Below are 57,671 nucleotides of genomic sequence, written 5' to 3'. Positions count from 1 at the left end.
TGCAGCTGTTCGCGACGGGCGGTTACAAGGGCACGTCGCTGCACGACATCGCCCAGGTCGTGGGCTGCTCGAAGGCGTCCTTGCTGTATCACTTCGCCGGCAAGGACGCGATCCTCACCGAGCTGCTGACCCCGGCCGGCGAGGGGCTGGCCGCGCTGGACGCCCGGCTCTCCGGCCTGGACGGAGATCGGGCCGCCGAAGCGGCCGTCACCGGTTTCGTCGATCTGGCCATGCGTTTCCGGCGTGAGCTCAAGATCCTGTTCCAGGACGTTCCCGCGATGACCAGCCATCCGGCGCTGGGCGCCATCCCCGCCATCACCGATCGGCTGCTGGCGGCGCTGGCGGGCGGTTCGACCGAGCCCGGGGACCTGGTCGCCGCCTACATGGTCGTGGGAGCCGTCTTCGTCACCAGCGCCAGCGACGTGCAGGTGACGGATGAGGACCTGCGTACCGAGCTGATCCGCGGCGCCCTGCGGACACTCGCCCGCGAACCCCGCTGAACCTTCGAGAAAAGACAACCACTGTCATGGCTTCTGTGCTGTACCGGCTCGGCCGGTCCTCCTTCCGCCGCCGGGGACGTGTCCTCGCCGTCTGGCTGATCCTGCTCGCCCTGCTCGGTGGGGCGGCCGCCGCCTTCATGGGCCCCACCACCGACAACTTCACGATGCCCGGCACCGAGTCCCAGCGGGCGCTCGACTCCCTGCGGCGGCAGTTCCCGCAGGCCGGCGGCACCACCGGCACCATCGTCATCGCGGCGTCCGAGGGGCGGAAACTCGACGCCCCCGCGGTCGCGCCGGTCGTGCGGGAGGCCGCCGGGGTCCCCGGCGTGATCGCCGCCATGGACCCCTTCCAGGTCGGCGCCGTCTCACCGGACGGCCGCTACGCGCTGGTCCAGGTCCAGTTCGCCACCGCCGCCGACGATGTCACCGACGCCCAGCGGGCGGCGTACGAGCGGGTCGGCTCCTCCGTGCGGGGGCTCCGGGTCGAGCACGGCGGTGAGATCATGAAGGCCGAGGTGGAGATCGGCTCCACCGAGGCGCTCGGTGTCCTGGTCGCCGCGGTGGTCCTCGTCATCACCTTCGGCTCCCTGGTGGCCGCCGGCATGACGCTGCTCAACGCGCTGATCGGCGTCGCGGCCGGGATGGCCGGGCTGTTCGCCCTCAGCGGCGTGGTCGAGCTGACCGCCACCGCGCCCATCCTGGCACTGATGCTGGGGCTGGCCGTCGGGATCGACTACTCGCTGTTCATCACCTCCCGCTACCGCCAGTACCTCGCCGAGGGCATGGAGGCGGAGGAGGCCGCCGGGCGTGCGACCGGCACCGCGGGTTCGGCCGTCGTCTTCGCCGGCGCCACCGTCGTCATCGCCCTGGCCGGCCTCGCCGTGGTCGGCATCCCCTTCCTGAGCGTCATGGGCCTGGCCGCGGCGGGCACCATCGCGGTGGCCGTCCTGGTCGCCCTCACCCTGCTGCCCGCCTTCCTCGGCTTCGCCGGCACCCGGGTGCTGCCGCGCGGGCAGCGCGGCGGGCGGGCGTCCGGACCCGGGCGCGAGGGGTTCGGCTTCCGCTGGGGCCGGACCGTCACCCGCCTGCGCGTCCCGGTCCTGCTGGCCGGCGTCCTGGGGCTGGGCGCGCTGGCCCTGCCCGTCCAGGACATGCGCCTGGCACTGCCCGACGCCGGCACCGCCTCCTCCGGCTCCGCGGCCCGCGAGGCCTACGACCTGATCGGCGAGGGATTCGGGCCCGGCTTCAACGGCCGGCTGATCGCCGTCGTCTCCGGCGACGACGCCCAGGCCACCGGCGCGGCCGCCAAGCAGGCCGCGCAGTTGATCCAGGGCACCCCCGGCGTGCTCGCCGTCTCCCCACCGCAGGCCAACCAGCAGGGCACGACCGTGCTGCTGACCGTCATCCCCAAGGCCGGCCCCACCGACGCGGCCACCGAGGAGGCCGTGCGCTCCATCCGGGAGCGCGTGGCCGGCGTCCAGGGCGCCGACATCGCCCTGTCCGGAGTCACCGCCATCGGCATCGACGTCTCCGCCAAACTCGCCGGCGCGATGCCCGTCTACCTCCTGCTCGTGGTCGGCCTGTCGATCCTGCTGCTCATGCTGGTGTTCCGCTCCCTGCTGGTGCCCTTCAAGGCGGCGCTGGGCTTCCTGCTCACCATCGGCGCCACGTTCGGCATCACCGTGGCCATCTTCCAGCAGGGCCACCTGGCCGATCTGCTCGGCATCGACGTCCCCGGACCCCTGGTCAGCTTCCTGCCGATCCTCCTCATCGGCATCCTGTTCGGCCTGGCCATGGATTACGAGGTCTTCCTCGTCTCCCGCATGCGCGAGGACTTCGTCCACGGCGACACCGCCCAGCAGGCCACCGTCAACGGCATGGGCCACAACGCCCGCGTCGTCACCGCCGCCGCGCTGATCATGACCGCCGTGTTCGGCGGGTTCGTGTTCATGCACGACCCGATCATCAAATCCATGGGCTTCGCGCTGGCCGTCGGGGTGCTCATCGACGCGTTCGTCGTCCGCATGGCCCTGGTGCCGGCGGTGATGTCGCTGCTCGGCCGCGAGGCCTGGTGGCTGCCGCGCGCCCTGGAGCGGGCCCTGCCCGACCTCGACATCGAGGGCGAGAAGCTGCACAGGGAACTCGCCGCCCAGCGGCGCGAGGACCACCGCGGAACAGTCAAGGTCTGACGTCCGGCCCCGGCCACGGACCCGGCGATCACCGCGGGCGGAGCGCGCCGCCGCTCCGCCCGCGGTCAGTGGGACTCGCGCGAGACCTCGTGTCCGCTGGACCCGACGAGGAAGTCCAGGTCAGCGCCCTGGTCTGCCTGCATCACGTGGTCGACGTAGAGACGCTCCCAGCCCCGCGCGGGCGCGGCGAAGGCCGCCACCATGGCGGGCGAGGGCCGGCGCCGGTCCAGCTCCTCCTGGGGGAGGTCGACCTCCAGCCGCCTGGCCTCGACGTCCAGGATCACGTGGTCCCCGGTCCGGATGAGGCCCAGCGGGCCGCCCGCGGCGGCCTCGGGCGCCACGTGCAGCACGACCGTCCCGTACGCCGTGCCGCTCATCCGTCCGTCGCAGATCCGCACCATGTCCCGCACCCCCCGCTCCAGGAGCTTGGCGGGCAGCGGCATGTTCGCCACCTCCGGCATCCCCGGGTATCCCTTGGGCCCGCACCCGCGCAGCACCAGCACCGAGGAGGCGTCGACGTCGAGGTCCGGGTCGTCGATCCGGGCGTGCATGTCCTCGACGCTGTCGAAGACGACGGCCCTGCCCCGGTGGCGCATCAGCTCGGGCGAGGCCGCCGCGGGCTTGACGACGGCGCCGGAGGGGGCCAGGTTCCCGTACAGCACGGCGATGCCCGCCTCGGCCCGCAACGGCTCGGCGCGGCGGCGGATGACGGTGCCGTCCCAGATCCGCGCGCCGTCCAGGTGGTCGACCAGCGGCCGGCCCGTCACCGTCAGCGCGTCCGGGTCCAGCAGGTCCCGCACCTCGCGCAGTACGGCGAGCAGCCCGCCCGCGCGGTGGAAGTCCTCCATCAGGTGGCGGCCCGCCGGTTGCAGGTCGACCAGGAGCGGCACGCCGGCTCCGGTGCGGTCGAAGTCGCCGAGCGAGAGCTCGATCCCGAGGCGGCCGGCGAGAGCCAGCAGGTGCACCACGGCGTTGGTGGACCCCCCGACGGCGGCCAGCGCCACGATCGCGTTGAGGAAGGAGCCGCGGGTGAGCAGGTTGCTCGGCCGGCGCCCTTCGGCGACGAGTTCGACGGCGACCCGGCCGGTGTCGTGGGCGCCTTCGAGCAGCCGGCTGTCGGGGGCCGGGGTGCCGGCCAGGCCGGGAACGGTGGTCCCCAGCGCCTCGGCGACGCAGGCCATCGTCGAGGCCGTCCCCATGGTGTTGCAGTGCCCCCTGCTGCGGATCATCGAGGACTCCGACCGCAGGAACGCCTGCTCCGACAGCGTGCCGGCCCGGACCTCCTCGCTGAGCTTCCACACGTCGGTGCCGCAGCCCAGGGGGACCCCCCGGAACGTGCCGGTCAGCATGGGGCCGCCCGGGACGACCACGGCGGGCAGGTCCACGGAGGCCGCGGCCATCAGCAGGGACGGGATGGTCTTGTCGCAGCCGCCCAGCAGCACCACGCCGTCGACGGGGTTGGCCCGCAGCATCTCCTCGGCCGCCATCGCGGCCATGTTCCGCCACAGCATGGCGGTGGGCCGGACCAGGGTCTCCCCCAGCGAGACGACCGGGAGGTTCATCGGGACGCCGCCGGCCTCCCAGATCCCCCGTTTGACGCTCTCGGCCACCTCGTCGAGGTGGGAGTTGCACGGGGTCAGGTCGGAGGCGGTGTTGGCGATCGCGATGTGCGGCCGCCCGTCGAAGGAGTGCGCCGGCAGCCCCCGGCGCATCCACGCGCGGTGGATGTAGGCGTTGCGGTCGCTCCCGGCATACCACTGTGAGCTGCGCTGCTCGGTCATAGCACTCTCATTCCACTTGCCCGAACGTTGCTCTAGTGTTTGGGATTCAATCATTCGCGGGCGGGGCCGCGGCGACGACCAGGCGGACAGGCCCGGGTCCGGGTCCGGGTCCGGGCGCGCCGCCCTCCCGGCGGCGGCGAGAGCCCCGGCGGGCCGGCACGCCGTACCCGCCGCGCGCCGATGGGGAAGGCTGAACGTGAGAGCGTTTGTCGTCACCGGCCCGCGCCGGTTCGCGGTGCAGGACGTCGAGCCGCCGGTCCCCGCGCCCGGCCAGGTCGTCGTCGACGTCGAGCGGGCCGGGGTGTGCGGTACCGACGCCGAGTTCTTCTCCGGCGACATGGACTACCTGCGCGAGGGCCAGGCCGGATATCCGATGCGCATCGGGCACGAGTGGTGCGGGAGCGTCTCCGCCGTGGGCGAGGGCGTCGACGCGAGCTGGATCGGTCGGCGCGTCACCGGTGACACCATGCTCGGCTGCGGCCGGTGCCGCCGCTGCCGCACCGGGCTGCAGCACGTGTGCGAGGACCGCTTCGAGATCGGCATCCGCGGCGGATGGCCCGGCGCCCTGGCCGAGCAGCTGCCGGTCCCGGTCACGGCACTGCACGCGCTGCCGGACACGGTCGACGCGGTGGCCGGCGCCATGGTCGAGCCGGGCGGCAACGCGCTGCGGGCCGTCGAGGGCGCGGCCCTCGGGCCGGACGCCAGGGTGCTGGTGCTCGGCCCGGGGACGATCGGCCTGCTCGCCGCCCGGTTCGCCCTCGCCCAGGGCGTGGAGGTGCATGTCATGGGGCTCTCGGAGCCGTCGCTCGACTTCGCCCGCACGCTCGGGGTGCACGGGGCGTGGACCTCCGAGCGTCTCCCGGATCTGCCGTTCGACGCCGTCATCGACGCCGCCAACTCCCCGGCCCTGCCGGCCCGCGCCCTCGACCTGGTGGAGCCGGGCCGGCGCGTGGTCTACATCGGCCTGGCGTCCGCCCCGAGCACCGTCGACACCCGCACGATGGTGCTCAAGGACGTCACGGCGGTCGGGGTCCTGAGCGGCTCCCCCGGCCTCGCCGGGGCGATCGAGCACTACGCCTCGGGGACGGTGGACCCGCGCCCGCTGGTGGCCGCCACCATCGGGCTGGACGGCGTGGGCGACGTCCTGGCGGGCCGGCGCCCCACCGGCTCGGGCCCGGGCCCCAAGATCCACGTGGACCCCCGGCTCTGACCGCCGCAGAGCGGACGCGGACGCGCCCGGAGTCCCTGCCCGGCGGACAGCCGCCCCGCCACGGTCACGGCGCTCAGCGCGCGTCCCGGGGGCGGGAGCGGGCCGGGGGTGAGATCGGGAGAGACGGTACAGTCGGGCACGGAACGAGAGGGGGGCGAGCTCCCGGGGCCGATCGCGCAGGGGTTGCCGTGCTCCTTGGGCACGGGGATCCCTGAGCTCATCGAGGTGCACGACACGACCGCCGACCAGGTCCGGCAGCCGGAGGACCGCCTCGCGCTGCACGGGCGAGTGACCGAGCGCGCCGCGATCGGCGAGCTCCTGGCCGCCGCGCGGGCGGGCGCCGGCCAAGCGCTCGTACTGCGTGGCGAGGCGGGTGTCGGCAAGTCGGCGCTGCTGGATCTCGCCGCCGCCACCGGCGCCCCGATGCGGGTGCTGCGGGCGACGGGCACGGAGCCGGAGACGGGGCTGGCCTTCGGCGGGCTGCACCAGCTGCTGCGCTCGGAGACGGAGCTGCTGGACCTGCTGCCCGGCCCGCAGCGCGAGGCCGTCCGCGGGGCACTCGGCCTGGCCTCCACCCGCACCGACGACCGTTTCCTCATCTCGGCGGGCGTGCTGTCCCTGCTCACCGAGGCGGCGGCGGCCGGCGGGCTGCTCTGCCTGATCGACGACTTCCAGTGGATCGACCAGGCCTCGGCCGACGCCCTGCTGTTCGCGGCCCGGCGCCTGCGGACCGAGGGCGTGGGGATGCTGATCGCCGTACGTGGGGACGCCACGGCGAGCCTGCGCGGCGTCCCGGACCTCCACGTCACGGGCCTCGACCCGCGGAGCGCGGCCGACCTGCTCGCCTCCCGGTCGGCGGCGCCGCCGGCCCGGCGGGTGAGCGAGCAGCTCGTCGCGCTGACCGGCGGTAATCCCCTGGCGCTGGGCGAGGTGGCCGAGCTCCTCACCCTTGAGCAGCTCGCCGGCAGGGCCGCCCTGCCGGATCCGCTCCCCGTGGGAGCGGGCCTCGGGCAGATCTTCGGCGACCAGGTGGAGCGGCTCTCGGCCGCCGGCCGGCTGATGGCGCTCGTCATCGCGGTGGAGGGACGCGGTGACCTGGGGCTGATCCTCGGCGCGGCGGACCGGCTGGGCGTGGACCCGGCGGAGCTGCATCCGGTCGAGGCGGCCGGACTCGTCGGCGTGGAGGGGACGACGGTCCGCTTCCGGCACCCCCTGATCCGTTCGGCGGTGTACACGCGGTCGAGTTCGGTGCAGCGGCGCCTGGTCCACACCGCGCTCGCCGCCCTGCTGGAGGGGGACGCCGACCGGCGGGCCCGGCACCGGGCCGCCGCCTCGGTGGGCCAGGACGAGGACGTCGCCGCCGAGCTGGCGGCATCGGCCGAGCGGGCGCGGTCACGGGGCGGATACGCCGACGCCGCCGTCGCCCTGGCCCGGTCGGCCGAGCTCACCCCCGAACCCGCCGTCCGGGCGCGGCGGCTCACCGACGCGGCCACCGCCGCGTGGCTGGGCGGTCGCCCCGGCCAGTCGGAGACCTACCGGGCCCAGGCGCGGGAGCTGGCCCACGACCCCCTCCTGATCGCCGAGCTCGTCCAGCTGCGGGGACGTTCCGAGCTGCACAGCGGAGACGCGGCCGAGGCTTGGCGGATCTTCCTCGAAGGCGCCGGCCATGCCCGCGCGGTGGATCCGGGCAAGGCACTGGAGATGCTGGCCGACGCCTCCGAGGCCGCCTCCTACGTCGGGGACACGGCCGCGATCGTCGACATCGGCCGGCAGGCGGAGTCGCTGCCCGAAGGCGGCGACGCCTTCCTGCGGGCGGTCCTGGTCGGGATCGGCGCGATGCTCGCCGGTGACACGGGGCGGGGCGGGGCCGCGCTGCGGCAGGCGCTGCTGCGGGCCGGTGAGCTGTCGGCCGCCTCCGAGCTGCTGTGGGCCTCCGCGGCGGCGAGCTACCTGGGAGAGGCCGACGTGTCGGCCGAGCTCGTCGGCAGGGCCGGCCGGGTCGCCAGGGTCTCGGGGCTGACCGGCCAGCTGCCCGTGGTGCTCGAGTTCGTCTCGACGGCCGAGCGGATCAACGGCCGGTTCGCCGTCAGCGCCGCGCTCGCCGAGGAGGGGCTGGCGCTCGCCCGCGAGGCGGGCTACACCAACTCCGCCGCCGCGCACCTGGCGAACCTCGCGGCGGTCGCGGCCGTGCGCGGCCAGGAGGCCGTCTGCCGCGAACACGCCCAGGAGGCGCTGGCCATCGCCATCCCTCACCGGATCGGCCTGCGGGCGGGCACCGCGTCGTACGCGCTGGGCCTGCTCGACCTGGGCATGGGGCGCTTCGCCGCGGCCCACTCGCGTTTCTCCGCGCTGGCCGCCGCGGGCCCCGGCGCCGGGCAGGCCACGGTCGTCTGGAGGTCGACCCCGGACCGGGTCGAGGCGGCGGTCGCGTGCGGTGACCACGACGCGGCCCGTGCCATGGTGTCCCACCTGGAGCAGTGGTCGGTGAACGCCGAGACCCCGGCGTCGCGGGCCCTGCTGGCCCGGTGCCGGGCACTGCTCGAAGACGGCGGGGAGGCCCTCTCGCTGTATGAGGAGGCCCTGCGCCTGCACGACGAGGGCGGCCCGGCCCCCTTCGAGCAGGCCCGGACGTCGCTGCTGTACGGCGAGCGGCTCCGCCGGGTCCACCGCAGCGGCGACGCGCGGCAGCCGCTGCGGTCGGCGCTGGAGACCTTCCAGCGCCTGGGCGCCGAGCCGTGGGCGGAGCGGGCCCACAGCGAGCTGCGGGCCGCGGGGGAGACCGTCTCCCGGCCCGGACCGGCCGCCCTGAGCGCGCTCACCCCCCAGGAGCTGCGGATCGCCCGGCTCGTCGCCGAGGGCGCCTCCAACCGGGACGTGGCGGCCAAGCTGTTCCTCAGCCCGCGCACCGTCGAATACCACCTCTACAAGGTCTATCCGAAGCTCGGCGTCACCACCCGCACCGAGCTGGCCCGGCTGGTCGGCGCCGACCCGGACTCCGGGGGCGCCCCGCCCACCGGCGCGCGATGAGCCGGGGGCGTGGCGGGGCGGCGGGAGGACCCGCCGCCCGCCGGCCTCCCCCGTGCTCCGCCGGTCATCGGCCGGTGACCACCGGCCGGTCACTGGCCGATGACCACCGGCCGGTCACTGGCCGATGACCACCGGCCGACCCCAGTGGTCCTACGGATGGCACCGGCGCGGGCGTGCGCCAGGCTCTGCTCATCGGCCGGAACGCCTCCGGCCGGGATGAACGTGACGAAGTGATGAAGGAGCAATCGTATGTCTCAGGGACGCATGGTGAACGTCGGCGACGTCGAGCTGTGGACCGAGGAGTTCGGTGATCCGGCGCACCCGCCGCTGCTGCTGGTGATGGGCTCGATGTCGCAGGGCGTGGTGTGGCCGGAGGAGCTCGTCGGGCGGCTGGCGGCCGGCGGCCGGCGGGTCATCCGCTACGACCACCGCGACACCGGCCGCTCGACCACCGTCGACTTCGACGCCCACCCCTACACCTGGGCCGACGTCAAGGCGGACGTCCTCGGCGTCCTGGACGCCTACGGGATCGACGCGGCCCACATCGTCGGCCACTCGGCGGGCGGCCTGCTCGGCCAGTGGATCGCCGCCGAGCAGCCGGAGCGGGTGCTGACCCTGACCGTCATCGGGTCGTCGCCGCTGGGCGGCCGGGAGGGACAGGTCCTGATGCGCGCGCTGATGGGCCAGGAGCAGCCGCCCGGCAGCCTGCCCCCGCCCGCTCCGGAGTTCGTCGAGTTCTTCGCCAAGGCGGCGGTCAACCCGCCGCCGGCCGACCGGCGCGCGCAGATCGACTTCCAGATCGAGCTGGCCCGGGTCCTGCACGGCACGGCTCTCCCGTTCGACGAGGACGAGCAGCGGCGCATTGAGGAGCGGCTCCACGACCGCGCGGCCGACCCCGCGGCCGTGGCCAACCACCAGCGCGCCGGGGCCAGGGACTCCGAATTCGAACCCGTCGGGATCCTGGACCGGGTGCTCGCGCCCACGCTCGTCATCGAGGGCACGCACGAGCCGGTCAAGCCCGGCCACGGGGCGCTCATCGCCGCGGCGATCCCGGGGGCCGAGTTCCTGATGATCGAGGGCATGGGCCACACCCTGCCGCCCCAGGTGCACCGGCAGCTCGCCGAGGCCGTCCTGGCCCACACCGCCGGGTAGCGCGCTGCCTCCGGAAGGCGGTCCGCGGGCCGCCCGCATCCGCTCGGCCACCGGCCACGGCGGGCTGTTGCCGACGGCGGCCTGATACCCATGATCATCCCTTGAGCCGGTGAGGGCGGACGCCCCGGCGGACCGGCAATGATCTCCGACCGTCTTCAACCGGAACTCAAGTCGTCCTCAAGTCGGGTGCGACACAGTCGGGCACCTACCGACAGGAGAGATCATGACGATTGGGAACGAGCTGAGGAACGCGGTCCGGGGCCGGGTCCTGGTGGCGGGCGACGAGGGGTTCGAGCAGGCCGGGCGGCCGTGGAACCTGGCGGTGGAGCAGCCGGTCCGGGCCGTGGTGGAGGCCGAGGACGCCGATGACGTGGCCGCGGTGGTCGGCTACGCCCGGCTGGCGGGGCTGGCGGTGGCGGCCCAGCCCAGCGGGCACGGCGCCAGTGGTTCGGCCGACGGGGTGATCCTGCTGCGCACCGGGCGGCTCGGTGACCTGGAGGTGCGGCCGGCGGAGCGGGTGGCCCGGGTGGGCGCGGGGGTGCAATGGGGGCAGGTGCTGGCCGCGGCGGGCCCGCACGGCCTGACCGGGCTGGCGGGCAGCTCGCCGGTGGTCAGCGTGACCGGCTACACCCTGGGTGGCGGGCTGAGCTGGTTCGGCCGCCGTCACGGGTTCGCCGCCGACAGTGTGCGGGCCTTCGAGGTGGTGGACGCCGAGGGGCGCCGGGCGCGGGTGAGCGCCGGGTCCGATCCGGAGCTGTTCTGGGCGCTGCGTGGCGGTGGTGGGGACTTCGCGTTGGTGACGGCGGTGGAGTTCGAGCTGTATCCGGCGCCGCGGTTGTACGGCGGGCGGGTCATGTGGCCGGCCGAGCGGGCGGCGGAGGTGCTGGAGGCCTTCCGGGAGATCACCGCGGACGCGCCCGAGGAGCTCAGCGTCTGGTTCGATCTGTTGAGTTTCCCGCCGCTGCCCTTCCTGCCTGATCTGCTGCGGGGGAAGGCGCTGGTGGCGGTGGACGCGACCTTTTTGGGGGAGGGCGGGGAGGGGCAGGACCTGCTGCGCCGCCTGGACAAGATCGGCGGGGCCGTCATGGACAGCCGGGGCGTCCTGCCGGTGGCCGAGCTGGGCGGCATCTGCGCCGAGCCGACCGACCCGAGCCCCGGCATGGGCCACACCGAGCTGCTGACCGGCCTCGACGACGCGGTGGCCCAGGTGCTGCTGTCGCGGCCGATCGACCCGCTGCTCAGTGTGCAGATCCGGCACCTGGGCGGCGCGCTGGCCCGCTCGGCGGAGGGCGGCGGCGCCTGCGGGCACCTGACCGAGCCGTACTTGCTGCACACGCTGGGCATCCCGGCCACCGCCGAGGTCACGGCCGCCCTCGGTGCCCGGCAGAGCGAGATCGACGCCGCGCTCGCCCCGCACGTCAGCGGGCGCAGGCCGCACACCTTCCTCTCCCCCGGCGACAGTGCCGCCACCGCCTTCCCCGGCGACGTCCTGGCCCGGCTCCGGGAGATCAAGCGCGCCCGCGACCCCCACGGCGTCTTCCGCAGCAACTACTCGGTCCTCGGCTAGGTTCTGGCCGCGGGGCACCGGACGCCGGGCGCGGCCCGCCCGCATGGCCTTACCGAACCTCCGCGCCACGGCCGGTCCGGCGGAGACGTGGTGTCCCGGCCGCCCGCCCGGCTTCCCGGCCCGCGTGCAGTGATGCGGCAAAGAAGGCCAAGTTTCTCCGCTCTCCGGCGAGGTCCCCAGGGGGCTGGGTAGGGACCGGGGCATGGCAGAGATCGGTTACACGATGATGTGTGAGCAGACGCCGGCCCGGCAGTTGGTGGACGACGTCGCCACGGCGGAGCGGATCGGCTTCGACTACGCGGCCATCTCCGACCACTACTTCCCGTGGCTGGAGGAGATGGGGCATTCGCCGTACGCCTGGTCGGTGCTGGGCGCGGCTGCGCACGCGACCGAGCGCCTGCCGTTGATGACCTACGTGACCTGCCCGATCATGCGCTACCACCCCGCGGTGGTGGCCCAGAAGGCCGCCACGATGGGCGCCCTGACCCAGGGCCGGTTCACCCTGGGGCTGGGCGCCGGGGAGAACCTCAACGAGCACGTGATCGGCCACGGCTGGCCGCCGGTCAACACCCGGCACGAGATGTTCCGCGAGGCGATCGAGATCATCAAGGAGCTGTTCGAGGGCGGCTACACGACCTATCGGGGCGAGTTCTTCGACGTCGACTCGGCCAAGCTGTTCGATCTGCCGGAGCGCCCGGTCCCCCTGGCGATCGCCGCCTCCGGCGACAGGTCGACGGAGATCGCCGCCGAGTACGGGGACGGGCTGGTGGCGACCGATCCGGACGGCGGACTCGTCGAGCGGTTCGCCGCCGCCGGCGGCCAGGGCAGGCCGGTCTACGGCCAGCTGCCCATCTCCTACGACCCCGATCCCAAGGCGGCCCTGGAACGGGCGCACCGGCTGTGGCGCTGGGCCGCGGCGGGCTGGAAGGTCATGGCCGAGCTGCCCGCCCCGGTCAACTTCGCCGCCTACGCCGAGACCGTGCGCCCGGAGGACGTCGCGGAGACGGTGCCGTGCGGCTCCGATGTGGAGGCGGTCGTGGAGGCGGTGCGCAGATACACCGACGCCGGATTCACCCACGTCGCCCTGGTCCAGATCGGCCACGAGCACCAGCAGGAGTTCTTCGACTGGTCGGAGAAGGAACTCCTGCCCGCCCTCCGGCGCCTGCCGTGAATCACGCAGACCGATGAACGACGCATGCCCGCGTACGCGGAGAAGGAGCCATTGATGAACGCGGATCAGGACACGGATGTCATCACCGTGCTGACGCACGACCACCGCGAGGTGGAACAGATGTTCGGCGAGCTGGAGCGGCTCGGTGAGAGCGACGTCGGACGGCGCGGGGAGCTGACGGAGAAGGTCATCATCGAGCTGGTGCGCCACTCGGTCGCCGAGGAGGCCTACCTGTACCCGGCCGTGCGGGATCTGGTGCCCGGCGGCGCCGAGCTCGCGGACCGCGAGCTGGCCGAGCACGCCGAGGCCGAGCGGACCATGAAGGAGCTGGAGACGACCGATGTCGCCGACTCCCGTCACGCCGTCCTGCTGGAGCGGCTGATGAGAGAGATCCGCGCGCACGTGCAGGAGGAGGAGGGCGAGCTCTTCCCCATGCTGCGCGAGTACGCCCGCCCCTCACAGCTGGCCGAGCTGGGCCACAAGGTCGAGGCGGTGAAGAAGATCGCGCCCACCCGGCCGCACCCGGCCGCGCCGGACACCCCTCCGGCCAACAAGCTGCTGGCACCGCTCACCGGCCTGGTCGACCGGGTCCGGGACGCGATCACCGGACGGGGCAAGGACTGATCCGCCGCGCGCGGTGGGGAGACCGGACGGTGGGAAGAGCCGACGGCGGGAAGAGCGGAACGGCGGGAAGACCGGACGGTGGGAAGAGCCGACGGCGGGAAGAGCGGACGGCGTTCTTCGGCCCCCGGCTTCTCCGGCCGCAGGGGCCGCGGGCCGGCGGCCCCTGCGGAGCACGGCCGCCCGCGATCACCGCGCGGCGGCCTGCTGGTGCGGGTAGACGTGCTCCAGTTCGTGGCCGGGCGGCAGGACGCAGCGGCGGTCGATCTCGGTGTGCGGGCACCGGGGCGCGTCGCTGCGGCGCGGCAGCGCCTCCCCCTCCTCCCACCCGGATCCACCGTCGTCGGCGGGGTCGTGAGTCATGGGCGCGTGTCCTCCTGTGGCGTTCGGACGGTGACGCGCCGGCTCCCGGGCGGCCCGCGCTCACGGACGGCGCGTGGAACGCTCCAGCCCTGAGGGGCGGGCCGGCAGTGGCGGCCGGGACCGGCTGACCGGTCAGCCGTCCGTGTGAGGCAGCAATCTATCCCCCGCTGGTTCCGGCTGCCCAGAACCAATGATTTGACGCTGTCCTACTTGATCGCTGTCAGAGATCGACGATCACGCACCGGATGCGGGGCAGGCGGTCCCGGAAGAGGGCCCCAACCGCGTGATCCCGGGAACCGTGGGCGGCGATCACTCGTTCGCCGTTTCGGTTACGTCACCACAACAGGAGAGAGATATCCGTGGTCTTCAAACGGCTGCTGGGAGCCTTCGGCGTCGGAGGTCCCTCGGTGGACACCGTCCTGGCCGTGTCCCGCGTCTCGCCCGGCGGGTCCCTGAGCGGAGAGGTCCGGATCAAGGGAGGGGATTTCGAGGCGGAGATCGAGCACGTCACCCTCGGGCTGGTCGCGAGGATCGAGACCGAGCACAGCGAGGGTGAGCACAGCGGTCTCGGGGAGTTCTTCCGCGCCGAGGTCTCCGGCCCCTTCAAGCTGGGCGTCGGCGAGGAGCGCGCCATCCCGTTCCAGGTGCCGGTGCCCTGGGAGACGCCGCTCACCGAAGTCCAGGGCCGGCCGCTGAGCGGCATGGCCATGGGCGTGCGCACCGAGCTGGCGATCGCCAAGGCGGTCGACAAGGGCGACCTCGACCCCTTCTCCGTGGCGGCTCTGCCCTCCCAGGAGGCCGTGCTGGCGGGCTTCTCCGGGCTGGGCTTCCACTTCAGGAGCGCCGACCTGGAATCCGGCCGGCTGTACGGCGTGCAGCAGTCGCTGCCGTTCTACCAGGAGATCGAGTTCTACCCGCCGCCCCAGTACGCGGGGCTGGTCAACGAGGTCGAGCTGACCTTCGTGGCCGACGCCGGCCGGCTTGAGGTCATCCTGGAGGCGGACAAGCGCGGCGGGCACGGCTCCGGCCACGACTCCTTCGGGCGCTTCCAGGTGAGCCACGAGCAGGCCCTCCAGATGGACTGGGGCGCCGAGATCACCACGTGGCTGAACGGCCTGGCCGGACACCGCGGCGCCCCCTACGGGGGCTACCACGACGACCACCACGACCACCACGGCCACCACGGCCACCACGGCGGGCCCGGCATGGGCGCGGTCGTGGCGGCCGGAGCGGCGGGCATGGTGGGCGGGTTCGTGGCCGCCGAGGCGATCGACGAGATCGGCGACTTCTTCGAGGGCGACGAGGAAGAGGAGTGAGGAGCGGGCGGGCCGCTCCCCGATGGGAGCGGCCCGCCCGGGTCCCGGCCAGGATGGACTCATGAGCCAGGTCCGCCGCGTCGTCGTCGACACCGACACCGGCATAGACGACGCGCTCGCCCTGCTCTACCTCGCGGGCCGCCCGGACGCCGAGATCACCGCCGTCACCTCGGTGTTCGGCAACTGCGCCGAGGAGGACGCCGCGCGCAACATCGGCTACGTCACCCGGCTGCTCGGCCTGGAGGTGCCGATCGCCCGCGGCGCGGACCGGGCGCTGTCCGGGCGCGCGCCCGCCGCCGCGGGCGCGCACGGCGCCGACGGTCTCGGGGACCGGGGCTACGACCGCCCGCTGCCGCAGGTCACCGGGGAGTCGGGCGCCGAGCTGCTGGTACGGCTCGCCCGCGAGCATCCCGGCGAGCTCGACCTGCTGGCGCTCGGCCCGCTGACCAACCTGGCCCTGGCCCTGCGCAGGGCTCCCGACCTGCTCACCGGCTACCGCTCGGTGGTGATGATGGGGGGCTCGGGTCCCCGCACCGGGCCGGGCCGGGCGCTGACGGCCGACACCAACATCGTCAACGACCCGGCGGCCGCGCGGACGGTCCTGTCCGCTCCCCGCAACGAGCTGGTGGCGGTCGGCGTCAACGTCACCGGCGTGACGGTCCTGGACGAGGCGGCCCTGGGCCCGCTGCGCGCCGCCGGCACCGCCCGCGCCCGCTTCGCCTGCGAGATCCTGGACGCCTACCTCGACTCCTACCGGGGAAGGTGGGGGCGCCGGGCCGTCCCGCTGCACGACCCGCTGGCGGCCGGCATCCTGCTGGACCCGGGCCTCGCGACCGCGTCCGCGACCGGCCCGGTCCGCGTGGTGGGCGACGGACCGCTGGCGCGCGCGCACCTGATGCGCGTCCGGGCCGGACAGGGGCCGCGCTCGCCCCGCCGGAGCGTTCCGGACACCAGAGTGATCATGGAGGTCGACTCGGCCCGCTCCGTCGCCGGCTTCATCGAGGTGCTGACCCGATGACCGCCGGAGCCCGGTAAATCGGTAACGAGCCCCATAACACCGTGATAGGGGTTTTTTGGCACATCCCTCGGCGCGGCACGGCCAATACCTTGACAGCACCCCTCACAAGGAGTGCGTATGTTCAGTCGAGGTTCCCTCCTGGCCGGAGCCGCCACCGTCGCCCTGTACATGGTCTCCAGCCTGGCACCCGCCGCCGCAGCGCCCGCTCCCCTCGCCCCCAAGCCGCCGTCCCCCTCGGTCATCGACGCCCTCCAGCGCGACCTCGGCCTCACCGCCGAGCAGGCCGTCGCGCGGCTGGCCAACGAGGAGCGCGCCATGACCACGGAATCCGCCCTGAGCGGCGCGCTCGGCGACAAGTACGCCGGCGCCTGGCTCAACGGCGACGCCTCCCAGCTCCTCGTCGCCACCAGCGACGCCTCCACCGCCGACGCCATCAAGGCCAAGGGCGCCCAGCCCGTGGTCGTCAGCCGCACCCTGGCGCAGCTCAACGCGGTCAAGGACCAGCTCGACCAGGCTCCGGCGCAGGCGAAGGCCGGCGCCTCCCTGTGGTATGTCGACCTGCCGACCAACACCGTCGTGGTCCTGGCCGCGCAGCAGGCCGCGGGCGAGGCCCTCGTGGCCGCCGCCGGCGTGGACAAGGACGCGGTCCGCGTGACGGTCTCCGCCGAACAGCCCAAGCCCTTCATCGACATCATCGGCGGGAACGCCTACTACATCAACGGCACCACCCGTTGCAGCATCGGCTTCTCCGTCACCAAGGGGAGCACGCCCGGCTTCGTCACCGCGGGCCACTGCGGCAGGGCCGGCGCCTCCACCACCAACCCGACCGGCACCTTCCAGGGCTCGTCGTTCCCCGGCAACGACTACGCCTGGGTCGCCGCCCCCGGCAACACCCCCAGGCCCTGGGTGAAGGGGTCCGGCGGCGCCAACGTCGTCGTCCGCGGCTCCACGCAGGCCGTGGTCGGCTCCTCGATCTGCCGCTCCGGTTCCACCACCGGCTGGCGCTGCGGCACCATCCAGCAGCACAACGCCAGCGTGACCTACCCGCAGGGCACGGTGAGCGGCCTGACCCGCACCAGCGCCTGCGCCGAGCCGGGCGACTCCGGCGGCTCGTTCATCTCCGGCAGTCAGGCCCAGGGCATGACCTCGGGCGGCTCCGGCAACTGCAGGAGCGGCGGCACGACCTACCACCAGCCGGTCAACGAGGCCCTGTCGGTCTACGGCCTCACCCTGACCGTCGGCTGATCATCCTCCTCACCACCTCGTCCTGACCCGTCCTGACGAGCACCCCCCAACGGCCGAGGAGGTCTGACAGAAGTGTCAAGGATCATCCGTCTCACCGTCGCCTTCGTCCTGGGACTCGCCTTCCTGGCGACAGCGCCGGCCGCCCAGGCCGCCGGGACCGGCACGCAGCAGGCGTCCGCGGTGCGCGTGCTCCGCTACGACGCCAGCCGGGCGGCCGAGTTCCGCTCGGCCGTGGACCAGGCGGCACAGATCTGGAACTCCAGCGTGGTCAACGTGCGCCTGGTGGCCGGCAGCCCGGCGGACTTCGTCGTGCTGGCCGACAACGGCTGGCCCCGCGCCCAGCCCACCGGTCTGGGCCGCGGCACCGTGTGGATCGGCAGGCAGGCGACCGCTCAGGGCCACAACCCGCTGCGCATCTCTGCCCATGAGATCGGCCACATCCTGGGACTGCCCGACCGCCGCACCGGCCGGTGCAGCGATCTGATGTCCGGTGCGAGCGCGGGTGTGAGCTGCACCAACCCCTATCCGAACGCGGCCGAGAAGGCTGAGGTCGAGCGGAACTTCGCCGGCTCCACCCCGGTCATCGACTTCGGCGAGATCTACGTCGACAGTCCCGAGGCCGCCCTGCCGTAGCACCGGGAGGATCCGTCCGGCCCGGCCGGCCGCCTCACCGGGCCGGCGGATCCCACCCCTCCCCACGAGAGCCCGGCGACTCCCCCCGAGGGAGGCCGGCGACATCGAGCCCCTTCCGGAAGGTCCGCGCGCGGGCCCCCCGGGAGGGGCTCGACGTTCCGGTACGGCAGGGCTCAGGCCAGCCGCTTCTCGAAGCAGCAGGAGCCCTCCAGCCGCTCGTAGGGAGGGAAGACCGGGATGGGGACGTACCCCTCCCGCCGGTACACCCGCACGGCGTCCGGCTGGCGGTCTCCGGTCTGCAGGATGATCCGCCTCCCGCCGAGCGCGCGGGCCGCGTCCTCGGCCGCGGCCAGCAGCGGGCGCGCCACGCCCGCGCCCCGGTGGGACGGGACCACGAACATCCGCTTGAGCTCCAGTTCGGCGCCGAGCCGGCGGAGCGCGATGTGCCCGACCGGCAGGTCGGCGCCGAGGTAGGCGACCCCGGTGTAGACGACGGACCCGGGTTCGACGTTCATGCCGCGCGGCAGGTAGTCCACCTTCGAGGCGAGCCGGTCGGCGTACCGGGCGCCCATCTCCTCCTCCATCGCCTCGCGCAGCGCGACGGCCGCGGCGTCGTCCCAGGCGACGGCCCTGACCACGATCACTCCGGCCCTCTCCGCCGATGCGGTCATGTGCGGGACCCCCTGACTCCGGTTGCGGCTACCGGAGAATCCTGGCAGCCCCCGGACCGGCGGCGCCCCCCGGCCCCGCCCTGGCCCTGCCCTGCTCCCTTCCGGCCCCGCTCCCTCCCAGCCCCCTCCCAGCCCCCTCCCAGCCCCCTTCCGGCCCCTGCCCTGCTCCCGTCCTGCCCCGGACTTGACACCGGGCCCCGCCTGCCTCACATTTATCTGCGTGACGCAATATCTGTGCCACGCAATATATGTGTCGTGGGCGCGTTCAGCGCGCCCCGCACTCCTTTCCCGAAAGAGTCACGCTCTTGTCCACGCCCGCCCACCCCACCGCCGCCGTCGCGGAGACGGCCTCCCCCGGAGCGGAGACGGCCTCCCCCGGAAAGGGGGCGCTCTCCCCGAGAAGACGGTGGGCCGTCCTCGCCGTCATCCTCAGCGCCGACGTCCTGGACCTCCTCGACGCGACGATCACCAACATCGCCGCCCCCACCATCGCCGACGACCTCCACGGAGGCGAGCCCCTCATCCAGTGGCTGGGGGCCGGCTACGCCCTCGCCCTCGGCGTCCTCCTCGTGGTCGGCGGCCGGCTCGGCGACAGATACGGCCGCCGGCGCCTCTTCCTCATCGGGATCACCGGCTTCACGCTCGCCTCGATCGCCTGCGGCCTGGCCGTCACCCCCGCGTCGATCGTCATCGCCCGGCTCCTCCAGGGCGCCTTCGGCGCCCTGCTGATCCCGCAGGGGTTCGGCATCCTCGGCTCGGTCTTCCCGCGCGACCAGATCGGCAAGGCGTTCAGCGCCTTCGCCCCGGTGATGGGGATCTCCGCCGTCGGCGGCCCCATCATGGCCGGCTTCCTCATCGAGGCCGACCTCGCCGGGCTGGGCTGGCGCTCCATGTTCCTGATCAACATCGTGCTCGGCGGCCTCGCGATCCTCGCCGCGGTCAAGCTCCTGCCGAAGGACACCGGCGACCCCGCCACCACCGTCGACGGCGTCGGCTCCGGCCTGCTCGCCGCGGCCATGCTCGGGCTGATCTTCGGCCTGATCGACGGGTCAGCCAACGGATGGGGGCTCCTCCCCGTCCTGTCCGTCGCCGGCGGCGCCGCCTTCTTCGGCCTGTTCTGCCGGCGCCAGCACACGGCCGCCGCCCCGCTGATCAAGCCGTCGCTGCTGCGCAACCGGGGGTTCACCTCGGGCCTCGTCCTCGGCGTCGCCTTCTTCGCCGCGGTCTCCGGCCTGCTCTACGTGCTGTCCCTCTACGTGCAGAACGGCCTCGGCCACCCGCCCCTCAAGACGGCGCTCGGCCTGACGCCGGTCGCGGTGGGCATCGTCATCGCCTCCATCGCCTCCTACCGGCTCATCGGCCGGCTCGGGCGCGATCTCGTCCTCATCGGCCTGCTCATCACCCTGGCGGGCACCGGCTGGCTGCTCGTCCTCGTCCTGTCGGCCGGGACCTCGGTGGGCCCCTGGGCCCTCGTGCCACCGGTCCTGATCATCGGACTGGGCATGGGGACCTGCTTCGGGACCATCTACGACGTCACCATCGGCGACATCGCCCCCGAGGAGGCCGGCAGCGCCGGCGGCTCGCTCAGCGCGGTCCAGCAGCTGGCCAACGCCCTGGGGGCGGCCGCGGTGACCACCGTCTACTTCAACACCCTGGCCACCGGCGGCCAGACCCGGGCCGTGATCTGGAGCCTCGCCCTCGTCGCCGCCGTCACCGCCGTCAGCTGCTGTCTCGTCCGGCTGCTGCCCCGCCGGGCACGGCCCCAGGGCCACCACTAGATCTTCTCGTCCACAGCCACACCGACCGTGAAAAGGAAATCCACCATGACCATTCTCGTCACCGGAGCCCGCGGACTCGTCGGCGGCACGCTCCTGACCCTCCTGAGGAGCCGGGGCCTCGACGCGCGGGCCGCCTCCGGCAGCCCCGACAAGCTCGACCTGCCCGGAGACGTGCCGGCGGTGCGATGCCACCTCGCCGACCCGGCCACCTTCCCCGCCGCGCTCAAGGGGGTCACCTCCGTCTTCCTCTACGCCGAGCCGTCGCACATCGACGCGTTCGTCGAGCAGGCCGCCGACGCCGGGGTCCGGCACATCGTGCTGCTGTCGACCAGCGCGGTGCTCGGCCCCGGCGCCGGCGAGGACCCCATCGCCAGGTCGCACCTGGAGGTCGAGAGAGCCCTCGCGGCCTCACCCGTCGAGTCGACGTTCCTGCGGCCGGGCTCCTTCGCGAGCAACGCGCTGCAGTGGTCCTGGCCCATCAAGTCCACCGGGGCGGTGAGCCTGCCCTACCCCGACTCCCACACCGACCCCATCCACGAGGCGGACATCGCCGAGGCGGCGCTCGCCGTACTGACCGATCCCCGGCTGAGCGGCGGGAAGTACACCCTGACTGGGCCGGAGTCCGTCACCTTCCGGGAGCAGATCGGCCACATCTCCCGCGTGACGGGCCGGCCCGTCGCGGTCGAGGCCGTCAGCCGCGCGGCGTGGAAGGCGGAGATGGCCGACTACATCCCCGGGAGCTTCGCCGACGCGCTGCTCGACTGGTGGCGCTCCAACGACGGCTCGCCGGTCGAGACCACCCGGACGGTCGAGGAGCTGACCGGCCACCCGGCCCGCGGCTTCGCGGTCTGGGCCGAGGACCACGCGGGCGACTTCACCCGGTAGGCGGTGCGGTTGACGGGCCCCGCCGCAGGTCAGCGGCGGGCCGCCCGTCCCGCGCCGCCGGGCGCCAGGAGGACCGCGAGCCCCGCGGGCCGCCGCGGCGCGGGAACGCCGGGCCGCGGGAGCGCCGGGCCGCGGTTTCGGCGGTAGCGGCTGCGAGGAAGGATCGGAAGGTGACTCACTCCCGCATCAGCGTCTCGGTGGAGGCGGCCGCAGAGCCGGAACGGGTGTTCTCCGTGCTGACCGACTGGCCGCGCCACGGCGAGTGGATGGTCCTGACCCGCGCGCGCGTCGCCGCCGGCGACGGCCGGAGCGTGGGGAGCCGGCTGGCCGCCTTCAGCGGGCTGGGCCCCGTCGGGTTCCTCGACACCATGGAGATCACCGAGTGGGATCCGCCCACGGCGGTGGCGGTCCGGCACACCGGGCGGCTGGTGCGCGGCACCGGGGTCTTCCGTGTGCTGCCCCATGAGGGCGGCGGCAGCACGATCGTCTGGGAGGAGGAGCTCGACCTGCCGTACGGCCCGGCCGGGCGGCTCGGCTGGCCGCTGGTCCGGCCGCTGAGCGCGGCGCTGCTACGGCTCTCGCTCCGCCGCCTGGCCGACCTCAGCGGCCGGTGACGCCGCCGGAGCCGTGACCTGCGGAGCTCAGCGGCCAGCAACACCTCGACCGGAGCCGTGACCTGCGGGACTCAGCGGCCGGTGATGCCTCGGCCGGAGTCGTGGCCGGCGGAGCTGCCCGGCTCGTCCCGGATGACCTCGCCGTGGATGACCGGGCCGGAGCCGTCCCGCTGGCCGGGCACCCCGCCGAAGGGCGAGTCCATGCCGCCGAACGGCGTGCCGAGGCCGGGGCCCGCCGTCCGCTCGGCGAGGGTGCGGATCCGGCGGGCGAGGAACCGGGCGCCGAGCGCGCGCACCAGCGGCTGGGTGAACGGCAGGAGGAACAGCAGGCCGACGACGTCGGTGAGGAAGCCCGGGATCGCCAGCAGCACCCCGCCGGCGACGGTCATGGCCCCGCCGGGCGCCCCCGGCTCGGGCATCCGGCCGGTCTGCATCGCCTCCTGGAGCTTGCGCCAGGCCTTGCGCCCCTCCCGGCGGACGATCCAGGAACCGAGGAGGCCCCCGGCGGCCAGCAGGGCGATCGCGGGCCACACGCCGATGGCCTGGCCGATCCGGACGGACACCAGGATCTCCAGGACCGGGACCGCCAGGAAGGCGAGAACCAGCAGAAAGCGCATTTTTCCCTCAACTCACACGGCAGCCGTACGGAAGTGACAACGCACCGGAGCGCCGTAGCGTTCCGCCGTCATCCGGGCGGCGCCGGTCCGGCTTCAGCGCGGCGGGCGGCGCAGGCGTCCGGGGAGACCGGAGAAGCCCCACAGGGTGACCCGCCACAGCGCCTCCCCCACGACGGCCCGGCTCATCTTGCTCGCCCCGACGGTGCGGTCCACGAACATGATGGGCACCTCGGTGACGCGCAGGCCATGGCGGACCGTGCGCAGGGTCAGGTCCACCTGGAAGCAGTAGCCCTGCGACTCCACGTCGTCCAGGCCGATCTTCTCCAGGGTGGCGGCCCGGTAGGCGCGGAACCCCGCGGTGGAGTCACGGACCGGGAGGCCGAGCATCATCCGGGTGTAGACGTTGGCGCCGCGCGACAGGAACTCCCGCGAGCCGGGCCAGTTGACCACCTTGCCGCCGGGCACCCACCGGGAGCCGATCACCAGGTCGGCCCCGTCGGCCAGCGCCTCCAGCAGCTTGGGCAGCTCCTCGGGCTGGTGGGAACCGTCGGCGTCGATCTCCACCAGGACGTCGAAGCCCTCGGCCAGCCCCCAGCGGAAGCCGGCGATGTAGGCGGCGCCCAGGCCCTGTTTGCCCGGCCGGTGCAGCACGTGGACGTGGTCGTCCTCGGTCGCCAGCGCGTCGGCGACCGCGCCGGTGCCGTCGGGGCTGTTGTCGTCGGCGACCAGCAGGTGCGCCTCGGGCAGCGCGGTGCGCAGCCGCCCGACGATCATCGGCAGGTTCTCCCGCTCGTTGTACGTCGGGACGATGACGAGCACCCGGCCAAGCATCCGCTCCATCACGCGTCTCCCACCTGCTGGTCACCTTCCTGGTTCACGGAGTGCACCAGGCTACGGGGCCGCCGCCGCCAGGCGGCGGCCAACGCGCCCGCACTCACAAGTATCAAGGCCCATTCGGGCAGCGCCCCCACACGGGTGGCGATCGTTTCGGCGGTTCTGACCGGAACGGTCAGCACGTTCGCCGCGGGGACGAGCTCTCCGGTGCGCCAGGCGACCGTGCCATCGGGGGTCACGTAAGCGGATATACCCGTGATCGCGGAGGTTACCACCGCGCGGTTGTGTTCGACGGCACGCAGTTGGGACATGGCCAGCTGCTGGGCCGGCAGGTTGGTCAGCGCGTAGGTGGCGTTGTTGGTCTGCACCACCAGGGGGCTGGCGCCCGTCCGGGCGGTGTCGCCCACGACGCCGTCGAAGGCCACCTCGTAGCAGTTGATCGCGCCGACCGTCACCGGGCCCAGCTTCAGGTCGCCGTCGCGGGTGCCGGGCACCGACTGCTTGCCGACCAGGCCCGCCCGCTCGAACAGGGCCAGCACGAGGGACTTGAGCGGGGTGTATTCGCCGAAGGGGACGAGCTGCTGCTTGTCGTAGTAGGCGCCGGGGCCGGTGACCGGGTCCCACACCAGGCTGCGCGTGGCGCGGTTGTCCTGCCCGATGCCCACGACGGCGCCGACCAGGACGGGCACCCCGATGTCCTTCACCGCCGCGTCGATCTCGCGGCGGGCGAAGTCGCTGCGGTAGGGGTCGATGTCGGTGGAGTTCTCCGGCAGCACGACGATGTCCGGCCGGGGCGTCCGCCCCTCCCGTACGGCCTGTGCCATCTCGTGGAGCATGCGGGTGTGGTTGCCCAGGACCACGGCCGGCTCGTCCCCGAGGGGGTGCATGCCCCGGCCCGGGACGTTGCCCTGGATGACGCCGACGGTGACGGTCCTGCCCTCGTCGCCGGGGCGGGGGACGGCGTAGGCGGCGGCCGGCACGGCCAGCAGCCCGGCGAGCGGCAGGGCGAGCGCCCGGCCCCGGCGGGGGGCGGCCGCGAGCCGGAGCGCCAGCAGCGCGATCAGGCCGCCGCACAGGGCCACCGCGAAGGTCACCAGCGGCGCCCCGCCGAGGGCCGCGTAGGGGGTGAAGGGCGACTCCCCCTGGCTGAAGGCCACCCGCGCCCAGGGGAAGCCGCCGAACGGGAACTGCCCCCGGGCCCACTCCATCGTCACCCACAGCGCGGCACTCCACAGCGGCCACAGGGGCAGCCGGACGGCCAGGGCGGTGCCCGTGGCCCAGGCCGCGTAGAAGAGGCTCTCCAGCGCCACCAGGCCCAGCCAGGCGTCCGTCCCGATCGGGCTGACCCAGTGCAGGGCGGGCAGCAGGAAGGCCAGGCCGGTGAGGAGGCCGAGCCACAGGGCGCGGCGGGGGCGCGAGCCGTGCACCGACAGCACGGCGAGCGCCAGGCCGAACGGCGCGAGGAACCACAGCCCGAGCGGCGGGAAGGCGAGGTAGAGCAGCAGGCCGCCGGCGACCGCGCCCGCGGTCCGGGCCGGCAGCGCCCAGCGCGAGGCTCCGGCCGGGCCCTGCGCCGCGGCGGTCCTCTCGGGCCGGGGCCCACCGGGCGGGCCGTCGGGTCCCTCCGGTCCGGCCGCTCCGGACGCCGGGGCGGCCGTCTTCTCCTGCACCACGGGCGGGGCTCCTTGCGGTGTCGTGCGGACGGTGACGCCCGGTCATCCCGGCCCGGCTCACGCACCCGGCTCTCTAGCCCGAACGGTACCGCTCACCGCGGCACACCCCCAAAAAAGGGTGCCGGACCAGGGCCGTGAACGCGGCAACGGGGTGATCCCCAGGGGCGGACGGATGCCCTGGGGATCACCCCGACGCTTGCGGCGCTCGGCACGGGAGCGGGAAGAGGGCCCGGACCACCCTTCGGACCGGTTCCGTCCCGTCGGCGGCGAGCGCGGATTGCCGTTGTCTACTGGGTGCCCGGACCCCTCCTGGGTCCAACCCCCCGCCCGGTCGGGGTGCCCCGCCTCGACGGAACGCCGGCCCTGCGCCTGGCTGTGTGGACGGGGTCACCCCCGTCACGGGCGCAGGAACCGACGATGTCGAAAGGCGGCCAACCGGCCAGTCCCGTGCTGGACTGGGCAGCAAACTACCGACCCCAGCGCAGATGTCAACCGTGTCACTAACAGCGGAAACATCAAGTTTTCGCAGCTGGGACATGATCGACGAGAGCCGTCAATGGTCTCATGTGATCGGATGTCGCTCAAGTCGAGCAAGCGCTTCGGGAAGCGGACCGCTGTGCACGACGCCAAGGCGCTGTGTCGCGCGGGTCATCGCGACGTAAAGGTCGCTCGCCCCGCGGGGCGACTCCCGCAGGATCAGCTCCGGCTCCACCACGACGACCCCGTCGAACTCCAGCCCCTTGGCCTGGGCGACCGTCAGGACCGCCGCCGGGGCGTCCAGGGCGGCCGACCCCGGCCCCACGACCGCGCCGTCGACGGCCCGGCTCACCACCTCGCCGAACTCCGCCACACCGGACTCGGGCACGATCACGACCAGGCGTCCGCCCTCGACGACCTCGGCCTTGACGACGTCGGCCAGCGCCTCCACCGGGGAGGCGGCCCAGGGGGCCGCACCCGTCTCCCGGACCGAGGTGGGCGCGACGAGATCGGGGCCGACCAGCGTGAGCACGTCGGCGGCCACGGCCATCAGCTCGGCCGGGGTGCGGTAGTTGACGCTGAGGTGCTCCTCGCGCCAGCGCCCGGACACGTACGGGTCGAGCACCCGGCCCCAGGAGCGCGCGCCGGCCGAGGAGCCGGTCTGCGCCAGGTCGCCGACGATCGTCATCGACCGGGTCGGCACGCGCCGCATCACCATCCGCCAGTCCATCGCCGACAGCTCCTGCGCCTCGTCGACGATGACGTGGCCGAAGGCCCAGGTGCGGTCGGCGGCGGCGCGCTCGGCGGTGGTCAGGTACACGTCGTCGCCCAGGTGCCGGGCGGCGAACTTCTCGGCGTCCATGATGTCGGACAGCCCGGTCAGCTCCAGCACCTCCTTGGCGTAGGTGAGCTGGTGCTGACGCTCGTCCAGGGCGGCGGCGCGCCGGGCGGCCTGTTCCTCCTCGGCGATCCACGCCCCGGCCCGCAGCACCGCCGGGTCGATGTCGCCGAGCAGCTCGGCGGCCTCGTCCAGCAGCGGCACGTCGGACTCGGCCCACCAGTTCTCCCCCTGACGCGGCGGCTCACGCAGCAGCAGCTCGCGCTCGGCGGCGCTGAAGTCGCCGGCGGCGTGGTCCAGCCGCTCGCCCGAGGTGAACAGCCCGATGAGGAGCTGCTGGGGGGTGGTGTAGGGCCACAGCCTGTTCAGCGCGGCCTTGACGGGACGCTCCGTACGGAGGTCCTCGCGGAGGTCGGCCAGCTCGTCATCGTCGATCATGCCCTTGCCGAGCTGCCGGGCGGCCTGCCGGGCGAGCGCGTTGAGCAGGTGGCGGACGAAGACGCCGCGGGCCTCGTTGTGCGGCTTGCGGGAGCGGAGCGCCCGGGAGCGGGCGGCCTCCAGGACGCGGCCGTCGAGTCTGAGGGTGTAGCGGTCGAGGCGGATGTCGACCGGCTGGCGCGGCACCCGCTGCCGTTCGCGTACGGCCCGCGCCACCACCTCGGCCATCCGCCCGTCGCCCTTGAGCGCGGCGACCTCGGGCGACTCCTTCACCGTGGCGACGACCCCCGGGTACAGCTCGGCGACCGTGGACAGCAGCACGTCGGTCTCGCCCAGGGAGGGCAGCACCTGCTCGATGTAGCGCAGGAAGGTCAGGTTGGGCCCGAGGATGAGCACGCCCCGGCGGGCCAGCTTGTCCCGGTGGGTGTAGAGGAGATAGGCCGCCCGGTGCAGGGCCACCACCGTCTTGCCCGTGCCCGGACCGCCCTGCACGACCAGCACGCCGCTCAGGTCCGAGCGGATGATGCGGTCCTGCTCGGACTGGATGGTGGCCACGATGTCGCGCATCCGCCCGGTGCGTTTGGCGGCGATGGAGGCCAGCAGCGCCGCCTCGCCGTTGAGGGTGGCCGCGGCATCGTCGGTGAGGCTGTCGAGATCGAGCAGGTCGTCGTCGACCCCGATCACCTTGCGCCCCTTGGTCTGCAGGTGCCGGCGGCGGATGACGCCCATGGAGGCGGCCGGGGTGGCGCCGTAGAACGGCTGGGCCACCGGGGCCCGCCAGTCGATCAGCAGCCGCCGCTGCTCGTCGTCGGCCATGCCGATGCGGCCGATGTAGAGGGAGGTGCGGTCGGCGTTGTCGAGCCGCCCGAAGCACAGGCCGTTCTCGACCGCCCACAGGCGGCCCAGCCGTTCGGCGTACATCCCGGCGAACGTGTCGCGCTCGGAGCGGTTCTGGTGCGTGCCGCCGCTGCCGCCCTGCGCCAGCACCCCGTCCAGCTGCCGCTGGGTGCGCTCGCGCAACAGGTCGAGCCGTGCGTAGAGGCCGGAGACGTATTCCTGCTCCTTGGCGAGCTCGAGTTGACGGGTTGCCGTCGCTCCATTATCGTTGATAGTAATGGGATACTCCGGGCCATTGGCTTGTGGTTATGACAAACCATCACCTTAGCAGGTCCGTCGAGACATCCGCCCCTCCCCCCGCCATCACAGGTTGATTTCGGCGCACCCCCTCCGCTTGACGCGATTCGCATGGGCTCCTTAGATTCACTTCGAGTTAGGAAACTTTCCTAACTCTGCTGTGCGGGGGACCGCACGGGATGTGCGGACACGGAGGACCTGTGACTCAGCCCACGCCGGGCACCCCCAGCCTGCTGCGCGCGATCAACGACCGCGCCGCCCTGCACGCGCTGCTGGAGCGCGGTGCGCTGACCCGTCCGGAGATCGGCGCCCTGACCGGCCTGTCCAAGCCCACGGCCTCCCAGCTGCTCGCCCGGCTCCAGGAGGCGGGCCTGGTCGTCCTGGACGGCATCCGCGAGGGGCTGCCCGGCCGCACCGCCGAGGTCTACCGGCTCAACCCGGCCGCCGCGCACGTCGCCGCGCTGGACGTCACCCCCGCGCACATCGACGTCAGGGTGGCCGACATCACCGGCACCGTGATCGGCGAGCACCGGCTGCCCACCCCCGGCCGCGCCGCCGGCGACGTGGTGGAGCGGGTGCGCGCCGCGCTGGAAGGCGCCGGCGCCCCCGCCGACCTGCGGCGCGCGGTCATCGGCGTGCAGGGCGCGCTCGACCCGGGCACCGGCAGGCTGGGCTACGCCACCAGCAAGGACATGCCCGGCTGGCACATCCCCGACCTGGTGCCCACCCTCAGCGGGGGGCTCGGCCTCCAGATCGCCGTCGAGAACAACGTCAACCTCGTCGCCCAGGCGGAGCAGGCGCACGGCGTGGCCCAGGGCCACCCGGACTTCGTGCTGCTCTGGGCCGACGAGGGGCTCGGCTCGGCACTGGTGCTGGGCGGCCGGCTGCACCGGGGCGCCACCGGCGGCGCCGGCGAGGTCGGCTACATGCCCGCCCCCGGCGCGCCCACGGCCCGCGAGGCGGGGCGCTACGCCAACCACGGCTACCAGGCCCTCACCGGAGGCCCCGCCGTACTCAAGATCCTCAGGTCCTACGGCCTGCGCGGCACCACCCCCGCGCAGGCCGTGCGGAACGCCGTGCAGACCTCGCAGTCCACCGGCAGGCGCGCCGACGACGCCCGCGCCGGGCTGCGCGACATCGCCGCCCGGCTGGCGATCGGCCTGGCCTCGATCACCTCGGTCATCGACCCCGAGATCATCGTGCTGACCGGCGGCACCCTCCTGGCCGGCGGCGAGACACTGCGCGAGCTCGTCGAGCACGAGCTGCACGCCCTCACCATCCCCCGGCCACCCCTGCTGCTGTCGACCGTCGAGGGCAACCCCGTCCTGGCCGGGGCCCTCGACCTCGCCCTCGCCGCCACCCGCGACGAGGTCTTCGGCTCCACCGTCCCCTCCTGATCACCCGATCCCCGTCCCCGACCCCCCGTCCTCTCGTGATTCCCCCCACACGCAAGGAGGCAGCCGTCGTGCACCGACGCTTTCTCACCTTCGCCACGGCCGCCCTCACGGCCGCGGCCCTGACCGCCTGCACCGCGGGCAAGGAGAGCGCGCCCGCGCTCGGGACCCAGTCCAAACCCTCGGGCTCGGCGTCCCTGCCCGCCACCGCCCTTGAGCTGTGGCACGGATTCTCGGCGCCCGCCGAGGTGAAGGCGTTCGAGGACGCCATCGCCGGGTTCCGCCAGAAGTTCCCGCAGATCACCGTCAAACTGGTCAAGGGAGTCCAGGACGACCAGATCACCCAGGCGGTGCGCGGCGGGAAGGCCCCGGACGTCGCCTCCTCCTTCACCACCGACAACGTGGCCCAGTGGTGCAAGAGCGGAACGTTCCAGGATCTCACCCAGGTGATCCGGCAGGACGGCATCGACCTGTCGGTGCTGCCGGAGGCCTCGCGCTCCTACACCGAGTTCGAGGGCAGGCGCTGCGTGATGCCGCTGCTGGCCGACGCCTACGGGCTCTACTACAACAAGGCCCTGATGAAGGGCAGCCAGCCTCCCAAGACGCTGTCGGAGCTGACCGAGCTCACCAAGAAGCTCACCGTCCGCGACGCGGACGGGACCATCAAGGTCGCCGGTTTCATCCCGAGCTTCGAGTACTACGAGAACACCGCCTCGCACCTGGCCCCCATGGTCGGCGCCAAGTGGTACAACCCGGACGGCACCTCGGCGATCGGCTCCGACCCGGCCTGGAAGCAGCTCCTGCGCTGGCAGAAGGAGCTCGTCGACTGGTACGGCTACGACAAGCTCGACAAGTTCCGCAAGAGCCTGGGCCAGGAGTGGTCGGCCGACCACCCGTTCTACAAGGGCAAGGTCGCCATGGTGCTCGACGGCGAGTGGCGCAACGCCATGATCGCCAACGAGGCCGGGAGCCTCGACTACGGCACCGCGCCGCTCCCCGTCGCCGATGACAAGCCCGAGCTGTACGGCAGCGGCTTCACCGCCGGCACCGTGATCGGCGTGCCCAAGGGCGCCAAGAACCCGCAGGCCGCCTGGGAGCTGGTGAAGTATCTGACCACCGACACCACCGCCCTGGTCACCCTGTCCAACGCCCTGCGCAACGTCCCGACCACCAAGGCCTCGCTGGAGTCTCCGGACCTGAAGAAGGACGAGAACTTCCAGACCTTCATCGACATCTTCGGCCACCCCAAGACGAGCACGGTGCCCTCCAGTGTCAACAGCTCCTTCAACCAGGAGGCGATCCAGGAGTTCATGCACCAGTGGGAGAAGGGCTCGGTCAAGGATCTCGACGCCGGGCTCGCCGGGGTCGACAAGCGTGTCAACGACAAGCTGAAGCTCTCCGGGGGCTGATCCTCGATGAGCATCACCCACGCCGCGCCGCCCCGCCGGTGGCGCGGCGAGGGCCGCAAGGCCCTCCTCTGGATGTCGCCCTGGCTGATCGGGTTCGCGGTCTTCTTCGTCTACCCCCTCGCTGCGACGGTCTACTTCTCCTTCCACCGCTACGACCTGTTCACGCTGGAGTTCGTCGGCCTGGACAACTACCGCTACTTCTTCCACGACGACCGGGCGTGGATCTCCATCAGGAACACGCTGTGGCTGGTGGTGTTCATGGTCCCCGCCCAGGTGCTCTTCGGCCTGGCCGTGGCCCAGCTGCTCACCCGCCTGAAGGCGGGCGCCGGCTTCTTCCGCACCGTGTTCTACCTGCCGTCGCTGGTGCCGCTGGTGGCCGGGACCGTCTCCTTCGTCTTCCTGATGAACCCCTCGGGACCGCTCAACCAGATCATCGACCTCTTCGGGATCACCGCGCCCGACTGGTTCGGCGACAAGGACTGGGCCAAGCCCGGTCTGACCCTGCTGGCCATGTGGGGCATCGGCAACACGATGATGATCTTCCTTGCCGCGCTGCTGGACGTGCCCAAGCACCTGTACGAGGCCGCGGCCATCGACGGGGCCGGCGGGTGGCGGCAGTTCCGGAGCATCACGTTGCCGACGATCTCCCCGGTGCTGATGTTCTCCACGGTCACCGGCGTCATCTACGCCCTGCAGTACTTCACCCAGGCGATGATCGCCTCCCGGGTCGCCGCCGGGGTCACCGACTCCCCCGGCAGCGCCTTCGTGCCGGGTTATCCCGAGCTGTCCACGCTGACGCTGCCCCAGTGGCTGTTCCACGCGGGCTTCCGCGACTTCAGCATGGGCTACGCCTGCGTGCTGGCGCTGCTGCTGTTCGCGGCTTCCATGATCTTCACCCTCGTCCTGCTCCGCCGGTTCCGCGCGTTCACCGACGACGAAGGAGGCAGCCGGTGACCACCTTGGCCACCAGACCCCCCGCCACCGCCTCCCCCGTCCGCCGGGCCGGCGCGCGCGGCGGTCGCGTCCGCAGGACGCTGTACTGGATCGCCACCCACGCCCTCGCCGTGGCGCTGTCGGTGATGTTCATCGGCCCGCTGGTGTTCGTGGCGCTGACCGCGCTGATGACCGACGACCAGGCGCTCACCGGCGAGCTGTGGCCGGACACCTGGAACTGGGGCAACTTCGCCGAGGTGTTCGCCAGGTCGCACCTGCTGGGCTGGCTGGGCAACACGTTCATGTACGCCGGGCTGGGCACCCTGTTCATGCTGCTGTCGTCGGTCCCGGTGGCCTACGCGATGGCCCGCTTCCGTTTCCGGGGGCGCAAGCTGGCCTTCCTGGCGGTCATCACGATGATGATGCTGCCCCCGCAGGTCGTCGCCGTCCCGGTCTATCTCGTCTGGGCACGTCTCGAGCTCACCGGCACGCTGTGGCCGCTGATCCTGCCGATGCTGCTCGGCGACGCCTTCTCCATCTTCCTGCTGCGGCAGTTCCTGATCACGATCCCCAAGGAGTACACCGAGGCCGCCCGCGTGGACGGCTGCTCGGACTTCAGGACCCTGGTCAGGGTGATCCTGCCGATGGCACGGCCGGCGATCGCGGCGGTGGCGCTGTTCCAGTTCTTCTACTGCTGGAACGACTACTATGGACCGCTGCTTTACGCCCAGATCAACGAGGAAAACTGGACGCTCTCCCTCGGGCTGGCGTCCTTCCGGGCGCTGCACAGCGTGCAGTGGAACCTCACCATGGCGGCGACCCTGCTCGTCATGGCCCCAGTGATCATCGTGTTCTTCTTCGCCCAGAGGGTCTTCATCGAGGGCGTGACGCTGACAGGAGTAAAAGGGTGAAACTCGCCGTTGTCGGGGGCGGCTCGACATACACGCCGGAGCTGATCGACGGATTCGCGCGGCTCCGCGACGAGCTGCCCCTCACGGAGATCGCGCTGGTCGATCCGGATGCCGGCCGGCTGGAGCTGATCGCCGGGATGGCCCGCCGGATGCTGGCGCACACCGGCCACCCGGCCGAGGTCGTCGCGACGACCTCGGTCGAGGAGGGCGTGGCCGGGGCCCAAGCGGTCCTGTTCCAGCTGCGCGTCGGCGGCCAGGCCGCGCGCGAGGTGGACGAGACGCTGCCGCTGGAGTGCGGCTGCGTCGGCCAGGAGACCACCGGCGCGGGCGGCCTGGCCAAGGCCCTGCGCACGGTCCCGGTGGTGCTGGACATCGCCGAGAAGGTCCGCCGACACGCGCCCGACGCCTGGATCGTCGACTTCACCAACCCGGTGGGCATCGTCACCAGGGCGCTGCTGGAGGCCGGCCACCGGGCCATCGGCCTGTGCAACGTGGCCATCGGCTTCCAGCGCAGCTTCGCCGCGAAGCTGGGCGTCGCGCCGGAGCGCATCTCCCTGGGCCACGTCGGCCTGAACCACCTCACCTGGGAGCGTGCCGTCCACCTGGACGGGGTGGACGTCCTGCCGGAGCTGCTGGACGGCCACGGCGAGGAGATCGCCCAGGACATCGGCCTGACAGCCGGCCTGATCCGCCGCCTCGGCGTGGTGCCCTCCTACTACCTGCGCTACTTCTACGAGCACGACCTCGTGGTGGAGGAGCAGCGCTCCAAGCCGTCCCGCGCGGCGGAGGTCGCGGCGATGGAGGCGGCACTGCTGGAGCTGTACGCCGACCCGTCGGTGAACACCAAGCCCGAGCTGCTGGGCAAGCGCGGCGGGGCGTTCTACTCCGAGGCCGCGGTGGCGCTGATCGCCTCACTGCTCGGCGACCGCGGCGACACCCAGGTGGTCAACCTGCGCAACGACGGCACGCTGCCGTTCCTGGCCGACGACGCGGTCATCGAGGTCCCGGCCAGGATCACCGCCGCGGGCGCGGCGGCGCTGCCCGTGGACCCCGTCGAGCCGCTCTTCGCCGGGCTCATCGCCCACGTCACCGCGTATGAGACGCTGGCGCTGGAGGCCGCTCTGCACGGCGGCCGGCAGCGCGTCTCGGACGCGCTGCTGGCCCACCCGCTGATCGGCCAGGCCGCGCTGTCGGACGACCTGGCCCGGCGGCTCGTCGACGCCAACCGCCGGCACCTGCCCTGGACGACCGCGTGAGAACCGTCCTGGCCGTGGACGGCGGCAACAGCAAGACCGACGTCGCGCTGGTCGGCGAGGACGGCTCCGTCCTGGCCACCGGCCGCGGCGCGGCCTTCGAGCCGCAGAGCGCCGGGGTGGGGACCGCGGTGGACGCGATCGGCGAGGCCGTACGGCTGCTCGGCCCGGACCTCACGCCGCCGTTCGCCGACCACGTGGCCGCCTACGTGGCCGGCGCCGACCTGCCGGTCGAGGAGGAGACCATCCGCGACGAGATCCTCGCCCGCGACTACGGCCGGGACGTGGTCGTCGGCAACGACACCTTCGCCCTGCTGCGCGCCGGGGCCTCCGGGCCGGCGGGCGTGGCCGTGGTGTGCGGGGCGGGTGTCAACGCCGTGGGGGTCTCCCCCACCGGCGAGGTGGCCAGGTATCCGGCCCTGGGCCGGCTCACCGGCGACTGGGGCGGCGGGATGGGCCTGGGGGAGGAGGCGCTCTGGCACGCCGTCCGGGCCGAGGACGGCCGGGGCCCGGCGACCGCCCTGGAGCGCGCGGTCGCCGAGCACTTCGGCACCCGGACCGTCGAGGAGGTGGCGCTCGGCATCCACTTCGGCGAGCTGTCCCCGCTCGGGCTGCACGGGCTGGTGCCGGTGCTGATGGCCGTCGCCGCCGACGGCGACGCGGTGGCCCGCTCGATCGTGGCGCGGATGGCCGAGGAGGTCACCGTCCTCGCGGTGGTCGCGCTCCGCCGCCTGAACCTGCTGGACACCCCGATGGAGGTGGTCCTGGGCGGCGGCGTGCTGACCGCCCGCGACCCGCTGCTGAGCGGCCTGATCGAGCGGCGCTTCGCCGAGCAGGCCCCCCAGGCCAAGCTGATCGTCGTGGACGTCCCGCCCATCGTGGGCGCCGCGCTGCTCGGCCTGGACGCCCTGGGCGCCACGGAGGAGGCCAAAACCCGGCTGCGCGCCCACTTCCACGCGATGGCGTGAGCCCGCCCGGTACGGCTCGCGCCCCGGCGGGCGTGAGCCGTACCGCCGCGTCCCCGGCGCGGGCGGAGGCGGGCCCGCGGCTCCGGGGGAAGGACCGCCCCGGAGCCGTCAGGACACCGTGAAGCTCCTGGAGGCGCCGGTGAACGGGGTCACCTTCCCCAGGATGTTCCTGGAGTCGCCGGAGTGGACGATCCGGTAGGTGCCCGCGGGCGTGCCGGGCGCGATGTCCCAGGTGATCGTCGCCTTGGAGGTGCCGGTGAGCCCGTTGAGGCGCGTCCAGCGATAGACGGTCTGCCAGTCGCCGTCGTCCAGGTGGCGCGCCCACACGCCGTCCACCAGCCGCTGCACCTCCAGGTAGGTGCCGTTGCGGTGCAGGTTGTTCTTCGGATGGCCGGTGACGAACTCGGCGCTCGCGGTGCTCCCCGGCCGGTAGGAGGCCGCGGGCTCGGTCAGCACCTGGCCGAACGACTTCGACGCCGGAGGGCTGTCGAGGACCACGCCCGTCTGGAGGTTGACCTGCCTGCCCGACAGGTCGGGTGTCTGCGGGCCCCGGTCGACGGCGGCGCCGTCCCGCATGGCGGCCGCGAGGGCGGCGAACTCCTGCTGGTAGGCGGGCAGGGTGTATTTGCCGTAGAGCGTGGAACCGCCCTCGTACTGCTGCAGCTCGTACTCCTCGGGCGTGGTCACGTACTGGCTGTAGGCGTTGGCGTAGCCCTGCATGATCACGTTCTCGACGGGCACCCCCAGCTCACCCGCCACCGCCCGCCGGACCCGCAGGCCGGCGACGATGGTGAACTCGGCGGGGCCCGCCACCAGGTAGAGCTGGCCGATCTTGAGGATCTGCACCGGCAGGATCCTCGGGGTCACCGGCACGGGCTCGGTGACCAGGCCGGTCGGCACCAGGTTCAGCTTGGGCGCCTGGCAGCTGATCAGCCACGGCGGCGCGTCGACGTCGAGCGGCTCCAGCAGCTTGGCGATGGGCCCCGTCATGCCCTCCTTGAAGCCGGGGATCGCCGGTCCGTCCTCCACGCTGCCCGCCATCGTGGAGGCGCCGACCATGGCGGGACAGGTGCGGTGCTCCCTGCCGTCCGGGGTGTAGGCCCCGCCCACGGTCACGTTCTCCATGTCGACGAACCTCATCCGGTGGTCGACGCCGCCGGTGATCGGCGTCCGCGCGCCGTCGTAGACCTCCTTGGCCCTGGCGAACTGGCGCTCGCCGATGATCCGGGTGTTGTCGAACTCGTTCTCCGTGGGACCCGACCCGGGCCGCAGGTTGAGGTTGGGCGACATGTCGCCGGCGTTGGTGTTCGGGAAAGCCGCCACGAAGCCCGGCGTGCCGTCCAGATAGCGCACGCCCGCGTGGTCGTGCTCCCATCGGTAGGCCGCGTACCCCTTGTTGTCCGGGCTGATCAGGGTGTTGGCGTTGGTCAGGGAGGTGGCGTGGGTGGCGAACCAGCTGATCGCGCCCACGTCGGTGCCGCCCTGCTTGAAGCGCAGCACGGTCATCGCCGGGTCGACGGCCTGCGGGAAGGCCGCCCGGTCCCCGGCGGGGTTGGCGTCGAAGGCCGTCCTGGAGCGGTTCACGCTCGCGTCGGTGAGCAGGCCCCTGCCCAGGCTGATGGTGCCCGGCCTGAGGTCCTCGTGCGCCTTCACCACCGACTCGACGATGCCGTCGACGATCGCGTTGTAGGTGGCCTTCTGGAAGCCGAGGACGGACAGGTTGTAGGCCAGGTGGTGGGAGTGGCCGCCCGGTCCCGCGTGGGTGTGCGTCGCCGACAGCAGCACGTTCTGCTCGCCGTACAGGGAGCCGTAGCGCTGCTTCAGTCTGGCGACGACGCCCTGCTGGACCGACTGAAAGATCATGCCGAGGTCGGCGTTGACGTAGACCACCCGTCTGCCGGTGGCCTGGTCGGCGATGACGAAGGCCCGCGACCGCTGGCGCTGGTGCAGGCCGGTGGCCTTCTGGTCGAAGCTGGAGTATCCCATCATGCCGACCTCGGCGACCTCTCCGGTGACGTCGGAGATGCCGCGGCCGACGAGGTAGGTCGCCGGTTCGGCCCGCGCGGCGGCGGCCGGCGGCGGCGCCGGCAGGCCGGTCAGGCAGAGCGTGCCCACCAGTCCGGTGAGCAGCAGGGACAGGGATCGGGGGCGCGAACGGGAGGGACGCCGCATGCGGGCTCCTGGGGTCCGGTCGGCGAGCGGCGGCGTGGGCGGAGCTGTCCTCCGCCGGGGGCCGCTCGGTGGGGGGTGGCCCGCCCGCAGGACCCGGGAGCCGCGTCGGCCCGGAGCGGGGGCACGCCGGCGGGCCGGGCGCGGGCCTCCTCCAAGCGGGCTCCTCCGTCGGTGACCTGTCCGCGGGGCGGATCCCGGCGGGCCGGGAAAACCTGAACAGAACTCATGTTCATCTTCCGAGGCCGGTCCGGGACTGTCAAGGCCGCTGTGACGGCGGCCGCTCCCGCCTGTCAGGGGCACGTCCTGTCAGGGGCACGTCGTCCGGGAGCGCGGGACCGCCGGGATACGGAGACCCCGGCGCACCGGACCCGCCCGGCGGCCCGCCGGGCGGCTCGGACAGGCCCGCCGGGCGGCTCGGACGGACAAGGCTCAGGACGAGCTCGCCGGACGGCTCGGACGGCTCGGCTCAGGACGGGCCCGCCGGAGGGCTCGGACGGGCCCACCGGGCGGCGCAGACGGCTCCGCCGGACGGCTCAGACGGGCTCGTCGGGCTTGCCGGTCTCCGGGTCCACCAGCTCGGGGGCCCGGTGTTCGTACGGCGTGCTGAGCACCACCGTTGTCCGGGTCGAGACGTTGGCCGAGCTGCGGATCTGGTTGAGCAGCTCCTCCAGGGCGATCGGCGAGGCCACCCGCACCTTGAGGATGTAGCTCTCGTCCCCGGCCACGCTGTGGCAGGCCTCGATGGCGCTCAGGTGGGCCAGCCGCTCGGGGGCGTCGTCGGCGGCGGCCGGGTCGATCGGCTTGATGGACACGAACGCGGTGAGCGAGAGCCCGATCGCGTCGTAGTCGACCAGCGCGGCGTATCCCCGCACCACCCCGCGCTTCTCCAGCCGACGCACCCGCTGGTGCACCGCCGACACCGACAGCCCGGTCTCCCTGGCGAGGTCGGTGAAGCTCATCCGGCCGTCCTTGGCCAGCAACGTCACGATCCGGCGGTCGATCTCCTCCACCCGATCAACGGTAACGGCACCCGGCGGCCCCCCGCGCCGCCACGGGGTCACGGCATGGTCCCAACCGCACCCGCCACCCCGCCGGCCGGCGGCCGCCGGTCCTCAGTCGCTCCCTCCGGCGGGCGCCTCCTGCGGCTGCTCCGCGGTGACGGGCAGGGTGATGACGAAACGGGCCCCGTCGCCGTAGTCGGTGTCGAGCCAGATCCTCCCGCCGTGCTGCTCCACGATCTTCCGGCAGAGCGCCAGGCCGATCCCGGTGCCCCCGTAGGCGTCCCGGTGGTGGAGCCGCTGGAAGATCACGAAGATCTTGTCGGCGAAGTTGGGGGCGATGCCGATCCCGTTGTCGGTCAGGGTCATCCGCCACTCCCCGTCCCGCTCCTCGGCCTCGATCCGGACATGGGGCCGGCGATCGGCGGTGCGGAACTTCAGGGAGTTGCCGATCAGGTTCTGCCAGAGCATCACGAACTGGGTACGGTCACCGACGATCACCGGCAGGTCGCCGACCTCGATCTCGGCCTCGGACTCCTCCACGGCCGCGGAGAGGTTGTCCAGCGCCCTGCCGACCACGTCGTTGAGGTCCATCTCCACCGGCTCCTGGTGGACGCGGCCCACCCGGGAGAAGGTGAGCAGCTCGTTGATGAGGACCTGCATACGCTTGGCGCCGTCGACGGCGAAGTCGATGTAGGTGTTGGCCCTCTCGTCGAGCTGGGAGGCGTAGCGCTGCTGGAGCATCTGGCAGAAGGACGCGATCTTGCGCAGCGGCTCCTGCAGGTCGTGGGAGGCCACGTAGGCGAACTGCTCCAGCTCGGCGTTGGAGCGCTTCAGCTCCTCCGCCTGCGCGGCGACCTGCTGCCGGGAGGTGCGGGCCTCCTCCAGCTCGCTGACGATCCGCCTGCGCATCGCCTCCATGTCACCGGCCAGCTCGGCGAGGTCGGCCGGCCCGCCGGTGTCGACGTGGTGCTCGAAGTCGCCGCCGGTGACGCGGCGCGAGGCCTCGCCCAGGCGCGCCAGGGGGCCGAACACCGCGATCCGCAGCAGCACCGCCACCATGATGACGGTGACGAGGAAGGCGATCAGTATGACGGAGAAGGTCATGTCCCGGACCGTGCGGGCGGTGGTCAGCTCGGCACGCGCGCTCTCCCTGGCCCGGCTCCAGGCGGCGTTCTGCTCGGTGAGCGCGTCGCGGACGGCGTCGAAGGCGTGCTTGCCGCCCTCGGCCCGCCCGGCGCTGACGCTCTCCGGCCCGGAGCCCCGCACGGCCTCGATCACCGGCTCCGCGTAGGCGGAGCGCCATTGGGCGCTCAGCCGTTCCACCGCCACCAGCTCCTTCAGCTCCCGCGCCGTCGGCGCCGCCGCCCTGATCTGCGACGCCGCGGCGAGCTGGTCACGCTGCCCGTCCCGGTAGGGCTGGAGGAACTCCTCCTTGCCGGTGAGGACGTAGCCCCGCAGCCCGGTCTCCTGGTTCACCAGGGCCGTCTGCATGCGCTCCGCCTGGATCCTGCCCACCGAGATCTCGTCGATGAGGCGGTCGGAGGCCTGCGCGGCGCTCCGCAGGACGGCGGCGCCGATCAGCGCCGACAGCCCGAGGAGCACGGCCATGACCAGCAGCACGACGTTGAACCAGGTCTGCGCCCTCCAGCGGCTCCGCCAGGGCCCGGCCGGGCGTGCTTGGTCGGTGGTCATCGGCTTCCCATCTCGCGGAGTCTCGCTCTGCCCGGGGTCGCGGAGACCCGGCGGCTGACGAAAGATACCGGAACGGCGCGCTCCCCCCGTAAGAGACGACGCCTCCCAGCCCCCGCGCTCCGTCCCCCGCGGCGAGGCTGCGAAGCTGGTGCGGCCGGCGCCGTCACACTGACCGTGGCGATCGGCCTGTTGCTCTGAGAGGTGGGGGTGGTCATGTCCGACGAGTTCGACGTGATCGTGGTAGGCGCCGGTCCCGCGGGCGAGAACGTCGCCGGCCGCGCCGGCCGCGCGGGGCTGAGCTCGGTGGTGGTGGAGGAGGAGCTGGCCGGCGGCGAATGCGCCTACTGGGCCTGCATCCCCAGCAAGGCGCTGCTGCGGCCGGTGGAGCTCGCCGCGGACGCCCGCCGGGTTCCCGGGCTGGCGCTGGAGCCGGTCGACGTCCGTGCCGTGCTCGCCCGGCGCGACGAGGCGGTGTCACACCTGGACGACGGCAACCAGGTGAAATGGATCAGGAGCGTCCCGGCGGAGTTCGTGCGGGGACGCGGGCGGCTGCGGGGTCCCAGGCAGGTCGAGGTGACCGCCCACGACGGCTCCACCCGCCTGCTGCGCGCCCGGCACGCCGTCGTGCTGGCCACCGGCAGCCGGCCGGTGATCCCGCCGGTCCCCGGGCTGGCGGAGTCCGCACCGTGGACGAGCCGCCAGGCGACCGGCGTCCAGGTCGTCCCGGAGCGGCTGGCCGTACTGGGCGGAGGCGTGGTGGCCTGCGAGATGGCACAGGCCCTGCATGGGCTCGGCGCCCGGGAGACGACGATGCTGGTGCGTGGGCACTCGCTGCTGGGCCGGATGGAGCCGTTCGCCGGGGAGCTCCTGGCGGCCTCGCTCACCGACGCCGGCGTCCGGGTGCGCACCGGGGCCCAGGTGACCGGGGTGGAGCGGCCCCGGCCCGGGGGCCCGGTGACCGTCCACCTCGCCGAGGGGGCGCCGGTGGAGGCCGACGAGCTGCTGGTGGCCACCGGCCGCAGGCCCGCGACCGGCGATCTCGGGCTCGACACCGTCGGCCTGCCGGACACCGAGCCGGTGCGGGTCGACGACAGCATGCGGGCCGGCGGGGTCGCCGACGGCTGGCTGTACGCCGTGGGCGACGTCAACGGCCGCAATCTCCTCACCCACATGGGTAAATACCAGGCCCGGGTGTGCGGCGACGTCATCGCGGCGCGGGCGCGGGGAGAGCGAGACGACCTGCCGGCGATGCGCGACACGGCCGACGGGTACGGCGCGCCGCAGGTGGTCTTCACCGACCCCCAGGTCTGCTCGGTGGGCCGGACCGAGGCCGCGGCCAGGGCCGAGGGGTTCGAGGTGCGGGTGGTCGAGTACGACCTGGGCGCGGTCTCCGGGGCCTACCTGCTCGGCGAGAGCTACCGGGGCAGGGCCAAGGCCGTCGTGGACGAGCGCCGGCGCGTCCTGCTGGGCGTGACCTTCGCCGGGCCGGGCGTGGCCGAGCTGCTGCACTCGGCGACGGTCGCGGTCACCGCCGAGGTGACGCTGGACCGGCTCTGGCACGCCGTCCCGTCCTTCCCCACGGTCAGCGAGATCTGGCTGCGGCTGCTGGAGGAGTACGGCCTCTGACCGCCCGGCGGCGGGCCGCCGCGGCGCGGGGGGTAGCGTGGTCGGCAGACGGATGTCCGTCCGCGCCCGCCACGACCGGTCCGCAGCCACCGGCCCCGCCGCGCCGTGGGCCGGCGCTCCGCTCCCCAGCAGACCACGCCCGCGAAAGCGACGCCGATGGAGACGACACCCGCGAAGGGGGCGCCCGCGCTCTTCGAGCCGGTGCGGCTGGGCGCCGTGACCCTGCCCAACCGGGTCGCCATGGCGCCGATGAGCCGCTCCAGGGCAGCCGCCGACGGCACTCCCGGCCCTCTCATGGCCACCTACTACGCCCAGCGCGCCTCCGCGGGCCTCATCATCGCCGAGGGCACCCACCCGGGCCCCGCCGGCCGCATCGGCCCCGGCGCGCCGGGACTGCACACCGACGAGCACCAGCGCGGCTGGGCCCGGGTCGCGGACGCGGTGCACGGGGCGGGCGGGCACGTCTTCGTCCAGCTCATGCACGCCGGCCGGCTGGCCCATCCCGGCTTCCTGCCCGGCGGCCTGCGTCCGGTCGCGCCCTCGCCGGTCCGCGCCCGCACCCTCGTCTACACGCCGGACGGGCGGCTCGACGCGGTCACGCCCCGGGAGCTGAGCGCCGCGCAGATCCGCCAGATCGTCGGCGACTTCGCCCGCGCGGCCCGGCGCGCGGTCGCGGCGGGCCTGGACGGCGTGGAGATCCACGCCGCCAACGGCTACCTGCTGCACCAGTTCCTCGGTGACGGCAGCAACCTGCGCGCCGACGCGTGGGGCGGCGGCACCGCCGGGCGGATCCGGATCGTCGTCGAGGTCGTGCGCGCCGTCGCCGCCGCCGTCGGGCCCGAGCGGGTGGGGCTGCGCATCTCCCCCGGCAATCGCTACGGCGACATGTCCGAGCACGACCCGGCCGGGACCTACACCGCGCTGATCGGCGAGCTGGCCGGCGACCCGATCGCCTACCTGCATCTGAGCGAGACCGGGGACGCCGAGCTGGACGGCCGGATCCACGCGCTGTGGCCGACGGCCCTGATCGTCACCCCGCTGAACAACCCCGCCGACCTGGCCAAGACCCACCCGGCGGCGTGGTGGCTGAAACGCGGCGCCGACATGGTGGCCTTCGGAAGCGCCTTCGTCGCCAACCCGGACCTGGTCGAGCGGCTGCGCACCGGAGCGCCCCTGAACCACCCGCTGCCCACGGGCCTCTACGGCGGCGGCGCGGAGGGCTACACCGACTACCCCACCCTCGACCGGCGGCGCGGCGACGGCGGGTGAGGGGCCGGCGTGCCCGGCGAGGTTCATGGATCGGCCATGAGAAAAGACAGTTGTTTGACCTTTTTGTCATGGTTCCGTCACGAAAAGCAGGCAATGTGAAGGTCACAGCGTCTGACGGGCGGACTCCGGCGACAGTCAGGGGGCGACATGGCGGCCATGGACAGGGCGGCGCGGATCGGCCGGCGCGAGGCGCGCTGGCAGGTCGATTTCCGGGCGTCGGACCGGCGGGAACGCCGCATCATGCGGCAGATGACCGCCGGGCTCGCACTGGGCATGCTCCTGGCCCTGACGGGCGGATCGCTGGCCCGCGCCCTGCCCGACGACGTCGTCAGAGCCTACGACCCCTACCTGTACGGGGTGCTGGTGCTGGACATGACACGCGGCTCGCCACAGGCCGGATGGGCGGCCCTCAACGGCGCCCTGGCCAGCGCGGGGCTGACGGCCGGCCACCTGACCGCCCAGGCCCTCGACCACGCCGAGAGCCTGCTGAGCCAGAGCGGCGGCTGGACGACCGCGCTGGGCGTCACGATAGTCGCCTTCGGCCTGGCCGGGCACCTCAGCCGTAGGCCGGACGCCGGCGGCGACATCGCCGTGGGGCTGCTCAGCGGTCTGCTGCTGTTCAGCCTGGTCGCCCAGCAGGCGGCGGGCCCGCCGCACGGCGCCCCTCAGTCCGGGCCATGGGCGCCCCTCGCTCTCGCGGCCCTGGGCCTGTCGCTGCCGTTCCTGCTGCGCCCGACGGCGGCGGCGCGCACGCGCACCGCGCTCACCGCCCTCACCTGCGCCGCCGCCTCCAGCGCGGCCCTCTTCGCGCTCCCCCTCCTGCTGGGCCCGCTCTGACGCTCCGGCCGTGTCATCGCCGGCGATGCGGGACCCGGGCCCGCCCCGGGTGAGCCCGCCCCGGCGCGGCGCCTACCGCGCGAGGGCGCGGCTGATCACCAGGCGCTGGACCTGGTTGGTGCCCTCGACGATCTGCAGGACCTTGGCCTCCCGCATGTAGCGCTCGACCGGGAAGTCCTCGACGTAGCCGTAGCCGCCCAGGACCTGCACGGCGTCAGTGGTGACCTTCATGCACACGTCGGTGGCGAACAGCTTGGCCATCGCCGCCTGCGTGCCGTACGGCCGGCCCGCGTCACGCAGGCGGGCGGCGTCGAGGTAGAGGGCGCGCGCGGCGGCGATCTGGGTGGCCATGTCGGCGAGCATGAAGCCGATCCCCTGGAAGTCGGCGATGCGCGAGCCGAACTGGCGGCGCTCCTTGGCGTAGGCGGTGGCGGCGTCGCAGGCGGCCTGGGCCACACCGACGGCGCAGGCGGCGATGCCGAGCCTGCCGCCGTCCAGGGCGGCCATGGCGATGCGGAAGCCCTCGCCCTCCGCGCCCAGCAGCGCGTCGGGGGCCAGCCGTACCGCGTCGAAGCGGACCTGGGCGGTCGGCGAGGACCGCATCCCCATCTTCCGCTCGGGCCGGCCGAACGACAGCCCCTCGGTCCCGGCGGGGACGTGGAAGCAGGAGATGCCGCGCCCGCCGCCGTCGGAGGTGCGGGCCATCAGGGTGTAGAAGTCGGCGGCGCCGCCGTGGGTGATCCAGGCCTTCACCCCGTCCACCACGTAACCGTCGGCGTCGCGCACGGCGCGGGTGACCAGGGCGGCGGCGTCGGAGCCGGACTGGGGCTCCGACAGGCAGTAGGCGCCCAGCATCTCACCGCCGAGCATGTCCGGCAGCAGCGCGGCGCGCTGTGCCGCGCTGCCGTAGGCGGCCACCGGGAAGCAGGACAGGGTGTGCACCGACAGGCCCAGGCCGACCGCCAGCCAGCCGGCCGCCAACTCCTCGATCATCTGGAGATAGACCTCGTACGGCTGCGCCGCGCCGCCGTGCTCCTCGGGGTAGGGCAGCCCGAGCAGCCCGGCCCGGCCCAGGGTGGTGAACACCTCGCGGGGGAAGCGCCCGGCGGACTCGTCGGCCGACGCCCGGGGCGCCACCTCCTTGTCGATCAGATCACGGACCAGCTCCAGCAGGTCCCGGGACTCGGCGGTCGGCAGCACACGCTCAACGGTCATTTCCGCACACTCCAGGTCATGGACGTGGACGACAAGAAAGTGGGGTGACCGGGGTCACCGGCCACCCCGATTGTGGCACTTGTTACACGATGACGAGTCCGCGAGGCCGGTGGTTGACCCGCTCGCCGCCCTCCTCGGTGCAGATGACGATGTCCTCGATCCGGGCACCGTGCGCTCCGCGCAGGTAGATGCCCGGCTCGACGGAGAAGGCGAAGCCCGGGGCCAGCGGCTCGGCGTTGCCCGCGACGATGTAGGGCTCCTCGTGGGTCTCCAGGCCGATGCCGTGGCCGGTGCGGTGGATGAAGTGCTCCCCGTAACCCTCGGCGGCGATCACCTCGCGCGCGACGGCGTCGATCGACTCGCACGACACGCCGGGCCGTACGGCCGCGCAGGCGGCTTCCTGGGCGCGCTGGAGCACGTCGTAGTACTTCACGAAGTCGGCGGGGGGCTCGCCGACGGAGTAGACCCGGGTCGAGTCGGAGCAGTAGCCGCTGGGCATCTGACCGCCGATGTCGACCACGACCGGCTCGCCCTCGTGGATGACCCGGTCGGACAGCTCGTGGTGCGGGCTGGCGCCGTTGGGCCCGGAGCCGACGATGACGAAGTCGACGGTCGAGTGCCCCGCCTCGATGATCGCGTCGGCGATGTCCCTGCCGACCTCGCGCTCGGTCCGGCCGGCCCGCAGGAAGCCGGGCACCTGGGCGTGCACGGAGTCGATCGCCGCGCCCGCCTCGCGCAGCGCCGCCACCTCGGCCGGGCTCTTGCGCATGCGCAGCCCGCGCAGGACGGACCCGGCGAGCACCTGCTCGGCGCCGGGGATCGCCTCGCGGAAGCGCAACGACTGCATCGCCCACATGCGGTCGGCCAGGCCGACCCGGGCGACCCCGCCCAGGCGTGCGCCGACGGCCGCGTAGGGGTCGTCGGTCTCGTCCCAGGGCACGAACTCGATGCCGAGTCTCGACGCCGGGGAGTGCTCGGCGGCGGGCAACTCCAGGCGGGGCACCATCAGGAAGGCGTCACCCGCGGCCGGCAGCACCAGGCAGGTGAGCCGCTCCAGCGGCAGCGCCTCGTAACCGGTCACATAGCGGAGGTCGGGGCCCGGCGTCAGCAGCAGCGCGTCGAGGCCGGCGGCGGCGGTCGCCTCCTGGACAGCGGCCAGGCGGGCAACGGGATACAGGTCAGAGGACTCCATCGTCACACCGACCAATCTAATCCCGGACGCGCCGACGCCACACACGGCCCCGCGCGCCGAGGGAAACCGCGGAAAAGCCGCCGGAGTGACGTCGCTTTCACTACACTCCGTTGAAGGACGATCACATTTTGTCGACAGAACGTCCGTAAGGCCCCACATTCCGAGAGCGAGCTACATGGTCGGCGTAGTGGGCGGCCACCAGCCACCCCTCCACCCACGAAACGACCTCGTGACCGGTTCCGCCCCGCTGACCGCGGCAGAGATGGTGCAGCGGTTACGCGGAGAGCTGGACGAGCACATGGCCGTGGAACAACAACTTCTCAGCGCGCGGCTGGCGCACGCCGAGCGGCTGGGCAACCTGGGCTGGGCCGAGTGGAATCTCCAGACCGGGGAGTCCATCTGGTCCGAACGCGCCTATGCCATCTTCGGCCGAGACCCCGGCGACGGCCCCATCCACCTGCGCGACCTGACAGCCCACGTCGAGGCTGCCGACCGGGCCGACCTCGACCGGCTGCTGCGGGCGGTCATGCACGGCGCCGAGTCCGGGCAGGCCGAGTTCCGCATCCGGCGCCAGGGAGAGGTCCGCCACCTGCGCGCGGCCCTCGACCCGGTCGCGACCGGCGGGCGCACCGCCGTGCACGGGGTGATCCAGGACATCACCGGCCGGCGCCGGGCCGAGCGGATCATGTCGGAGTCCCGGCGCCAGCTCCTGGAGGTCCGTGAGCAGGCGGCCGAGGAGCGGCACCTCAGCGTGGCCCTGCGGGATGCGATCATGCCCGGCCTCGGGACCGCCGTCGAGCTGCCGCACGCGCGCATCGAGGTCCGCTACGTCCCGGCGGGCACCGGGGCCGGCCTCGGCGGCGACTGGTACGACGCCAGCACCCTGCCCGACGGCCGGCTGGTGCTGGCCATCGGCGACGTGTCCGGGCACGGCCTGCCGGCGATCGCCCGGATGGCCCGGCTCCGGCACGCGCTGATCGGCCTGGCGATGACCGGCGAGCCCGCTGACAAGCTCCTGACCTGGCTCAACGCCCTGGTGATGCACCGGCAGGCGGAGACCACCGCGACCGCCGTGATCGGCCATCTCGATCCCGTCACCCACGTGTTCACCTGGAGCCAGGCCGGCCACCCCGCGCCGATCCTGGTCCGTGACGGGGTGGCCGCCCAGCTCGACCCGCCCGCCGGGGTGCTGCTCGGCGCCACGCTCACCGAGCCGTACGGAGCGGCCGGTGTGGAGCTGCTGGAGGGAGATCTGCTGTTGCTGTTCACCGACGGGCTGGTCGAGCGGCGCTCCCGTGACATCGACGAGGGTCTGGCCCTGGCCCTGGAGGCGGCGGCCGGCCTCACCGGTGACGGCCTGCAGGCCGGGCTCGACCGGCTCATCCGGGCCGTCGGCGGGCCCAACCCCGAGGACGACACCTGTGTGCTGGCGATCAACGTGCGTGGTGGAGGCGCGCGGGGTCGCTGAACCCGTGGGCGTGGCTCGGGCCCGGCCGTCCGCGATGGCGTTGTCGATGAGCCCCCTCGACAGGTGACGTCGTCCGGCGGCCACCGGTGACCTGCCGGTGGCCGCCGGACGGGTCCGGCCGGCTCAGCGCGCATGGTTGGGCAGCGCTTGGTCAAACAGTGTTCGGCCGGCAGGCGGTGCTTGGTTAAATGGTCGCCATGCCCGGTCTGATGCTCCTCGACACCCCTTCCCTCTACTACCGCGCCTTCTACGGGGTGCCCGAGTCGATGACCGCCCCCGACGGGATGCCGGTCAACGCGGTCCGCGGCGTGATCGACATGATCGCCATGCTGGTCCGCCAGCACTCCCCCGGCGAGCTGGCCGCCTGCATGGACGCGGACTGGCGCCCGGCCTTCCGGGTGGCGGCGATCCCGACCTACAAGGCGCACCGGGTCGCCTCGGGCGACGTCGAGGAGGTCCCCGACACGCTCTCCCCGCAGGTGCCGGTGATCGAGCAGGTGCTCGACGCGGTGGGCATCGCCCGGGTCGGCGTCCCGGGCTACGAGGCCGACGACGTGATGGGCACGCTCGCCGTACGGGCCAAGGGGCAGGTGGACATCGTCACCGGCGATCGGGACATGTTCCAACTGGTGGACGACGGCCGGCCCATCCGCGTCCTCTACACGGCGAGGGGGGTCAAGAACCTCGAACCCGTCGACGAGGCCGCCGTCACCGCCAGATACGGCGTCCCCGGCCGCTCCTACGCCGACTTCGCCACCCTGCGCGGCGACCCCAGTGACGGCCTGCCGGGCGTCCCCGGGGTCGGCGACAAGACCGCGGCCACGCTGATCACCCGGTTCGGCTCGCTGACGGCCCTGCTCAGAGCCGTGGACGAGGGCGGCGACCTGACGGCGGGCCAGCGGGCCAAGTTGAGCGCGGCCCGTGACTACCTCCGGGCCGCCCCCGCGGTGGTCCAGGTCGTCCGTGACGTCCCGGTCCCGGAGCTGGATCTCGCCCTCCCCGCCCAGCCGCGCGACCCGCAGGCGTTGGCGGCCCTGGCCGAGCGCTACGGCCTGGGCGGCCCCCTGGGCCGCCTGTCGCAGGCCCTGGCACAGGCGGCGGGCTGACCCGCCCGCGGCTCCCCGGCGCAGGAGGCGGACCGGCCCGCTTGCCCGGCCGGATCCGGGGAAGGCGTAGTACTTTCGAGTACGCGCGCACGGAGGAGGCCGGCATGGACAGCTCGACCGCGTCCGAGCGCGGCCACCGGTCCGGCGGTCCGCTCACGGTGTCGCGCCCGCCTTCCGCCATCCCCCCGAGGGGCATCCGGCGAGGTCGGCGTGGTAGAGAACGGTAGGTTGATCCCCGTGCCGCACAAGAGCATCCGGATGCCCGGAGAGTCCCATCCGCGACTCGATGATGGTTTTGACCGGATCCGCCGGGAGCTGAAGCTCCCGGAGGGGTTCCCCCGTGCCGTGACCGAGGAGGCCGAGTGGGCCGCCGAGGTGCCCGTGCTGCCCAAGCTCGACCGGACCGATCTGCCGTTCATCACCGTCGACCCACCCGGCTCCATGGATCTGGACCAGGCCCTGCACCTGGAGGAACGCCCCGGCGGCTACCGCGTCTGGTACGCCATCGCCGACGTCGCGGCGTTCGTACGGCCCGGCGGGGCGATCGACACCGAGGCCCGCAGCCGCGGCGAGACCGTCTACATGCCCGACGTCCGGGTGCCGCTGCACCCGGCGATCCTGTCGGAGGGCGCCGCCAGTCTGCTGCCCGGGGTGACCAGACCGGCCGTGCTGTGGTGCGTCGACCTGGACGCCGACGGCCGGATCGTGGGCGCCGACGTGACCCGGGCGCTGGTGCGCAGCCGGGAGCGGCTCGACTACGACTACGTGCAGGCGGCGGTGGACACCGGCACCGCCGACGGCACGCTGCGGCTGCTGGCCGAGATCGGCAGGCTCCGGCTCGCGCTGGAGCGGGCCAGGGGCGGGGTCACCCTGCCCACGCCCGAGCAGGAGGTCGTCCCCGACGGGGACGGTTACCGGGTGGAGCTGCGTGCCTCGCTCGACGCCGAGGCCTGGAACGCGCAGATCTCCCTGCTGACCGGCATGGCCGCCGCCTCGATGATGCTGGATGCCGAGATCGGCCTGCTGCGGGTGCTGCCGCCCGCCCCCGCCGAGAAGGTCGCCCAGGTCCGCCGGGTGGCCGCCGCGCTCGGCGTGCCGTGGCCGGAGGGTGCCGCCTACGGCGACGTCGTGCACGGGCTCGATCCGAAGATCCCCGAGCAGGCCGCCTTCCTGGAGGAGTCCACGGTGCTGCTGCGCGGGGCCGGATACGTCGCCTTCAACGGCGAGCCGCCCGCCCAGGCCGAGCACGCCGCGGTGGCCGCGCCGTACGCGCACGTGACCGCGCCACTGCGCCGCCTCATCGATCGCTACGCCGGCCAGATCTGCCTGTCGATCGCGGCGGGGGAGCCGGTGCCCGAGGAGATCCAGCAGGCCATGGACGGCCTGCCCGGCATCATGCACACGACCGGGCGGCGGGCGAGCGCGGTCGAGCGGGCGTGCGTGGACCTGGTGGAGGCGTTCGTGCTGCGCGACCGGGTGGGCCAGGCCTTCGACGCGGTGGTGATCGACGTGGACGACGGCCACGCCCAGGGCCAGGTGCAGATCAGCGACCCGGCGGTGGTGGCCCGCTGCGACGGCGAGGGGCTCGTGCTCGGCGAGGCCGTCCAGGTGCGGCTGACGCGCGCCGACCCGGCCACCCGGGAGGTCCGCTTCAGCCTGGCCTGACAGCGCGGACACCGGCGAGCGCCTCACGGCGGCCCGGCCCGGAGCCCGGCCTGCGAGCCCGGCGGCGGGGGCCTGGCGACGAAGGCCCGGCGACGGGGACGGCGAGAGGCCGCGCCCGGGGGGCTCGGGCGCGGCCTCGGCCGCGGGGGTGGACGGCTTACTTCTTCAGGCTCCAGCCGGCGCCGACGCCCGCCAGGTGCAGCGCCAGGGCGAGCAGCCCCGCCAGGGCGAGCGTGGTGACGGTCACGATGCTGCCGACGGCCACGCCGGCGAGCTGGAAGATCAGAGCGAGTACGAACAGCAGTGCGGCGGCGAGGGCTAACATTCCTACCTCCCTGGGCATGGGCCAAAGGGTTCCGTCATGGGGATTTCCGTCGCAATCACCGCGGAAACCGCCCACGAGGTTACGTTGCGCGCACCAACCGTCACAAGGTATTGACCGGGCGGTCAGTTGGGCCGGCCGGAGCGGTCGATCGACGCAGGCATCGGATGAGCGGAAAACCGTATCCCGCCCACCCCGCAGGCTTACGTGGAGAATCACCCCCGTGGCGGTGAACTTTGTTTTGCGACAAGAAGTGTAACCCTTTATTTTCCACCATACCCGGCATGGGCATAATGACCGTGGTTTTAGACCGATCACCGTATGAATGGGAGGCATAAATGGCTGTCGGCACTGCTGCCCGCAAGTCGGACCACTGGTTCAAGCTGGTCGACGTGAACGGCGATGGCACGATCCAGCGCAACGATCTCCAGGCTCTCGGGGAGAGAATGCTGAAGCATTTCCGCCACGACAAGACGTCCCCCGAGGGGCGACGTCTCACAGAAGCCTACGAGCGGTGCTGGACGATCATGGCCGAGGCGATGGACACGGACAAGAATCAGGCGGTCTCCCAGGAGGAGTTCCGCTCCTACATGGCGGGCAACGCCAAGAAGGAGAACGCCGACGATCTGCTGCGTCCCATCACCGACGCCGAGTTCGCGGTGGCCGACCTCGACAACGACGGCCACCTGTCCCCGTCCGAGTACGCGGAGCTCCTGCGCGCCATGGGGCTTTCCGACGTCGACGCCCAGCAGGGTGCGGCCAGCATCGACACCAACCGCGACGGCCGGATAAGCAGCGAAGAGTACTTCAGGGCCTGCCGCGACTTCTTCGCCGGCAGCGACGACCTCAACAAGCGCACCAGCCAGGTGTTCGGCGGGGTGTGACACCTCGGTCAGGCGGAACCGGCGGTCGCGCAAGAACGGCGTGACCGCCCTTCCGCGTTTCATTCCACCCATGTTTTTGGGTCGCCCCAATACTTCGCCTTCTTACTCCCACGGATCCACCGCGTATTTCTCGTACATTTTCGGGGATCCGCGGCGGACGGGCGGAACTCGCCTGACAGACGGTCCCGACCGGGCCGAGCGGCTGTGACGTCGACGGGCGGCCATCCCGATCTTCATTCCGGAACGGGCATCCCGCCGGGGAGGTCGAAGACAGACACCAGGAGTGGGCCGGAGGCCGACGGGCCCACCCCTTGGGAACACCTGACCGGGCTGCGGGGACGGATCACCAGGTGACGGGCAAGGACTCCACGCGTCGGATCAGCAGGTCCGACCGCCACGCCAGCCGTTCCTCCGGTACGGCCAGCCGCATGGACGGACACTGCGTGAGCGAGAGGACCGCGACCCTCATCAGCATGCGCACCAGGGGCGGGCCCATGCAGTGATGCATGCCGTGCCCGAAGGACAGATGAGGATTGTGCTTCCGGCGGAAGTCGAGCTCGCCGGGGCTGGGGAACGCGGACGGGTCGTGATTGCCCGCGGGAAGCGCGGGAAGGACCTGCTCCCCCGCCCGCACGAGGGTCCCTCCCACATCGATGTCCTCCGTGGCGTAGCGGGCGAAGGTGACATGGGAGGGGAACGGCGCGTAGCGCAGGAGTTCCTCGACCGCCTGGGGGATCAGTTCCGGTTCGGCCTTCAGTTCCCGCATGTGGCCAGGCGAGGTGATCAACAGGTAGGCGGCGTTCGTCAGTTGCGTCGTGACGTTGTCGATCGCCAGGAGGACGTCGTTGACCAGTTCCTTGACCTCCGCCTCGGTGAGGCGCTTCTCCCGGTAGGCGGCGTCGGCGAGGACACTGATCAGATCGTCGCGGGGCCGGTCCCGCCGGTCGGCGATGAGGCGGTCGGTGTAGCAGGAGATCTCTTCGACCCTGGCCTCCACGACGTCGGCCGGAAGCGCGGTGCTCGCGAACCCCTCGAACCAGTTCAAGAAGACCGACAGGTCCTGCTCGGGGATGCCGATGACGGGACACAAGATCTCCACGACCAGTGGCTTGACGTAGGCGTCGACCAGATCGAGCGGGGGCGATCCGTCCAACAGCGTGCTCATGAGTCTTCGGGAGTGCCGCTCCGCGGTCGCCTCGAGCGCGTGGACGCGCTCGGTGTTGAATCCCAGCCCGCCGGCCACGGCTTTACGCAACCGGGTCTGCTGAGGCGGGTCGGTGTTGAGAATGCTGTCCTGGAGGGGGAGAGGGGTCAGGCGGGCCTCGTCGCCTCCGGGAGGGGGCGTCCGGACGAAACGCCGGTCGCGCAGCACGGAGCGGATGTCGCGGTAGCGGGTCACCAGCCAGGCGTCGTCGCCGTAGGGCGGGCGGACCCTGACCAGTCCCGGCCGTTCGCGGCATCGTGCGTATTCCGGATCGATATCAAGCCTGACGGGCTCCCCGAAAGGGTAGTCGACGGGTTCGGAAAAAGCGTCCACGTTCTCTCCGGTCATGGAATCGTTCGTCAGCGACATGTGCTGGCGGCATCCCGGACCGTCGGCCGCTGATCGCTTCCGGAGCATTGAATCGGGAACCCCGGACGGACTATACCCGCCGGGCGGACGGCGGCCGGCCGTACACGTCTTTCATTACCGGTCGGCGGGGTAATCGATTATCGGCTTTGCTCTCCCGATCCGGTCGCGGCCGTTTTCCTTAATATTTTCTGCACTGTCCCCAGGGTTGACCCGACCATGTCCGGACCTGGGCCGCGCGATCACCCCCCGGAGCCCGCCATGACGCCACCGGAACGGCCTCCCCCGGGCTGACCTGCGTCGATCAGCCGGTGTCCGGTACGGCACCGGCGACTGACCTCCCTCTCGGGGTTGACCACGTGAGCGGGGCGAGAGGTGTCAGGGCGACGACACCGGCTGTTCCCGGTGCACACCGGGTCCGCCGCCCCGGCACCGCACGGGCCCCTCACCATTCCTCGCCGACCGCGGTTTTACCGTCGTGCGGCCCCAGAATCAAACGCCGGGAAAAGCCCCCGAACCCGGCACTGTCGGCCCGGCGCAATATTCTGTAAAAGTTTCATCGGGGTGGCGGGGTGGCACCGCGGGTACCGGGCCGGGCAATGAATGATGATTCCCGTCGCTGTCTTGGGAATAGGCTGGCGTTTCAAGCCCAGAACGGATATGGGAAGCATTTCGCATGAGCATGGAAAGCGTCCGGCCGGTTCCGCCCCCGCATTCGGAGACCGAAGCGATGTACAACGGGATCGCGGCCCTGGTGGAGGCGACCGCCGGACCTGATCGCCACTACGGCTTCTGGGCGGGACATCAGGACGGGGCCTCGATCGGGGAGGCCACCGGGAGGTTGACCGACCTCGTGGCGTCCAAGCTGAACGTGGGACCCGGGTCGCATGTGCTGGACGTGGGCTGCGGAAACGGCGGCCCGGCGGTCCGCATCGCACAGACGTCGGGGGCCCGGGTCACCGCGATCGACGTCGACCGGCAGGCGCTGCGCAACGGCGCCGAGCGCGCCCGGTCGCAAGAGGTGGCCGCACTGGTGGAGTTCCGGCGGATCGACGCGATGGACCTTCCGTTCGCCCCGGCCTCGTTCGACGCGGTGCTGGCGTTCGAGAGCACCCCGCATTTCGACATCTTCCCGCTCTACCAGGGCATCTCCCGGGTTCTGCGTCCCGGAGGCCGCCTGGTGGTCGAGACTCCGTACCCGCGCACGCCGATGACCGAGGAGACCCGGCGGCGGATCAGCCCCTACCTGTCCATGCTGAACGCGGTCTCCCTTGACCCACCTGAGCAGCATCTTTCGGCAGCGCGTGCGGCGGGGATGGCCGCCGTGGAGCTCATCGACATCACCGACAACGTCCGCCACTCCTTTCCCCGCCTGGTGCGGGGGCTCCGGGAGCGCAGAGCCCACCTGGAGGCCGTAGGCGGTGCGGCCGAGGCCGACCGGCTGCTGGACGCCTTCTCCGCGTGGGCGGACGCCACCGAGATCGGTGGCGTGATCATGACCTTCACCAGGATCCAGGATGGAGCACTGACATGACGGACGTCACGGTCATCGGGACCGGAGTGATCGGTTCCGCGGTCGCGCGGGCCTGCGCGCGTTCCGGGTTGGAGGTCTCGGTCTGGAACCGTACGCGCGAGCGGTCGGACGCGCTCGTCGAGGAGGGCATCCGTTCCCACCCGACGGCGGCCGGCGCCGTCGCGGCCTCGCCGATCGTGCTGATGTGCCTGCTCAACTACGACATCACCCACCGGGTCATCGGCGAGGCGTCCCCGGACCTCTCCGGCAGGCTCGTCGTCCAGAACGCCAGCGGAACTCCCGAGAACGTCCTCCCGCTACGCGAGCGGGTGGAGGCCGGGAACGGGGTATACATGGAGGCCGCGATCCTCAACTACCCCGACGCCATCGGGACCGAGGACTGCTTCACCGTCTACGGCGGGGCCGCTGAGGACTTCGAGCGGCTGAAAGGCGTGAGGTCCGCGCTGGGCGGCAGACAGGCCTATCTCGGCGCCGATCCCACGTATGTGAAGGCGTACCACGTCGTCTCCAGCGCCTTCTACTACGCGTTCATCAACGGCTTCCTCGAATGCTCGGCCATCGCGGAGGCCATGGGCGTCCCGCTGGCGGACTTCGCCGAATCGGTGCCGCTCTACGATCCCGGCTTCCAGAACACGATCGAGGTCGGCCTCGACCTCATCAAGCGCGGGGACTACACCTACGAGCAGGCTCCGCTCACCTCCCACCTGGACGTCCTCGACAACCTGACCGGCATCGCGGAGCAGGCCGGGATCGACCGCTCCTACCTCGGCGTGATGCGCGAGCGTGTGCGTGAAGCAATGGACCGGGGCTACCGGCGCGAGCACATCGCGGTGCTCACCACGTGGTTCCGCGACCGCCGCGAGTCGTCCGCCGGCCGGATGCCCGTCGGCGGCAGGTGAGGCGGGAGCATGCGCGGTTTCGACCCGAGCGGTGAGAAGGCCGGTGCGCACCACCTCTTCGCGGCGTGGGCGCGGACCGCGCCCACGCGTGACGCCCTCGTCCACCGGGGCGGGCGGATGACCTACGCGGAGCTGGAGGAGCGTGCCGGCGCCCTGTCCGAGGAGCTCGTCTCAGCGGGAACGCGGGCGGGCGACATGGTCGGTGTCCTGACGGAGCACTCGTTCCTGCTGCCCGTCGTGGTGCTGGCCGTCTGGAAGGCCGGTGCCGCCTACGTGCCCCTGCCGCCGCCGCACCTGGCCAGGCGCACCGAACTGGTGCTGGCCGACACGGACGCCCGGCTCGTCGTCTCCGAGCTGGACCCGCACCGCATCCTGCCCGGACACGGTCTGCGGGCCGTACGGCCGGACGGACCCGGCCGTGTGGGGAGAAGCGACGCAGGTCACACGGGCTCGGACGGCGCGGCCGTGACGGGTGAGGGAGACCTGGCCTACGTCCTCTACACCTCGGGATCGACCGGCACCCCGAAGGGGGTGATGGTGGAGCACGGCGGCGTGACCAACCTGGCGGAGGGGCTGCGGAGCCTGTTCGGCGACCTGGAGGGGGCGCGGGTCCTGCAGTTCGCGCCGTTCACGTTCGACGCCTGGGTGTGGGAGCTGTCCATGAGCCTGCTCAACGGGGGGACCCTGTGCGTCCCCCCGCCGGGGGCGCCGCTGTGCGGCCCGGAGCTGAGCCGGATCCTGCGCGAGTTCGGCGTCACCCACCTGTCCGGCGCTCCCTCGCTCCTGGCCACCCTGCCGGACGACGAGCCGATACCGGTCACCACCATGACATCGGGCGGTGAACCGCTGCCGGAGTACCTGGTGGAGCGGTGGGGGACGCGGCTGCGGCTGTTCAACGCCTACGGCCCGACGGAGGCCACCGTGTCCGCGACGGCGGGACGCTGCCGGCCGGGAGAGGGCAAGCCCTCCGTCGGCCGCCCGCTGAGCGGGGTCGAGGTCCACATCCTCGACCCGGCCGGTGACCCCGTACCGGACGGCGAGACCGGTGAGTTGTGCGTCGCCGGACGCGGAGTGGCGCGGGGATACGCGAACCGGCCGGAGCTGACCCGGGAGAGGTTCGTCCCCGACCCGTTCTCCGGCCGCCCTGGAGCACGCCTGTACCGGACCGGGGACCTGGCCCGGCGGCTGCCCGGAGGCGCCGTCGACTTCATGGGGCGGATCGACGGCCAGCTCAACATCCGGGGATACCGCATCGAGCCGGGCGAGGTCGAGGCGGCGCTGACGTGCCACCCCCGCGTCACCGGGGCGGCGGTGATCGCGACCGGGGAGCCCGGAGCCGTCCGGCTCACCGCCTATGCGCAGCTCACCGCGGGGCCGCCGCTCTCCTCGGGGGAAGTGCGGGATTTCCTGGCCGACCTGCTCCCGGCGTACATGATCCCGTCGGTTTTCGTCACGCTGGACCGGCTCCCGCTGACGTCCCACGGCAAGGTCGACCGCGGCGCCCTGCCCTCCCCGAAGGTCCGGCCGCGAGCGGCGGGCGGGGAGTCGCTCCCCGCGTCCGTCCGCGAACGGGAGGTGAGCGAGGTGGTGGGGCGGATCCTGCGTCTGGACGACATCGGCGTCGAGGAGAACTTCTTCGACCTCGGGGGCACTTCGGCCGATCTCGTCAGACTCCAGGCAGAGGTCAAGAAGCGCTGGGGGGTGCTGGTGCCCATCGCCGACCTCACGGCGGCCCACAACGTGCGGCTGCTGGCGGCGTTGCTCGACGAGCGCGACGGACACGGTGAGAGCAGGGCCGAGATGCCCACCGCGAGCAGGATGAAACTGCTCGACGGCGGCCGTCGGCTCGGGGAGCGTCTCGGAAAGGAACAGACGAGGTGAGTCCGGCGAGCACTCATGGACCGCGGGCGGCGGAACGTGATTCCGCGGGCACCGACATCGCCGTCGTCGGCATCGCCTGCAGATACCCCGGCGCTCGCGGTCCCGAGGAGTACTGGCGGCTCATCCGCGACGGCCGTCGGGGAATCCGCGAGCTCACCCGCGAGGAGCTCGCCGAAGGCGGCGCCGGCCGTGAGCGGATCGCCGATCCCGCTCTCGTCCCCGTGGCCGGGGTCCTGTGGGACGCCGAGTGCTTCGACGCGGCCTTCTTCGGATATCCGGCACGCGAGGCGGCCCTCATCGACCCGCAGCAGCGCATATTCCTCGAAGAGGCGTGGCACGCCATGGAGGACGCCGGCCACACACCCGACCGGTTCGCCGGCACCGTCGGCGTCTACGCGGGCCAGACCCTCGGCACCCACCGTGAGAGGAGTCACCGGACCTTCCTCGGCACCTCCGCCGACCTGCTCATGGCCGCCGACGACAAGGACTTCCTGCCCACCCGGGTCTCCTACAAGCTGGGCCTGACCGGACCGAGCATCGCCGTACAGACCGCCTGCTCCACGTCCCTGGTCGCGATCCACCTGGCCTGCCGGGCGCTCATCACCCATGACTGCGACATGGCCCTGGCGGGCGGGGTCTCCTGGACCCCCCTGCGCCGCCAGGGCTACCTCCACCAGGAAGGCGGCGTCTGGTCGGCCGACGGCCAGGTCCGCTCCTT

46 protein-coding genes (2 of these 46 only partly in view) are annotated in these 57,671 nt (G+C 72.8%); 32 read left to right on the top strand and 14 right to left on the bottom strand.

Features of this window, described 5'->3' with window-relative positions; all coding sequences use genetic code 11:
• Together J2S55_RS34045 and J2S55_RS34040 are read left to right on the top strand one after the other, a co-directional pair.
• Positions 1 to 500, top strand: the 3' portion of a protein-coding gene (locus J2S55_RS34045) for a TetR/AcrR family transcriptional regulator (RefSeq protein WP_306869335.1). 49 nt of this gene lie to the left of the window's left edge; only the last 500 of its 549 coding nucleotides appear in the window; its start codon lies beyond the left edge, outside the window; it ends in the stop codon at positions 498 to 500.
• Between the two features lie 26 nt (positions 501 to 526).
• Complete coding sequence (locus J2S55_RS34040; RefSeq protein WP_306869333.1) at positions 527 to 2,689, top strand: MMPL family transporter; 2,163 nt, start codon at positions 527 to 529, stop codon at positions 2,687 to 2,689.
• Between the two features lie 65 nt (positions 2,690 to 2,754).
• Here the strand turns inward: J2S55_RS34040 and J2S55_RS34035 are convergent, their stop codons facing one another.
• Positions 2,755 to 4,470 (bottom strand): IlvD/Edd family dehydratase, encoded by a 1,716-nt coding sequence (locus J2S55_RS34035; RefSeq protein ID WP_306869330.1) that lies wholly within the window; start codon positions 4,468 to 4,470, stop codon positions 2,755 to 2,757.
• A 196-nt stretch (positions 4,471 to 4,666) separates the two neighbouring features.
• On the opposite strand from J2S55_RS34035, the gene J2S55_RS34030 reads away from it, so the two are divergent.
• From J2S55_RS34030 to J2S55_RS34005, 6 genes are all read left to right on the top strand, one after another.
• Entirely contained in the window at positions 4,667 to 5,680 is a 1,014-nt protein-coding gene (locus J2S55_RS34030; RefSeq protein WP_306869327.1) for a zinc-dependent alcohol dehydrogenase, read from the top strand.
• A gap of 225 nt (positions 5,681 to 5,905) precedes the next feature.
• Positions 5,906 to 8,707 carry a helix-turn-helix transcriptional regulator gene (locus J2S55_RS34025; RefSeq protein WP_306869325.1) on the top strand — a complete coding sequence of 934 codons (2,802 nt, stop codon included), beginning with the start codon at positions 5,906 to 5,908 and terminating at the stop codon, positions 8,705 to 8,707.
• Positions 8,708 to 8,956: 249 nt separating this feature from the next.
• Positions 8,957 to 9,859 (top strand): alpha/beta fold hydrolase, encoded by a 903-nt coding sequence (locus tag J2S55_RS34020; protein ID WP_306869323.1) that lies wholly within the window; start codon positions 8,957 to 8,959, stop codon positions 9,857 to 9,859.
• Between the two features lie 223 nt (positions 9,860 to 10,082).
• The gene (locus J2S55_RS34015; protein ID WP_306869320.1) at positions 10,083 to 11,426 is read left to right on the top strand and encodes an FAD-binding oxidoreductase; all 1,344 of its coding nucleotides are present in this window, start codon (positions 10,083 to 10,085) and stop codon (positions 11,424 to 11,426) included.
• A gap of 202 nt (positions 11,427 to 11,628) precedes the next feature.
• A complete protein-coding gene (locus J2S55_RS34010; protein ID WP_306869317.1) occupies positions 11,629 to 12,597 on the top strand; it encodes a TIGR03557 family F420-dependent LLM class oxidoreductase in 969 nt (322 codons plus the stop codon).
• 54 nt (positions 12,598 to 12,651) lie between these two features.
• Positions 12,652 to 13,221, top strand: a complete 570-nt coding sequence (locus J2S55_RS34005) for a hemerythrin domain-containing protein (RefSeq protein ID WP_306869313.1) — start codon at positions 12,652 to 12,654, stop codon at positions 13,219 to 13,221.
• A 186-nt stretch (positions 13,222 to 13,407) separates the two neighbouring features.
• Here the strand turns inward: J2S55_RS34005 and J2S55_RS34000 are convergent, their stop codons facing one another.
• Positions 13,408 to 13,581 (bottom strand): hypothetical protein, encoded by a 174-nt coding sequence (locus tag J2S55_RS34000; RefSeq protein WP_306869312.1) that lies wholly within the window; start codon positions 13,579 to 13,581, stop codon positions 13,408 to 13,410.
• Between the two features lie 359 nt (positions 13,582 to 13,940).
• Here J2S55_RS34000 and J2S55_RS33995 point away from each other — a divergent pair, with 359 nt between their 5' ends.
• The 4 genes from J2S55_RS33995 (at position 13,941) to J2S55_RS33980 (ending at position 17,793) form a co-directional block, all read left to right on the top strand.
• A complete protein-coding gene (locus tag J2S55_RS33995) occupies positions 13,941 to 14,897 on the top strand; it encodes a sporulation protein (RefSeq protein WP_306869309.1) in 957 nt (318 codons plus the stop codon).
• A 61-nt stretch (positions 14,898 to 14,958) separates the two neighbouring features.
• On the top strand, positions 14,959 to 15,915 hold the full coding sequence (locus tag J2S55_RS33990; protein WP_306869306.1) for a nucleoside hydrolase: 957 nt from the start codon (positions 14,959 to 14,961) through the stop codon (positions 15,913 to 15,915).
• Positions 15,916 to 16,032: 117 nt separating this feature from the next.
• Positions 16,033 to 17,160, top strand: a complete 1,128-nt coding sequence (locus J2S55_RS33985; protein WP_306869302.1) for a S1 family peptidase — start codon at positions 16,033 to 16,035, stop codon at positions 17,158 to 17,160.
• 72 nt (positions 17,161 to 17,232) lie between these two features.
• Positions 17,233 to 17,793 carry a snapalysin family zinc-dependent metalloprotease gene (locus tag J2S55_RS33980; RefSeq protein WP_306869300.1) on the top strand — a complete coding sequence of 187 codons (561 nt, stop codon included), beginning with the start codon at positions 17,233 to 17,235 and terminating at the stop codon, positions 17,791 to 17,793.
• A gap of 173 nt (positions 17,794 to 17,966) precedes the next feature.
• Here the strand turns inward: J2S55_RS33980 and J2S55_RS33975 are convergent, their stop codons facing one another.
• Complete coding sequence (locus J2S55_RS33975; protein WP_306869297.1) at positions 17,967 to 18,464, bottom strand: GNAT family N-acetyltransferase; 498 nt, start codon at positions 18,462 to 18,464, stop codon at positions 17,967 to 17,969.
• Positions 18,465 to 18,769: 305 nt separating this feature from the next.
• On the opposite strand from J2S55_RS33975, the gene J2S55_RS33970 reads away from it, so the two are divergent.
• From J2S55_RS33970 to J2S55_RS33960, 3 genes are all read left to right on the top strand, one after another.
• Entirely contained in the window at positions 18,770 to 20,242 is a 1,473-nt protein-coding gene (locus J2S55_RS33970; protein ID WP_306869294.1) for an MFS transporter, read from the top strand.
• 45 nt (positions 20,243 to 20,287) lie between these two features.
• Positions 20,288 to 21,127: an NmrA family NAD(P)-binding protein gene (locus tag J2S55_RS33965; protein ID WP_306869291.1), complete on the top strand. Its 840-nt coding sequence runs from the start codon at positions 20,288 to 20,290 to the stop codon at positions 21,125 to 21,127.
• A gap of 170 nt (positions 21,128 to 21,297) precedes the next feature.
• Positions 21,298 to 21,741 carry an SRPBCC family protein gene (locus J2S55_RS33960; RefSeq protein ID WP_306869288.1) on the top strand — a complete coding sequence of 148 codons (444 nt, stop codon included), beginning with the start codon at positions 21,298 to 21,300 and terminating at the stop codon, positions 21,739 to 21,741.
• A 71-nt stretch (positions 21,742 to 21,812) separates the two neighbouring features.
• Here the strand turns inward: J2S55_RS33960 and J2S55_RS33955 are convergent, their stop codons facing one another.
• The 4 genes from J2S55_RS33955 to J2S55_RS33940 form a co-directional block, all read right to left on the bottom strand.
• The gene (locus J2S55_RS33955) at positions 21,813 to 22,358 is read right to left on the bottom strand and encodes an FxsA family protein (RefSeq protein ID WP_306869286.1); all 546 of its coding nucleotides are present in this window, start codon (positions 22,356 to 22,358) and stop codon (positions 21,813 to 21,815) included.
• A 93-nt stretch (positions 22,359 to 22,451) separates the two neighbouring features.
• On the bottom strand, positions 22,452 to 23,198 hold the full coding sequence (locus J2S55_RS33950) for a polyprenol monophosphomannose synthase (RefSeq protein ID WP_306869284.1): 747 nt from the start codon (positions 23,196 to 23,198) through the stop codon (positions 22,452 to 22,454).
• The gene (gene lnt, locus J2S55_RS33945; protein WP_306869282.1) at positions 23,198 to 24,865 is read right to left on the bottom strand and encodes an apolipoprotein N-acyltransferase; all 1,668 of its coding nucleotides are present in this window, start codon (positions 24,863 to 24,865) and stop codon (positions 23,198 to 23,200) included. Before lnt ends, J2S55_RS33950 begins: the two co-directional genes overlap by 1 nt.
• 562 nt (positions 24,866 to 25,427) lie before the next feature.
• Positions 25,428 to 27,728 carry a HelD family protein gene (locus J2S55_RS33940; RefSeq protein WP_306875695.1) on the bottom strand — a complete coding sequence of 767 codons (2,301 nt, stop codon included), beginning with the start codon at positions 27,726 to 27,728 and terminating at the stop codon, positions 25,428 to 25,430.
• A 224-nt stretch (positions 27,729 to 27,952) separates the two neighbouring features.
• Between J2S55_RS33940 and J2S55_RS33935 the strand changes: the two genes are divergently transcribed.
• The 6 genes from J2S55_RS33935 (at position 27,953) to J2S55_RS33910 (ending at position 34,620) form a co-directional block, all read left to right on the top strand.
• Positions 27,953 to 29,149, top strand: coding sequence for an ROK family transcriptional regulator (locus tag J2S55_RS33935; protein ID WP_306869279.1), 1,197 nt, complete (start codon positions 27,953 to 27,955; stop codon positions 29,147 to 29,149).
• 68 nt (positions 29,150 to 29,217) lie between these two features.
• On the top strand, positions 29,218 to 30,555 hold the full coding sequence (locus J2S55_RS33930; protein ID WP_306869276.1) for an extracellular solute-binding protein: 1,338 nt from the start codon (positions 29,218 to 29,220) through the stop codon (positions 30,553 to 30,555).
• 6 nt (positions 30,556 to 30,561) lie between these two features.
• Positions 30,562 to 31,509 carry a carbohydrate ABC transporter permease gene (locus J2S55_RS33925; RefSeq protein ID WP_306869274.1) on the top strand — a complete coding sequence of 316 codons (948 nt, stop codon included), beginning with the start codon at positions 30,562 to 30,564 and terminating at the stop codon, positions 31,507 to 31,509.
• Entirely contained in the window at positions 31,506 to 32,399 is an 894-nt protein-coding gene (locus J2S55_RS33920; protein WP_306869271.1) for a carbohydrate ABC transporter permease, read from the top strand. Before J2S55_RS33925 ends, J2S55_RS33920 begins: the two co-directional genes overlap by 4 nt.
• Positions 32,396 to 33,655, top strand: coding sequence for a 6-phospho-beta-glucosidase (locus tag J2S55_RS33915; protein ID WP_306869269.1), 1,260 nt, complete (start codon positions 32,396 to 32,398; stop codon positions 33,653 to 33,655). The genes J2S55_RS33920 and J2S55_RS33915 overlap by 4 nt, the downstream gene beginning before the upstream one ends.
• Positions 33,652 to 34,620, top strand: coding sequence for an N-acetylglucosamine kinase (locus tag J2S55_RS33910; RefSeq protein WP_306869266.1), 969 nt, complete (start codon positions 33,652 to 33,654; stop codon positions 34,618 to 34,620). The genes J2S55_RS33915 and J2S55_RS33910 overlap by 4 nt, the downstream gene beginning before the upstream one ends.
• Before the next feature lie 108 nt (positions 34,621 to 34,728).
• Here the strand turns inward: J2S55_RS33910 and J2S55_RS33905 are convergent, their stop codons facing one another.
• From J2S55_RS33905 to J2S55_RS33895, 3 genes are all read right to left on the bottom strand, one after another.
• A complete protein-coding gene (locus J2S55_RS33905; protein WP_306869264.1) occupies positions 34,729 to 36,792 on the bottom strand; it encodes a neutral/alkaline ceramidase in 2,064 nt (687 codons plus the stop codon).
• A gap of 533 nt (positions 36,793 to 37,325) precedes the next feature.
• Complete coding sequence (locus J2S55_RS33900) at positions 37,326 to 37,802, bottom strand: Lrp/AsnC family transcriptional regulator (RefSeq protein ID WP_306869262.1); 477 nt, start codon at positions 37,800 to 37,802, stop codon at positions 37,326 to 37,328.
• A 102-nt stretch (positions 37,803 to 37,904) separates the two neighbouring features.
• A complete protein-coding gene (locus J2S55_RS33895) occupies positions 37,905 to 39,485 on the bottom strand; it encodes a sensor histidine kinase (protein ID WP_306869259.1) in 1,581 nt (526 codons plus the stop codon).
• A gap of 213 nt (positions 39,486 to 39,698) precedes the next feature.
• Here J2S55_RS33895 and J2S55_RS33890 point away from each other — a divergent pair, with 213 nt between their 5' ends.
• The 3 genes from J2S55_RS33890 to J2S55_RS33880 all read left to right on the top strand — a co-directional run bounded on the left by J2S55_RS33890 (position 39,699) and on the right by J2S55_RS33880 (position 43,217).
• The gene (locus J2S55_RS33890; protein WP_306869257.1) at positions 39,699 to 41,111 is read left to right on the top strand and encodes a dihydrolipoyl dehydrogenase family protein; all 1,413 of its coding nucleotides are present in this window, start codon (positions 39,699 to 39,701) and stop codon (positions 41,109 to 41,111) included.
• A 156-nt stretch (positions 41,112 to 41,267) separates the two neighbouring features.
• On the top strand, positions 41,268 to 42,380 hold the full coding sequence (locus J2S55_RS33885) for an alkene reductase (protein ID WP_306869256.1): 1,113 nt from the start codon (positions 41,268 to 41,270) through the stop codon (positions 42,378 to 42,380).
• Positions 42,381 to 42,527: 147 nt separating this feature from the next.
• Positions 42,528 to 43,217 (top strand): hypothetical protein, encoded by a 690-nt coding sequence (locus J2S55_RS33880; RefSeq protein WP_306869253.1) that lies wholly within the window; start codon positions 42,528 to 42,530, stop codon positions 43,215 to 43,217.
• A gap of 72 nt (positions 43,218 to 43,289) precedes the next feature.
• Here J2S55_RS33880 and J2S55_RS33875 read toward each other — a convergent pair whose 3' ends face one another.
• Together J2S55_RS33875 and J2S55_RS33870 are read right to left on the bottom strand one after the other, a co-directional pair.
• Complete coding sequence (locus tag J2S55_RS33875; RefSeq protein WP_306869250.1) at positions 43,290 to 44,432, bottom strand: acyl-CoA dehydrogenase family protein; 1,143 nt, start codon at positions 44,430 to 44,432, stop codon at positions 43,290 to 43,292.
• An 82-nt stretch (positions 44,433 to 44,514) separates the two neighbouring features.
• Positions 44,515 to 45,624, bottom strand: coding sequence for a M24 family metallopeptidase (locus J2S55_RS33870; protein WP_306875693.1), 1,110 nt, complete (start codon positions 45,622 to 45,624; stop codon positions 44,515 to 44,517).
• A gap of 229 nt (positions 45,625 to 45,853) precedes the next feature.
• Between J2S55_RS33870 and J2S55_RS33865 the strand changes: the two genes are divergently transcribed.
• From J2S55_RS33865 to J2S55_RS33855, 3 genes are all read left to right on the top strand, one after another.
• Positions 45,854 to 47,092, top strand: coding sequence for a PP2C family protein-serine/threonine phosphatase (locus J2S55_RS33865; protein WP_306869245.1), 1,239 nt, complete (start codon positions 45,854 to 45,856; stop codon positions 47,090 to 47,092).
• 197 nt (positions 47,093 to 47,289) lie between these two features.
• Positions 47,290 to 48,198 (top strand): 5'-3' exonuclease, encoded by a 909-nt coding sequence (locus J2S55_RS33860; protein ID WP_306869242.1) that lies wholly within the window; start codon positions 47,290 to 47,292, stop codon positions 48,196 to 48,198.
• A 237-nt stretch (positions 48,199 to 48,435) separates the two neighbouring features.
• On the top strand, positions 48,436 to 49,863 hold the full coding sequence (locus J2S55_RS33855; RefSeq protein ID WP_306869239.1) for an RNB domain-containing ribonuclease: 1,428 nt from the start codon (positions 48,436 to 48,438) through the stop codon (positions 49,861 to 49,863).
• Between the two features lie 157 nt (positions 49,864 to 50,020).
• Here the strand turns inward: J2S55_RS33855 and J2S55_RS33850 are convergent, their stop codons facing one another.
• Positions 50,021 to 50,188: a hypothetical protein gene (locus J2S55_RS33850; protein ID WP_306869238.1), complete on the bottom strand. Its 168-nt coding sequence runs from the start codon at positions 50,186 to 50,188 to the stop codon at positions 50,021 to 50,023.
• 335 nt (positions 50,189 to 50,523) lie between these two features.
• Between J2S55_RS33850 and J2S55_RS33845 the strand changes: the two genes are divergently transcribed.
• Positions 50,524 to 51,069 (top strand): EF-hand domain-containing protein, encoded by a 546-nt coding sequence (locus J2S55_RS33845; RefSeq protein WP_306869236.1) that lies wholly within the window; start codon positions 50,524 to 50,526, stop codon positions 51,067 to 51,069.
• Positions 51,070 to 51,412: 343 nt separating this feature from the next.
• Here the strand turns inward: J2S55_RS33845 and J2S55_RS33840 are convergent, their stop codons facing one another.
• Positions 51,413 to 52,621 carry a cytochrome P450 gene (locus tag J2S55_RS33840; protein WP_306869233.1) on the bottom strand — a complete coding sequence of 403 codons (1,209 nt, stop codon included), beginning with the start codon at positions 52,619 to 52,621 and terminating at the stop codon, positions 51,413 to 51,415.
• A gap of 694 nt (positions 52,622 to 53,315) precedes the next feature.
• Here J2S55_RS33840 and J2S55_RS33835 point away from each other — a divergent pair.
• The 4 genes in view from J2S55_RS33835 to J2S55_RS33820 are tightly spaced (at most 9 nt apart) and all read left to right on the top strand, a layout consistent with a single transcriptional unit that may run on beyond the window.
• Complete coding sequence (locus J2S55_RS33835; RefSeq protein WP_306869230.1) at positions 53,316 to 54,173, top strand: SAM-dependent methyltransferase; 858 nt, start codon at positions 53,316 to 53,318, stop codon at positions 54,171 to 54,173.
• Positions 54,170 to 55,072: an NAD(P)-dependent oxidoreductase gene (locus tag J2S55_RS33830; RefSeq protein ID WP_306869228.1), complete on the top strand. Its 903-nt coding sequence runs from the start codon at positions 54,170 to 54,172 to the stop codon at positions 55,070 to 55,072. The genes J2S55_RS33835 and J2S55_RS33830 overlap by 4 nt, the downstream gene beginning before the upstream one ends.
• Before the next feature lie 9 nt (positions 55,073 to 55,081).
• A complete protein-coding gene (locus J2S55_RS33825; RefSeq protein WP_306869225.1) occupies positions 55,082 to 56,953 on the top strand; it encodes a non-ribosomal peptide synthetase in 1,872 nt (623 codons plus the stop codon).
• A protein-coding gene (locus J2S55_RS33820; protein ID WP_306869223.1) for a type I polyketide synthase crosses the window boundary here: on the top strand, positions 56,950 to 57,671 show its beginning. Its footprint extends 3,811 nt past the window's final position; the window shows 722 of its 4,533 coding nt (coding positions 1-722); the start codon lies at positions 56,950 to 56,952; its stop codon lies off the right edge, out of view. The genes J2S55_RS33825 and J2S55_RS33820 overlap by 4 nt, the downstream gene beginning before the upstream one ends.

This window comes from Streptosporangium brasiliense (genome assembly GCF_030811595.1).
Classification (GTDB): domain Bacteria; phylum Actinomycetota; class Actinomycetes; order Streptosporangiales; family Streptosporangiaceae; genus Streptosporangium; species Streptosporangium brasiliense.
Note: the sequence above shows the minus strand (reverse complement) of the source record. Positions and strands in the feature narration are given on the sequence as shown.

Excerpts from the sequence above, each read along its gene's own strand:
- J2S55_RS34040 (WP_306869333.1), top strand. The coding sequence starts at position 527 with ATGGCTTCTGTGCTGTACCGGCTCGGCCGGTCCTCCTTCCGCCGCCGG.
- J2S55_RS34035 (WP_306869330.1), bottom strand. The coding sequence starts at position 4,470 with ATGACCGAGCAGCGCAGCTCACAGTGGTATGCCGGGAGCGACCGCAAC.
- J2S55_RS34020 (WP_306869323.1), top strand. The coding sequence starts at position 8,957 with ATGTCTCAGGGACGCATGGTGAACGTCGGCGACGTCGAGCTGTGGACC.
- J2S55_RS34015 (WP_306869320.1), top strand. The coding sequence starts at position 10,083 with ATGACGATTGGGAACGAGCTGAGGAACGCGGTCCGGGGCCGGGTCCTG.
- J2S55_RS34010 (WP_306869317.1), top strand. The coding sequence starts at position 11,629 with ATGGCAGAGATCGGTTACACGATGATGTGTGAGCAGACGCCGGCCCGG.
- J2S55_RS34005 (WP_306869313.1), top strand. The coding sequence starts at position 12,652 with ATGAACGCGGATCAGGACACGGATGTCATCACCGTGCTGACGCACGAC.
- J2S55_RS34000 (WP_306869312.1), bottom strand. The coding sequence starts at position 13,581 with ATGACTCACGACCCCGCCGACGACGGTGGATCCGGGTGGGAGGAGGGG.
- J2S55_RS33990 (WP_306869306.1), top strand. The coding sequence starts at position 14,959 with ATGAGCCAGGTCCGCCGCGTCGTCGTCGACACCGACACCGGCATAGAC.
- J2S55_RS33985 (WP_306869302.1), top strand. The coding sequence starts at position 16,033 with ATGTTCAGTCGAGGTTCCCTCCTGGCCGGAGCCGCCACCGTCGCCCTG.
- J2S55_RS33975 (WP_306869297.1), bottom strand. The coding sequence starts at position 18,464 with ATGACCGCATCGGCGGAGAGGGCCGGAGTGATCGTGGTCAGGGCCGTC.
- J2S55_RS33965 (WP_306869291.1), top strand. The coding sequence starts at position 20,288 with ATGACCATTCTCGTCACCGGAGCCCGCGGACTCGTCGGCGGCACGCTC.
- J2S55_RS33955 (WP_306869286.1), bottom strand. The coding sequence starts at position 22,358 with ATGCGCTTTCTGCTGGTTCTCGCCTTCCTGGCGGTCCCGGTCCTGGAG.
- J2S55_RS33950 (WP_306869284.1), bottom strand. The coding sequence starts at position 23,198 with ATGGAGCGGATGCTTGGCCGGGTGCTCGTCATCGTCCCGACGTACAAC.
- J2S55_RS33925 (WP_306869274.1), top strand. The coding sequence starts at position 30,562 with ATGAGCATCACCCACGCCGCGCCGCCCCGCCGGTGGCGCGGCGAGGGC.
- J2S55_RS33905 (WP_306869264.1), bottom strand. The coding sequence starts at position 36,792 with ATGCGGCGTCCCTCCCGTTCGCGCCCCCGATCCCTGTCCCTGCTGCTC.
- J2S55_RS33895 (WP_306869259.1), bottom strand. The coding sequence starts at position 39,485 with ATGACCACCGACCAAGCACGCCCGGCCGGGCCCTGGCGGAGCCGCTGG.
- J2S55_RS33890 (WP_306869257.1), top strand. The coding sequence starts at position 39,699 with ATGTCCGACGAGTTCGACGTGATCGTGGTAGGCGCCGGTCCCGCGGGC.
- J2S55_RS33885 (WP_306869256.1), top strand. The coding sequence starts at position 41,268 with ATGGAGACGACACCCGCGAAGGGGGCGCCCGCGCTCTTCGAGCCGGTG.
- J2S55_RS33880 (WP_306869253.1), top strand. The coding sequence starts at position 42,528 with ATGGCGGCCATGGACAGGGCGGCGCGGATCGGCCGGCGCGAGGCGCGC.
- J2S55_RS33875 (WP_306869250.1), bottom strand. The coding sequence starts at position 44,432 with ATGACCGTTGAGCGTGTGCTGCCGACCGCCGAGTCCCGGGACCTGCTG.
- J2S55_RS33870 (WP_306875693.1), bottom strand. The coding sequence starts at position 45,624 with ATGGAGTCCTCTGACCTGTATCCCGTTGCCCGCCTGGCCGCTGTCCAG.
- J2S55_RS33860 (WP_306869242.1), top strand. The coding sequence starts at position 47,290 with ATGCCCGGTCTGATGCTCCTCGACACCCCTTCCCTCTACTACCGCGCC.
- J2S55_RS33850 (WP_306869238.1), bottom strand. The coding sequence starts at position 50,188 with ATGTTAGCCCTCGCCGCCGCACTGCTGTTCGTACTCGCTCTGATCTTC.
- J2S55_RS33845 (WP_306869236.1), top strand. The coding sequence starts at position 50,524 with ATGGCTGTCGGCACTGCTGCCCGCAAGTCGGACCACTGGTTCAAGCTG.
- J2S55_RS33840 (WP_306869233.1), bottom strand. The coding sequence starts at position 52,621 with ATGACCGGAGAGAACGTGGACGCTTTTTCCGAACCCGTCGACTACCCT.
- J2S55_RS33835 (WP_306869230.1), top strand. The coding sequence starts at position 53,316 with ATGAGCATGGAAAGCGTCCGGCCGGTTCCGCCCCCGCATTCGGAGACC.
- J2S55_RS33830 (WP_306869228.1), top strand. The coding sequence starts at position 54,170 with ATGACGGACGTCACGGTCATCGGGACCGGAGTGATCGGTTCCGCGGTC.
- J2S55_RS33825 (WP_306869225.1), top strand. The coding sequence starts at position 55,082 with ATGCGCGGTTTCGACCCGAGCGGTGAGAAGGCCGGTGCGCACCACCTC.